Genomic DNA, 57671 nt, shown 5'->3' on the forward strand with positions numbered 1-57671 from the left:
AAGGAAGCCAAGAAGATGATCGAAGACGATCAGGCCGAGGATTCGAGCTCCCTCAATAGGAGCAACGTCCCCCAGAGCGTGAGCGTCGAGCAGGCTAAGAAGGCCGTCGACAAGTCTGATGAGATCACCACCGCCGACGTCGAATACGCGGCTGCGCTCGAAGATCTTCCCGATTCGGGAGTTCCCGAGGACTTCTACAAGACCCCAGCGACACTGCCGGACAAGAACGGCGGCGTGGTCAAGCAGGTGGCTTCGAAGTTCTATCTCGATCCGGTCAAGCTCATTGAGCACAGCGCGAAGTCAGAGACGTTCATGTATCGGACCACCGACGAAGAGGGCACTGCGCGCGCCGCCACCGCCACGCTTCTGACCCCCGAGGGTGCGGACGACAAGGCCAAGGACGCCGTCGTCATCGCCCCGGGCACACAGGGCATTGCCGACAAGTGCGCCCCCAGCCGACAGATGGGCATGGGCACCGAGTACGAGGGCGTCTCCGTCACCTCGGCGCTGGCGGCCAAGCGACCTGTGGTCGTCGTCGACTATGTGGGACTGGGCACCGAGGGTGCGCACAGCTATCTCAATCGAGTCGAAGAGGGCCGCTCCGTGCTCGACGCGGCCAAGGCCGTGCAAGAGGTCGAGGGAAGCTCGATCGACGCCGACACGAAGCTTCAGCTGCGCGGCTATTCGCAGGGAGGGCAGGCCACCGCTGCGGCATTGGAGCTCAAGAAGGACTGGGCCCCCGAACTCAACGTCACGTCCGCCTCGGCGGGTGCCGTGCCCACGGACCTGTACAAGACAGTGTCCGGACTCTCGAGCGTCTATACGGCCTTCGCCCTGTACGGTGTCGATTCGTTTGCACGGCAGGCTGATATCGACATGACCAATTACCTCAACCAGAAGGGCCTCGATGCCGTCGACCGGGCCTCTAACCAGTGCACTGTCGAGGCTCTCGTCTCGAACGCCTTCCTCGATACCGACACCCTGACCAAGGATGGGAGCTCGTTCCAGGAGCTCATCGAAGAGAACTTCCTCGACGTTGCCGACAGGCAGAAGATCGGCCAGGCGGAGGTTCCTGACATTCCGCTGCTGGTCAACCACAGCCGCCTCGATGATGTCGTGCCCTTTGCCCAGGGGGAGGAACTCGCCTCCACCTGGTGCGATGCCGGGCACAAGGTGCTGTTCCGGGACAACCTCGGACCGACGCATATCGGCGGATACATCGCCACCGTCCCCCGAATCGAGATCTTCACGAACCGCACATTCGCCGGGAAAGCTCCGGTCGACAGCTGCTGGAGGCTGTGAAGTGCATTGACCCCGGAGCAGCTCAAGGCCACGAAAGAACTACAGTCATGAGCGACTCACACTGAGGCACCACCTCTGTCGCTGTGGGCGATCCGTGCTGAAAGTTTCGTACTTTCCGGCGCGGGTCGCCCATTTCGTCGTGCCATCGCCCCGTTTGCAGCGCAGGAAGGTCACCCTCGGCACCACCTCGAGCCGACGAGTCCGCACGGCCCATTCCAGGCATACGCGCATTTCACGCATCTATGTTGCGCAGATCACGCACAACTGGCAGAATGACTTCATCGATGGACCTGGCCTCTGCGCGCTCCGCGTCGAGACGTGCAGCACCGCACTACGTCATGTTGCTTGCGCTGCACATTCGCGAAAGCAGTATGCCAGCGATCTCGACACTGAAATCCAGACCGGACATCGCGCAAGGAAGCCGACAATGACGACGAATCACACCACAGACGGAGACTCCGCCTACGGAGCCTCCGCTGACGGCGGCTCAGCCGCAGCCACACCAGATGCCTCCGCAGCCGTCACGCCCAACGTCGACCCGTATCATCTCGATCCGGCAGACGTGCTCGAGCCGCCCACCACATTCGCGGGAAAGCTCAAGTACCTTGGCCCCGGTCTGGTCATCTCGGCAGCGGTCATCGGCTCCGGCGAGCTCATCACCACGACGGCTTTGGGCGCCAAGGCTGGCTTCGTCCTCCTCTGGCTCGTCATCATCTCGACCGCGGTCAAGGTGTGGGTTCAACTCGAGATCGCACAGTGGACCATCCTCTCGGGCAAGCCCGCACTTGAGGGCTATGGGCACGTCGGCCCCCGCCTCATCGGTCGAGCCGGGTGGATCAATCTGCTCTGGATTCTCATGGACTTCGCGAAGGTGCTCCAGCGCGGAGGCATCATCGGCGGCGCCGTCGCCGCCCTGTCGATCATGCTCCCGGTCTTCGGCGAGCCTCTCTCCACACCCTCGCTCGTATTCTGGACGGTCGTCTCCCTCGCCGTCGTCATCTCCCTGCTGGTGACGAACAAGTACAGCATCGTCGAGAAGTTCTCCGTCGCGGCCGTCATCATCTTCACCGTCTCCACGGTCGGGCTCGCACTCTCACTGCCATTCACCGACTTCGCCTACACCTCGGCGGACGTCATCACTGGACTGACCTTCGCGATCCCCGCGGGCACGCTCGGCTTTGCGATCGCAATGTTCGGCATCACCGGAGTCGGGGCCGACGAGATGACCACCTACACCTACTGGTGCCTAGAGAAGGGCTACGCCCGCTACACCGGCCCCAACGACGGCTCCGCGGAGCGTGCGCGTCGTGCGCATGGCTGGATCTCCGTGATGCGCACCGACGTTCTTGTCTCCTGGATCGTCTCGACGGTGTGCACCATGTCCTTCTACGTCATCGGTGCCGCGATCCTCCACCCCCAGAACCTCGTCCCCGAGGGCAATGAGATGATCACGACGCTGTCGTCGATGTACTCCTCGGTGATGGGCGAAGCCGGACATTGGATCTTCCTGATCGGCGCCTTCGCCGTTCTGTTCTCCACCTTCATCGCCTCCTCGGCCAGCGTTCCCCGGCTATGGGCGAACACCGTCTCCATCCTCGGCGCGTTCGACTGGACGAACCTGCGCACCCGCACTCGCATCATCCGCGTCCTCACCGTCGTCTTCCCCATCATCTGGGCAATGAGCTATCTCATCATCCAGTCTCCGGTGATCATGGTGCAGATCGGCGGCGTCGCCAGCGGCGTCTTCCTCGTCGCGGTCGTCATCGCCGTCTGGTACCTTCGCACTCGTGAAGTCCCCGCCGAGTTCAAGTCCAACAATTTCTTCACCGTGATGCTCGTCTTCGCCTCATTGGCCATCGGGCTGCTGGGGATCTATTCAATATTCGAGACCTTCGGAATCGAGATCGGAGCCTGATGCGCCTGAGAGTCCTCACCCCTTCATTCGGAAAATTCTCGGTCGCGCCCCGCGACCGCGCCGATTCCCTGGGCCTCGAGCTTGAGCACCGGACGGAGAATCACCCCAAGTCCGGTCGAGATCTCATCACGGCACTGGCCGGCGCCGAGGCGGTTCTCGTGGGTCTCGACCGGATGGACGCCGAGGTCTTCGCCGGCTGCCCCGATCTCAAGGTGATCGCCAAACACGGGGCCGGGGTCGACAACATCGACCTCGAGGCAGCGGCGGCGGCAGGGGTGACGGTCGTGAATACCCCAGGCGCCAATGCCGATGCCGTCGCCGATCTGACCATGGGATTCCTGCTCATGGGCGCCCGACGCATACGTGAGGCCGAAGAGTCTCTGCGCAGCGGTCAGTGGGATGTCTTCTTCGGCACCGAGCTCAGCGGCAAGCAGCTGGGAATTCTCGGCATCGGCCGCATCGGTCGCGCCGTCGCCAAGCGGGCGACCGGCTTCGGCCTGCAGATCGCAGCCTACGATCCCTTTGTTCCCGACGAAGCCATCGCCGCGGCAGAGGCACAACCTCAGAGCCTCGCCGAGGTGGTGGCAGGCTCAGATTTCCTCACCCTCCACCTGCCCGGTGGAGAAGAGCCGCTGCTGTCGGCTCAGCACATCGAATCGATGCCGCGAGGTGCTGGGCTGATCAATGCTGCCCGCGGCGGATTGATCGATGAGGCGGCACTGGTCTCGGCACTGCACGACGGTCGACTCTCCTTCGCGGCACTCGACGCATTCACCACCGAGCCTCCTCCAGTGGACGATCCGCTGCTGCAGGCACCGAATCTCATCGCCACCCCACATATCGGCGCCTACTCGGATATCGCCAACGCCAATATGGGCACCTGGGCCGTCGAAGACGTCGTCCGCGTGCTGCATGGCGAGGAGCCGCACTTCCCGGTGCTCTGACTGCCGGACATGACGGAGGGGCTGCACCGATTCGGTGCAGCCCCTGGCGTCATCCCCGCTTCTCAGGCCAATCCGCGCCCCAGATCAGCGGTGACGGTCTCTGAGATCTGCTTCTTCGCCGCATCGGAAAGCGCGTTGAATGGAGCCCGCGCCGGGCCCAGGCCAAATTCGCGGACGTTGGCTGCGTGCTTGACCACGGTGTTGGGGTTGCCAAGCGCCAGGCAGTTGCGAATCGGACGAATGCTGTCCTGCGCGGCGCGCGCACCCGCCGAATTCCCGGAGACGAAGAGGTCGTAGATCGACGCCATGGTCTTCGGATAGACGTTCGCAATACCGCTGATGCCACCGGAACCGCCTGCGAGGAGTGTCCACAGAATGAGTGAGTCATTGCCGGAGATGACGTCGAAGCTGTCGCGGTCTGTGCGCTCCAGGTACTGCAGGATCGTGTCGAAATTTCCGCTCGAGTCTTTCACCCCGGTGATGTTGTCCACCTCGGCGAGCATTTCGAGAGTTGCGGGCGCCACGGCATTGCCGGTTCGCGCGGGAATGTTGTAGACGATGACCGGGACATCGACCGACTCCGCCACAGCTTGGAAATGATTGGTGATCTCCGCTTGTGACGCCGCAGCGAAGTACGGGGTGATGATGGAGAGCGCATCGGCTCCAGCAGCCGCGGCATCCTGAGCGATGGTGATGGTCTCTCGAGTCGTCGCGGCACCTGCGCCGATGACGACTGGAACCTGACCGGCCACCTCATCGACGACCAGCCTGGTCGCTTCGGCGCGCTCCGCCGCGGACTGAGCGTAGAACTCTCCGTTTGTGCCCAGGGCGAAGATGCCGTGGATACCGGCATCGAGCTGACGGCGCACATGGGCGCGCAGAGCCGATTCGACGAGCTTTTCGTCGTCATCGAACGGAGTGGCTACTGCGGCGAGAACGCCTGTGATCGAGGACATGGATCTTCCCTTCTTAAGGATGTGAGTGGAGTTCAGCGGTTGTATTTGGGCTGCGATCCGCGGACCGAGACTGTTGCCTCGTCGATCGCAGTGAGAACGTCTTCAGGCAAGGGCCCCTTGGCCGCTGCGGCGATGTTCGCTTCCAGCTGCGAGACACGGCTGGCACCCAACAGAAGGGAGTCGATTCCCTTGCCGCCTGCCACCCACCTCAGAGCCAGCTCTGGTTGAGGGATGCCGGCTTCATCGGCGACGGCAGCGAAGGCTTCGACCATCGTCAGCACCGAATCGGAGAGATACCGCTGTGAGTACATCTGCGCGAGGACAGATCCGGTGAAGCGGTCCGGGGTGCCGTCGCTGGACGGACGCCGGGCCAGAAGCCCACCGGCGAGCGGGTTGTAGGCCATCGTCGCGATGCCGTGCGCAGCACCGCATTCGAGCCATTCGTCTTCGATCTGGCGGGCGAGCACACTGTAGACATTCTGTGCGATCGCGGGCCGTGGGGCACCGGCGACACCTGCAGCAGCGATGACGTCCACGGCCTGCCATGCGGCGAAGTTCGAGATGCCCATGGCTTTGATCTTGCCCTCAGAATGCAGCTGCGCCACGGCTCCCATAGTTTCCCCGAGACTTGCAGCCCGGTCCGGCTGGTGCAGATAGAAGAGGTCGATGGAGTCGACGTCGAGGCGCCGCAAGGAGCCCTCGACACTGGCCCTCAGACCTGCCGCCGACAGCGGCGAATTGTCTCCTGCGTCGGCGTGGGGCATGCCCGCCTTGGTTGCCAGCACAATTGAGTCTCGATGCTTCTTCACAAGTGGTGAGATGAGGCCTTCGGTGGCCGATTTCGCGTAACCGTTGGCGGTGTCGATTCCGGTGATGCCCGCGGCCAGGGCCGCTTCGATCACTTCGTGCGCGGTCACCTCCGGGACGGTGTCTCCGAAGGTCATGGTGCCTAGAACCAGCGGTGACAATCGGACGGAGACACCGTCCAAGGAGAGGCTCTTGTCTGCTGTCATACGGTGCTCCTCGTCGAGTGAATGGTGCGATCCATGTCAATGAATCATCTCACTTCTGCGTGCAACGTGCAAAGATTTGCGCATTTCGCGCAATCGTGGCAATCTGGAACTCCAGCCAGATCGGACGCAAAGGAGTGCCATGCCTGCAAGCGACCCCGGCATGCTCATCCTTGCCGACGACCTCAGTGGAGCAGCGGAAGCAGCAGCAACCCTCGGGACTCCTGTCCGCATCCTCCTCACCGACCTGAGTGGACGGCCGACCTCATCCGAGAGCGCGAATGCGGCGCCGCAGGATGTCGCGCTCGACCTCGACTGCCGCTATCTCACACCGGTCGAAGCAGCCTCACGCACACGCTCTGCACTCGAGACACTGCGAACCGAGAATCAGACCACCATCATCAAAGTCGATTCTCTGCTGCGTGGAAACGTCAGAGCACATCTGTCTGCGGCTCTGGAGAGCACGAACGGACCGGTGATCTTCGCTCCGGCACTCCCCCAGCACAACCGCACCGTCATCGGCGGCGTCCCCTACATCGACGGTATACGGCTTGCCGATACACGCGCCTGGAACATCGAAGACCATTCGGGCCCGGACAGTCTCAATGACCTCTGCCCCGAAGCACCGATGCCCCTCGAACTCGACCAACTTCGCACGAGCAGCCCGCACGAACTGGCAGCACGATTCCGGTCAAAGCGCCTCATCACCGCCGACGCCGAAACCATGGACGACATCGGGCAGGTCATCGCCCTCGCCGCATCCACCGGTGCCACCGTCGTCGGATCAGCGGCACTGGCTCGCGCCATCGCCGACAGTCGAGCCCTCAAACGCTCTGCGCCGCCCGTCGAACCGCCCGCAGCCCTGAGCGCTCCGGTCCTCTTCATTCTCGGCACGGCAGCAGATCGCATCGACGATCAGTTGGCCCACCTGCAGGCACACGCCCAAGTCGGCGTCCTCGACATCCCTGCCACCGAAGTCTCGGCCTGGAACGACAACCCCGAGAACCTGCACGTCACCGCCGCTGAGATCCGGAATCGACTGACCGGCGGCAACCTCGTCATCCGGCTCACGGACACCGGAGACGCGGTCGATCCTCGCCCGCTTCCAGGCCTCTTGGCCGAACTCGTCGCACGCTCGCTCACAGACATCGGTCCTGTCCACCTGGTCGCCACAGGAGGCGAGACGGCGCGAGCAGTGCTCGACCGCCTCGGTGTCGGGGAAGTCGTCACGATGCGCGAGATCCACCCGGGCGCGGTCCTATCTCTGGCGGGGACCACCTCGGCGAGGCCCGGTGAACATAGTGAGCTCGGTCGTGTGGTCACGCGACCCGGCGGCCAGGGAGACGACGATTCCCTCACTCGCATCCACGAAGCGCTGACCCACGGGACAGCGCCCACCCCGATCACCGCGAACACCGTCGCAAACCACGAAGGAGAACGAATGACATCGCGTCCCACAGTCGCAGTGACCATGGGCGACGGAGCCGGAGTCGGTCCAGAGATCTGCGTCGCCGCCTGCCTCGACCCCACAGTGCTCGAGGTTGCTCGGCCCGTCGTCATCGGCGATGCGGCTCGGCTCGAACAGGCCGCCGAGATCCTCGGCGTCAGTGCGTCGATCCGCGTCATCGACTCCCCGGCTGCGGCCGAGGACTCCCCAGGCGTCATCGACGTCATCGACCTCGGCCTGCTGCCTTCCGATCTGGAGTGGGGGCAGCTGTCCGACACTGCCGGCGACGCCGCATTCCGCTACATCGAGCGGGCCTCGCAGCTGGCCATGTCCGGCGAGGTCCAGGCGATCTGCACGGCGCCGCTGAACAAGGAAGCGCTGCACTCCGCCGGCCACCAGTACCCCGGGCACACCGAGATGCTGGCCGCTCTGACCGGAACCGAGGAAGTCTCGATGATGCTCTCCTCACCCAAGCTGCGAGTCATCCACGTAACGACCCACATCGGGCTCATCGATGCCGTGGCCACAATCGAGCCCGGCCTGGTTGAGCGCACGGTCCGTCGCGGGAACGACGCACTCATCAGAGCAGGAATCGAGCGGCCCCATATCGGTGTCTGCGCGATCAATCCGCATGCCGGAGAGAACGGGCTCTTCGGCTACGGGGAAGAGGCGGAGAAGATCACTCCCGCCATCACCGCACTGCAGGGTGACGGAATCGACGCTGTCGGCCCCCTCTCTGCCGACACCGCCTTCTTCCTCGCAGGACGCGGCGACTACGACCTCATCGTCGCGATGTACCACGACCAGGGACACGGGCCGATCAAGGTGCTCGGCATCGACGCCGGGGTCAACATCACTGTCGGACTTCCCGTGATCCGCACCTCCGTCGACCACGGAACGGCGTTCGACATCGCCGGCACCGGCAAGGTCGACACTGAAAGCATGAGTGAAGCCATGCGCCAGGCCGCAACGCTGGCGACCGTCTGAACCAGTCCAACACCACGATTCCAGCGCCCTCGTGCTCGCTGAGGCAACCCCAGACCACCGGCCAGGGATTCAGCCAGCCGTGCTCAACCGCGATACAGTGGCCGCACGGCTAAGAGCCGCCCATCGGCGGGCGGCGGGTTTCGACCACCGACAGCAGACATCGGAGAGTGATGAACGCAGGCGATAGACGCGAGGAGATCATCCAGCGAGTTCGGGCGCAGGGTGAGATGAGCGTCGAGACGCTCTCGGAGATGCTCGGTGTCACTGCCTCAACGATCCGGCGTGACCTCGCGCGACTCACCGACTCAGGGGACCTCGCACGCACCTACGGCGGTGTCATCGCCGTCCCCGCGGAGGCAGAGAGCACACTGGATGAACGCTCCCACGAGGCTCCTGAAATCAAACGGGCGCTCGGTGTGTGGTGCGCGCAGCAGGTACCGGCAGGGTCACATGTTCTCCTCGACGCGGGCAGCACGACTGCGCAGATCGCACGTGCGCTGCGCGAGACGACTCCGCTTTCGGTCGTGTCCACAGGGCTCACCTCTCTGCAGCAGATGACGGGCACGGAAGGGGTCGAATTCACCCTCCTCGGCGGCCGGTATCGTTCGATCAGCCAGGGCTTCATCGGCCCGATCACCGAAGTCGGGCTGGAAAAGTTCACCTTCGACTTCGCCTTTCTCGGTGCGGATGCCGTCACCGCCGAAGACGGCGTATGCGAGGCCACAGCAGAGCAGGTTCGACTCAAAGAGCTCATGAGCCGACGAGCCACCCACGTCTTCGTAGTCGCCCATTCGGCCAAGCTGGGCCAACGCCCCTTCCATGCCTGGGCAGACCTGGGCAATGGGTGGACGCTCGTGACCGATGACGCAGCTGAAGCTGAACAGGTCAAGGCATTCGAATCCCGTGGCATCCGCGTGGTCACCGTCGACGACATGGGCAAGGCTCACACCTAGAAGGACTCGTTCTCTGACACCCCCGACGGAGTCAGCCCCAGAGTTTGCAGTCGGTATGGACCTGGTCCTCGACACCTGAGATCCAGTCCTCGGCGAAGACGACGTGCCTGATTGCTCGACGTGAACTGTACGCGTAGACGACGTGGATGAGCCCATCGGAGTCGACGATTCCGTGCGGGTACTCCTGCCGGCGATTGCTGCGCAGATTGCCGGAGCCTGTGAATCCATCGCCGGGTTCGATGACCCGGCGAACCGGCCAGGTGCGGCCTTCGTCCTTGGAGACGGCGATGACGATCCTCATCCGTTCGTAGGGCCACACCACCTCGACGGGCTCGCGAGTGACCTGGTGCTCGTTTGAGACCAGAGCCAACATTCCGGAAGGCAGCAGGAATGCGCTGAGACCGGCATTGTTATTCGGCACATCGGTTGCCTCTGGCTCGGTCCAGGTCTCACCCCCGTCTTCGGATCTGCTGATGTAGACCCAGTCCGCGAAGCGGGAGCGGAACAGACACACCAGGCGCCCCGGCTCAAGCTCGACGACATTGGGATGGACTCTCCCTCCGGCGTCCGGAAATTCGACCTGCCGCCAGGCGCCGCCCTCGTCCTCGGAGATCTGAAGCACCGGCTGGTCCGAACCGTTCTTCGAATCGTCGTCGAAGCACAGCCATTGGGGATGAACCCATCTGCCGTCGCTGAGGATCTGGATCGGCTGGCGGCAGAATGTGCCTTCATGGTCGAACAGCGTCTGCGGCTGCGACCAGTTCTTGCCACCATCAGCAGAACGAATCACCTTCACTACCGAGGTGTGCTGCAAGTTGAAGGTCTCCGGCACACCTGACTGCCGCGACAGTTGAGAGGTGTAGACAAGCCAGATCTGACCGTCAGAGGCCTCGAACAGACCGGGATTCTGGTCCGATCGGATCTCGTCGTGTGTGACAGCCGCAGAGGCAGACCACGTGGCAGTGTTTGAGTCGAATCGGGAAACGAGCACGTCGATGTCCTTGTTGCCCTCATCGCTGCCACCGAACCAGGCCGCGAGCAGAATTCCATCACGCAGTGCCAGAACCGACGGAGCATGGTTGGAACGGCGATCAGTCGGGATGACTGCCGCGGCATTGCCCGAATCGTCGAAGTATCGGAGCCTGCCGTCGGCTGGCGGCTCGGATACGTGTTCAAGCCCCTCGTTCGCGAGCAGATTCATGCGTGACTCCTTTGCTGTGTGGTCCGGTCAGTGTCGCATCCGGTGCGGATCATCCGAAGGCGGTTTCGAACATCGAAGGAATCTGCATCGCAATCTGAAATCCGATGATGATCGCAATGACACCGAGAAGTGCCAGCAGCGCGGTCTGCCACTTCGGGTTCACCGCGTAACTGTGCATGTGCTTCTTCCTCGATGTCAGGAGGAGGATGCAGACGACGATGATCGGCAGGCTGAGCACAGTCGAGATCGCGGTGCCGACGATATTGAGAGAGATCAGGTCTGGCGCACCTGGAATCGTCGAGACCAAGGGGACGATGATGAACACGATCGCCTGAATCCAACGGAACGCAGGGTTCTCCTCATCTCGGCCGAGGAACTTCCGCATCGAGGGCACGGAATGGTTGATGCCGTTGATCGCGAGCTGCGCGAACCCGCGTGACTGAGGAGGGAAGCTCGTCATCGCGGCGAAGAAGATGCACATCCACAGCAGGAAGGGACCCGCCGGCCCTACCGCGACGGAGAGCATGTGTGAGAGATCGAACTCGTCAGCGATTGAGAACCCTGGATGTGCGGCGCTGAACTCGGCGGCAACGATCCAGAACAGAAGGTTGATGATGAGCAGTGGTGCCATTCCGGCGATGAGGTCGAACTGCTGAAGGCGACGATATTTCGGTCCGATCCAGCCCTTGTCCCGCATGAAGCCGGAATACAGCAGGTTCGGCATGTTGCCGGCAATCGTGCCGATGGTTGCCGAGGCGATGACGATGGGGGCGAAGGCGGAGGTGTTCTGCTCTTCGGGGATCTCGAATGCGAGTCCCTGCACGAAGCCCCCGATGTCGAAGCTGCCGATCTTGACCAGCGCGTAGACGAAGGCGACGATCATGGCGACCGATGCGAAGCGCGCGAAGTACTCGAGGACGACGAACTGTTTACGCAGCATCACCAGCGACAGGGTCAGAGCGACGATGATGATCGCGCAGTAGAAGCGGCCCCAGCCACCGCCCCATTGTCCGCCTGTGAGTTCATGCAGTCCGGTGGACGCCGCGAGAACGAAGGTGGCCTGGGTGATGAAACCGGCAACGATGACGACAGCGGCCATGATCCCCGGAAGCACGGGGGCCAGCCGTGCGAATCCGTCGAGGATCTGCGTGTCTCCGTGCCTATTCATCAGTGTGTACTTGGCGATGGAGGAGATGATGAAGGTGCGAGCGATCAAGGACAGCACCAGAGTCCACAACAGCGCATATCCGTACGATGCACCTGAGACCGAGGAACTGACGAGGTCGCCTGTGCCGAGGAAGGACATTGCCAGCACGAGGCCTGGCCCCACCGATGTGACGAGCCCGAGGCCGCGTGGCAGAGGAAGCTGATTCGGCTTCGGTGAGCCGGAACTGCCGTTCATGCTATGGACGTCCGTGGCCATGGCGTGCACTCCAGTGTGTAGACGATTGTATGGCTGCTGACCGCGGTCTCAGGGTCGCTGACACAGCGTAGTGATGCAGCAAACAATCTGCGCGGTCTACGTAGAGAGTAGACCATGCCTGCGTGTTTCGCGCAACAATTGGTCCAGATACCGGACGTTTGGCTCATTTTGCGCACAGTGGTGGAAGACTGTTGGATTGATCAGAGCTCGAGGTTGATTCCGCAGGTAAGTTCGCGGCGTTCGCCCCGTCTCGACGACGCAATGCGAAGGAGCAGAGTCCCGATGGAGTTGATCCACTACCTCATCATCGGAGCGGTGGTGCTGGGGTCTTCCTGCGTGCAGGGTTCCGTCGGGTTCGGGCTGGGAATGATCACGGCCCCGGTGCTCGTACTGCTCGAACCGAACCTGCTTCCTGCCGCGCTGCTTCTGCTCGCCACTCTCACGTCGTTCACCGCCTTCATCCGCGAACGTGCCGACGTCGACTGGAAGCTCGTCGGCTGGGGCGCGCTTGGCCGATTGCCGGGAATCGTCATCGGCACGACTGCAGTGGTGCTGCTGCCGGATCAAGGACTGTCTCTGCTCCTCGCAGTCACGGTCCTCGCCGGAGTCGGTTTCAGCCTGGTGGGCTGGTCGCCGGCTGCCAGCAATCGCAATATGTTCTTCGCCAGCAGCGTCTCCGGCGTCTTCGGCACGTCGACAAGCATCGGCGGCCCACCCATCGCCTTGGTCCTGCGCTCTCTGGATCCTTCATCGATGCGGTCCACTATGAGCGCCTACTTCACCATCGGCAGCATCCTGTCCCTGACCGGTCTGACGATCGGAGGCGAGGTCCGAAGTGAGCACCTGATCGCGGCGGCCACTCTGCTGCCATTCATGCTTGCCGGATTGTGGCTGTCGAACCTGGTGATCCGACGAGCGAACAAGACAGTTCTCTATCGTGTGGCTGTCGGCGCATCGATCCTCGGCGCGATCCTGGTCATCGGCGAGGTTGCGGCTTCCCTGCTCACACCTTGAGGTATGACAGAAACATCGACACCAATATCACCCAAGGCGACACTTATTGCCTTCTTTTCCATCATAGTGATTAAATGACTTAATCACTTTTCTCAGCTCAACGAGGAGCCGCCATGGTCATTTTCCACGCAATCATCGCAATTCTCGCGATCGTCCTGCTCATCATCCTGCTGAAAGTCGATCCAGTGATCTCGCTGGTCATCGGTGCCATGTACTACGGCATCGCGGCCGGGCTCGGCTTGGAAAAGACTCTGACGACAATTGTCGAAGGGTTCGGCTCGATCATGGCCGAGGTGGGTCTGCTCATCGGATTCGGGGTGCTTGTCGGGGCGTTGCTCTTCAATATGGGGGCATTGCAAAGATTCGTCGAACTGCTGCTCCGACTCCTAGGACCGCGGAAGCTGCCCTACGCACTGGCAGCAGCACTTACTGCGGTCTTTCCTTCGATCTACGTCGACGTTCAACTTGTGCTCGCATCGCCATTGGCTCGGAATGCTGCACCTGCGCTCGGACGTCGCGGCTTGGGCATCATGGCAGGCTCGGTCACTGCCGGCATCCTCGTCGGATACGTATTCGTGGTCCCCGGCCTCGGCACGATTTCGATCGCAGGTCTCCTGAACATTCCTCTTGCGCAGATGCTCGGCATCGGACTCGCCGTCGGTGTGGCTACGGTCCTACTGACAGTGTTCGCCTATTCTTTCCTCGTCAATCGCGGGTTCTGGAATCCCGACACCGATGAGACCGGAATCGTGCCTGACGCAGAACAGGATGATTCGTCCGAAGCTGGTGGAACCACCACCGTTCGAACTCGTCAGCCGCACTTGGCTTTGGCGCTCAGCCCGGTCTACGTACCGCTCATCCTCATTGCCACCGGAGCAATCCTGAGCGCCTTCAACGCCGCTAACTCCGTGACCGATTTCCTCGGCGATCCGGTCTTCGCCCTGTTCTTGGGGCTCGTCATCGCCTATGTGCTCTCCCAGATCTTCAATGGTCGGGAGAAGACGAATTCGTCTATGGAGGAAGGCTTCAGCACCACGGGCCAGATTCTGCTTATCACTGGTGTCGGCGGGTCTCTTGGCGAAGTCATCAGCGCCACGAACCTGGCAGACGTTCTCGGCGGCCTCTTCACCGCGAATTCGGCCGCTCCCGTCATCGTCAGCGTCCTCATCGCGTGGCTCATCGCAGCTGTTCTGCACCTGGCGATCGGTTCCATCTCTGTCGCGGCGATCGCAGCTGCCGGCATCATCGGACCCATCCTCGGTCAGCTCGATGTCTCACCGATCATCGTCGGCCTCGCCATCGGCTCGGGTGCTTTGTTCGCGCTGCAGGTCAACAGCAACTTCTTCTGGATGTTCCAGACAATGATGCAGGTGACGACTAAGGGCGCGCTGAAGGCGCTGACCTTTGTCACAGCCCTCGCCTCTGTCATTTCGCTTATCATCGTCTGCCTACTGACACCGTTCTTCTGACACCGACGAGCCCTGCGACGAATTCGCACAGCTTCTCGTCGGTGTGCGGTGCCGCCTGTTCACTGAGCAGGCGGCACCGCACTTTTCGTGGGGCACTGCCTTGCCAGACCGTGTCGGTCAGACACTCCTCAGACCTTGAGGTATGACAGAAACATCGACACCAATGTCGCAACAACGACCGAGTTGAAGCCGAAGGCGACGATGACGTTCGTGCGGACCAGTCTCCATCCTGCGCGAGTCACAGCTCGGCCCGGCAGAGCTGCCGTCATCGTCGAGGACAGCACCGCGAACGTGAGGTAGTCGCTGAAGACTCTCTCCTCCGGCATGTCGAATTCGAGTTGTCTGGCACCGGGGTTTCCACCGCCGCCGAGGTCGAGTCGCATGAATTCGAGAGCGAACGAATACACCATGACCGACCACGAGGCGACGACATTTGCCAGGCCGAGGGTGACTGCGAGGCCGACGTTGGTTTCGGAACCCATGGTGACGAGGTAAACGTTGAGGATGATCGCGATATACGCAGCGATGGCAGCCCACGACACGGCTCCTCCCGTGCCGAGATATCGTGCCCAGAATGTTCGCCTTCGCGCGAGCGCCCATCGGGAGTGGACCATGAGCTCGGTCTCGCTCAATTCGTTCAGCCCCGCGTGGGTCCACAGCAGGTAGACGAGGGCGAACACCGGCCAGGCGACGAGGAAGAGCGCGATGAGCTTCGCGAAGAGCTCACCCAGCTGCGAGGCTTCGGGCCCGAGTGGGCTGAAGTCGAATCCCAAGACCAGGACAAGTCCGACGATGAGTGCCGGCACCATGGCCACGTTCGCGCGCGTGTCATCGGAGATCGTGACGACTTGGCTGTGCGTGGGCCTCATGGCAGGACGGTTCCGCTTCGGTTGTGGCTGATGAGCTCGATTTCAGCTTAGCCCAAGGAGTGGGCCGAGCATCTGGCTTCCTTGCTCACCCCGTCTTCGGCTCAGAGCCCGGAGACGAACGCGAGGAGCTTCTCATCGCTGCGCGGTGGGCCGACGATCTGCACCGACTCGGGCTTCGCCTGCTTGGCCGCCTCAGTTGGCTTGGCCCCAGCTGCCATACAGCTGTGACTCTCCCCCACGACCGCCCCGATCGGCAACGTCACTGCCGGCCACCCGAGAACGTTGAATGGCAGCGAGTAGCGCATGAATGTCGCGGCCGAGTCTGATCCGAGTTCATCCCACGCGAGCACGTCACCGCCCATGGCTGGTGTGATGATGAAGTCAACATCGTCGAAGAACGATTCGGCGGTGGCACGCAGCTCCTCGAGCGCGACGACGTTGGACTGGTATTCAGCCTCGGTGATGTTCTGCCCCGACAGGATCTTCGCCCAGACCCCCGGCTGGTACTTCTCTCCCTGGTCATCTAAGAACTGTTTGTGCAGAACATAGGCTTCATAGCGGCGCACGATGTCGTAGTAGTCGATCCCTCGCTCGATGAGCTCCGTCAAGTGATCAGTATTCTCTGAGGTGATGGAGGCGATCGCTGAATCACCGAGGTGCCGTTCGACCCACGTCTGTACGTCTGCGGATGACTCGTCTGTGGGGTTGAGCAGGCTCAGATCGACGGTCGGCGCCTTCGCCGGTGAGGAACCTGTTGGGATTGAGCCAGACCCGTTCCCGGATATCACTGCGAATGCGGCGGTGAGCAGCGGCAGATCGCGCGCGAACAGGCCCACAGTGTCGAAGGACGGCGACAGAGGGAATACTCCCTCGACAGGAACCATGCCGAAAGTCGGCTTGAACCCGATGACTCCCTGGCAAGCGGCCGGAACTCTCACGGAACCCGCAGTATCCGTTCCCAGTGCAAGCGGCACCACCCCGGCAGCGACAAGGGCTGCCGAACCCGAGCTCGACCCGCCAGTGCACAGCGTGGGGTCGATCGGGTTGATGACTCGCCCGAAGGCGCTCTCATCACCGAGGATGCCGTAGGAGTACTCCTGGCAGTTCGTCTTCACCACCGGCAGCGCGCCTGCCTTTTCGAGGAGGCTCACGACGGGGGCGCTCGTGCTGGGGTCAGGTCCGCTGCTGACGTTCGACCCCATGGTCGTGGGGATGCCCGCCACATCGATGACATCTTTGATGGCGACGGGAACACCTTCGAGAAGACGTTTCGGCTCACCGACTGCGGCGCGCTGCACGGACTTCCGCTCAAGGGTACCTGCGCGACCCCTCATCACCGAGGTGACCGCATTGAGTTCTCGGCCGATTCCTTCACCTGCAGCCAGTGTCTGTTCGAGGCTCTGCATCGAACCCTGCTCCCCTCGTGTTGCGTTGGTTTCGTCCACGATGCTCATCGTGCCAGAAGGCGAAGCTCCGTCTCGGACGACATGCCACCACTCACCCCGGAGCGAGTCCCGTCCACGGCACCAACTGCTCGACCGCGGCCGCGACATCGAACGCGGCGCGGTCGTCGAAGGGATGGGCGATGACCTGCAGGCCTGTTGGGATCCCGCAGTCAGCCATGCCGCTGGGCACGTTGACGATCGGCACCCGGTTGCAGATGTTGAACGGCATCGTCATGTGCGCCTGCCAATAATGCTCGAGCCGCACTCCCTCACCGTCAACACCCCCAGCACCGACGCCGGTGCCGTGGACGGTTCCGGAGGTCTCACGCCCGACGCCCGACGAGTCGACCGTGATCCCGTCCAAGTAGCTCGAATCGGCCTCGAGACCTGCCACCGCCGAGGTGGGAGCCAGGAGGACATCGAATCCCTCCATTGCGGTCGCGAGTTCCGCTTGAATCTGTGCCTCCGCGGCCAGCCCCTCGTAGAAGGCATGACGGCTGGCGACCGCCTCGGCGTCGGCCATGAACTGCAGCGTGTAATCGGCGAGAGTATCCTCATGCCCGCGGGTCGAGGTCCGCATCGCGGGCGCGAGGAGATGGCCGAAGTGAGTGAACGCGGTTTCGAAGATCCGCTCTGCCGTCCACGGCAACTCGATCTCCTCGACGATTGCACCCGCAGCTTCCAGCGCCGAGGCGACTGCACGGGTATTGGCAATGATGTCCTGGCCGACGGGGAAGTCGCCCAAGCGCAGGCACAGTGCGATCCGTCTCCCCTTCAATCCGTCGACCACCTCGGCGGAAGAGGCGTCGAAGCCGTCGAGGAATCCAGACGATTCGATCGTTGCATGATCGCTGGGATCGACACCGACCATCACACGGGCCAGCAGGGCGGTGTCGGCGACGGTGCGCGCCATCGGCCCGTCCCCGCGGTACCAGTCCCCGGCCAACGGCTGCAGGCCGGGGATCCGACCGTAGGGTGCCTTGAACCCGACGGTGCCGGTGAAGGCGGCGGGCAGCCTCGTCGATCCGGCGATGTCCGATGCCGTCGCCAGGGGACCGAAGCCCGCTGCCAGGGCGGCACCGGAACCGCCCGATGACCCTCCGGGTGAGAGTTCGGTGTTCCACGGATTGCGGGTCACGCCCCACATCGGCGAATGGGTGATCGTCGCACAGCTGAGTTCCGGAGACGTCGCCCTGGCATGCACGAATCCCCCGGCCACACGGATGCGGCGGATGATCGCGGCCTCGGCGTCGGCCACCGTGTCTCGTTGGTGCATGAGGCCCTGGGTCAGTGTGCGGCTGGTGAGCGCGTGCTTCTCCTTGGCGATCACAGGCAAGCCGAGCAGGGGCTGGGAAGCGGTCGCCTCGGTGAGGTCATCGGGTGTCGCCGATGCGTAGAATGCCTCCGCCTCATGCGCCGAGGTGACCGCCTCCTCCACGACCTCCGTGACCGCATTGATGCGATCGTCGCCGGTGGTGATGCGTCCGATCTGCGCACTGAGGTACTTGACCGGAGAGAGTTCCTTCGACCGGAACTTCGCGAGCGCTTCGGTTGCCGACAGCGCCCACGTTTCGCTGCCGCTCATGCCCGGGCCTCGACGACGGACTGACCGATCCACACATCGCCCTCGCGTTCCTCACTGAGTTCCCCGTTGACCAACTCCATGGCGACCGACGTCAGTACCCCGAGACCACGGATCATGTCCTCGTCGGTGGTGAACTCGCGTTCGCAGTGGGAGACGCCATCGACGCTGGGCACGAACATCATCACGGCGGGTACCCGGTGGTTCATGGCCACAGAATCATGGCCGGCCATGGTCTCGAGGCGCCGGATCGACAGCCCCTCATTGGCCACGGCCTTCTCGGCCAGTTCAACGCCGGTCTCCGGGAAGTAGAGCTTGCCGCGGACATCGAAATCCTCAACCTTGATGGTGATGTCGTGCTCCAAGGCGATGTTCGCGATCTGCTGGTGCAGGGAGTCCCGGGCAGCTTTGACGATGTCCGGGTCGGAGGAACGGAGATCGGCGACCATATGCACGCGGCGGGGTACGACGATGGGTGAGTTGGGTTCGACGACATGCTGGCCGACCGAGGACACGAGCGCCTCGTCGGCGAACTCGTTGACCACGTCGGCGACAGCGAGGACGATCTTGGAACCTGCGACGAGAGCATCGTGGCGATCGGCCATGGCGGTGGCGCCGGTATGGGACTGTTCGCCGAGGACGTCGATGTCGAGCTTCTGCGTATACCAGCTGGATTCGACGACCCCGATGTCTGTGGCCTCGCGCTCGAGGATGCGTCCCTGTTCGATGTGGATCTCTGCGTAGGAGATCGCCTCGGGTGGGGTATCGGTGCCGTCATAGCCGATGGCGGCGAGCGCCTCGGCGACGGAAGTGCCCTGGAGATCTTCCACGGCGAGCATCTCGTCGAGGTCGAAGAGCCCGGCGTAGACCGAACTGCCCATGATGGACGGGGCGAAGCGTCCGCCCTCCTCGTTGAACCAATTGACGACAGCGATGTTGAACCGCGGCTTCTGCCCGGACTCGGCGACGTTCTCCTTGACTCGCAGAGCTGCGAAAAGGGCCGCGATGACTCCGTAGGCACCGTCGAAGCGACCGCCGAGGGGCTGGGAGTCCAGGTGTGAGCCGATGAGGACGTAGGGGGCTTCGGGGACGAGTTCGAGGCAGGCGAACATGTTGCCGATCGCATCCACACGAACGTCGAAGCCGTTTCCTTCGGCCCAGCCGCGCATCCAGTCACGGCTCTGTTTGTCCTCGAGTGTCAGTGCCTGCCGGTCGACTCCGTCGTTGTCGGTGGCCCCGAATGTGGCGACGTGGTGGAAGTCGATGAGGAAGGTGGAATCGCTGGAGGCGACCGCGGTCGAGGCGACGGTGCTCGACGAGGCCGGGGAAGGGGTGGTCATGGTGCGTCTCTTTCTGTTGCTGGGCTGCTGTTGAAGTGAAGGTCGGTGAGAGCCGGCCCAACGAGGTGGCCTGTCGATCAGCCCAACCGGCCCCGGGTCTCGGGGAGGCGGGTGATGAAGATGAGGACGAGGACGATCACGGCGCAGATGGCCATGTAGTACCCGGGTGCGGTGTTGACTCCGGTGATGTCGACGAGCCAGGTGCCGACGAACGGGGCGGTTCCGCCGAGGATGGCGTAGGAGACGTTGTAGCTGATCGCCGCCGAGGTGAACCGGGTCTTCGTGGAGAAGCGTTCGCAGAAGAAGGTGTAGCAGCCTCCGCCGTAGCAGCACAGGGAGATGACGAAGATCGTCTGCCCGAGGAATGCCAGGCCCATGTTTCCGCTCGTCACCAACCCGAATGCGGGGATAGAGGTGACGGCCAAGAGGATGGAGCCCGCGATGAGCATCGGCTTGCGCCCGACCCGATCTCCTATGGCTCCGGCGATGGGCAGGAAGATCGTGTAGCTGGCCATCGCGATCGCGTTCGTCAGCAGCGACTGCTCGCGGGTGAGATCGCCGGTGGTCTGGATGTAGGTGACGAAGTAGGCCGAGAGCATGTAGAAGCCCAGAGCGGTGAGCCCGAGGACGAAGAAGACCTGGAGCATTCCCACCGAGTTCTCGCGGAAGGAATCACGGATCGGGCTGAATTCCTTCGGGCGTTCGGCCGCGGTCTTCTTGAACAGTTCTGACTCGTCGGTCCGCGAGCGGATCCAGAGACCGACAGCTGAGAGCGGCAGAGCCAGGAGGAAGGGGATCCGCCAGCCCCAGGAGTCGAAGGAGGCATCGCTCATCACCGTCGAGAGCAGCAGGATGAGGCCACCGGCGAAGACCGAGGGCAGTGCGGTGGCGGCCAAGGTGATGTTGATCCACAGGCCGCGCTTGCCCACCGGTGCGTGTTCGTAGACGAAGGAGGGTCCGCCGACCGATTCGCCGCCGGCGGAGAAGCCCTGGCCCAGGCGGGCGAGGATGAGAAGGATGGGGGCGAACCAGCCGATCTGGTCGAAGCCGGGCAGTACGCCGATGAGGGCGGTGCAGATCCCGACGAGGAAGATCGTGATGGTCAAGGTCTTGCGCCTGCCGACCTTGTCACCGAGGGCACCGAAGAACAGCCCACCGAGGGGACGCATGACGAAGGCGACGCCGAATGTGGCGAAGATGACGAGCAGCCCAGTGACCTTGTCGCCGTCGGGGAAGAAGTACTCGGAGAGGATGACGGCCGAGAGCCCGTAGAGCGTGAAGTCGTAGAACTCGACGAACTGGCCGATGCTGCCGCCGACGAGCACCTTCTTCTGCATGCTCGTGGTCTTGCCGGTGTGTTTCGGTTGTGTCTCCGGCGTCGCAGGTGTCGCGGACATAGAAGCTCCCTTGCCTAGTCCTCAGGTGTGGGAACCATTGTTGCCCGAACCAACCCATCAGTCCAACAGATAATGTTTAACCCAGGCATCGATTCAATCTATGAGCTTGAGGCTGCGGGCCCCAGGATCTCGCGGGTGAGTTCGCTGAAGGCTCGGGCACGTCTGCTCAGACGCACCTCCTTGGGCCACACGATGGCCAGGTCGATACTCGGGAACTCATCGAGCAGAGGCACATCGACCGTCATCGACCCGATATAGGTTCCCGAGGACACGCTCTGGCTCAGCAGCGAGTAGCCGTGGCCCATCGCGACGAATGACCGCACGGTTTCGTAGCCGGCGAAGCTGTGGCGCACATTCGGCACGATGCCGGCGATGCGGAAGAGTTCGTCGTAGTACTGCCGGGAGAAGGGCATATCGAGCTGAATGTAATCCTCCTCGGCGAGTTCGCGCAGATGGATCGGGCCCGGTCCATCCGTTCCCCCGCCGAGGCGATGGTCGAGTGAGACGAGAGCGTGGGGGTGGACGACGTCGATGAGGTACGAATCGAAACGGTCGGTCAGACCCAGCGTGTATGTCAGCGCGATGTCGCACAGTCCGGCGATGACTGCCGTCTGCAGTTCGTGGAGGTCGGCTTCGAAATAGTTGATGCGCACGCCCGGGTAGCGCTTCTCGAATTCGGCGTGGATGAGCGGCAGGCGAGTCGGTGCGATCGGGGTGAAGACGCCGACGCTGAGGCTGCCGGTGAGGGATGCGGCGAGGCCGTGTGCGGTCTCCCCCAGTGCGTCGGAGGATTCGAGGAACGGATTGACCTCGAAGAGGAAGCGTCGGCCAGCGGGTGAGAGCACCACCGAGCGGTTCTTCTGACGGACGAACAGGTCGATGCCCAGGGTTCGCTCGAGCTGAGCCATCGCTGTCGAGATCGCCGACTGGGTGACGTTGAGATGTTTGGCTGCCTCTGTCATGTTCTCCCTGCGGGCAACCTCTTGGAAGTACCGGAGTTGAACGAGAGTGAAGTCGAGGGCCATGGTTCACATCTTCCCATGGGCAAGCTGTGGGGGCCGCTCAGCCGTGGAGGCCGCTCAGCTGTCGGTCTGCCCCTCAACTGTCGGTCTGAGGGGGTTGGAAATAGACTGAGCCCGTGCTTGCCTTTTCAGCGGTCGATGACCTGCCCACGCTGCCCCATGATGTTCTGGCCTCCATTCCGAGCCCGAGTGTCTCCAGCTTCTCGCTGGGCCCTCTGACGATCCACTTCTATGCGCTGTGCATCCTCGCCGGAATCATCATCGCCATCGTGCTGACCAATCATCGTCTGACCAAGCGCGGAGTCGAGGAATGGCAGGTCCTCGACATTGCAACTCTGGCCGTCCCGATGGCCATCATCGGGGCCAGGATCTATCACGTCATCACGCACTACACGGACTACTTCGGCCCTGGTCGCAATCCGTGGAACCCCTTTGAGCCGGGCTCCGTATGGGCGATCTGGGAGGGCGGGATCGCGATCTTCGGATCGCTGATCGGCGGCACGCTGGGCGCGCTGATCATGTGCCGCCGACTCAACATCAAACTGACGGCACTCCTCGACGCCATCGCTCCGGGACTGATCCTCGCCCAGGCCTGCGGGCGCTTCGGCAACTGGTTCAACCAGGAGCTCTTCGGTCAGCCGACGACTCTGCCCTGGGGCCTGGAGATCGACCCGAACAATCCGGCCTTCCCACCCGGGCTGCCCGTCGACACCCTCTTCCATCCCACGTTCCTCTACGAAGTCATCTGGAACAGCCTCGGCGCCCTGGTTCTGCTGTGGCTGGGACGCCATCTGTTCTTCCAGTGGGGACGTCTCTTCGGCATGTACCTCGTCTGGTACGGCGCCGGCCGCGTCGTGTGGGAATCCATCCGCCTCGATCCCAGCTTCGTCGTTCTCGGCCTGCGCACCAATGTGTGGGCGGCAATCGGTGCGGTTGCCCTGGGTCTCCTCATCATCGTCGTTCAGAGGCTGCGCCACCCCGAACCCGAAGAGTCACCATTCATCAAGGGCCGGAAACCCGAGGCCGAAACCGCCGACTGAGCTGCACCGCTGATGGACTCAGCTCGCGTTGCCCAACCCGACACCACGCTTGAAGGTACCAGCCAGTAACATAAATGTTATGCACTTCACGCGAATGCTCTTTCACCTGCTCAGATCCCGCCGCCGTCCCGCGCAGGACATTTGGGATGGCTACTCCCTCCCTCTGCGGGTCCTGCCGACCGAGATCGACATCTTCATGCACGTCAACAACGGCATGTACTTCTCGATCATGGATCTGGGTCGGATTGACCTGATGGTCCGCAGCGGAGTCTGGAACGCCCTCCGCGACAAGGGGTGGAGCGGCGTCGTCAGCGCCGAGACTATCAGCTTCCGCAAGTCGCTCAAGCTCGGCCAGCGCTACAGTGTGGAAACCAAGATCATCGGGATCGATGAACGTGCCGTGTACTTTGAGCACCGCATCGTGGTCGACGGTGAGATCTATGCCCGCGCCTTCGTTGCCACTCGGCTGCTCTCCGAGAACGGCACGGTCTCCAAGGACGAAGCCATCGAGGTCTTCGGGCCGCCACCGGAGGGTCTGGAACTGCCCGAATGGATCCACGACTGGCGACTGCACAATTCACTGCCCAGTTCCAGGCGGCCTGCCTCACATAGTTGGGCCTAGCCGCTAGTTGGGCCTAGCCGCACGACCTACTCGTGCACGGCAGACACTGCAGAGCCAGCGGCAGACTTCACCCCTGTGTGATCCAGTCGCGCAGCTTACCGAGACCCTCGTTGATCTCGTCGACTCCGATGCCGGAGTAGGCCAGACGGATGTAATGTCGGTCCTCCCCGCCCTGTCTCCTGCCGAAGTGCTCGCGGGTGCAGAACGAGACTCCAGTGTTATGGAGCGCCTCGGTGGAGAAATCCGCGAGGGTGGCAATCCCTTTAGCTTCCATCGCTTCGGTGACATCAGGGAAGACATAGAACGTCGACCCGGGAGTGGCCACGCTCATTCCCGGGATCGAGTTGATGATCGAGCATGTGGCATCACGGCGTTTGCGCAGCACCTCGAGCATCCGCCCGACGGAGTCCTGTGGCCCCTGGAGCGCGGCGATGCCCGCCCACTGGACGTATTGGGTGGTGCAGGATTCGTCGTTGGTGTTCATCGTGGAAATCGCTCCAGCGACCTCCGGTGGTGCGACGGCACAGCCTAGCCGGGATCCCGTCATCGCGAACTTCTTGCTGAATGTGTAGAGGATGACGGTGCGCTCGCGCATACCGTCGAGTGCGGCGATGGACGTCGAACGGCCCTTGTAGCGCATCTCGAAATAGGCTTCGTCGGACAGAACCCAGAGGTCGAATTCCTGCGCGATCGCGGCGATCGCCTCACGTTCGGCATCGGTGGACTCGGCCGAGATCGGGTTCTGCAGATCGTTGTAGATGATGGCCACTGTCTTGTCATCGATGGAGGCCCGCAGATGGTCGAGGTCGATGGCGAACCCGTCTTCAGTGGGCACATACCTGTAGGGAAGCGCGGTCCCACCGAGGTACTCGATCTGGGATTCATAGATCGGGAACCCCGGGTTGGGGTAGAGCACGCCTTCGCCCGGATCCATGACCGCCTGGAGGAACTTCGTGATCACCGGCTTGCCACCGGTGGTGACGATCACCTCGGCGGGGTCAATGCTCATGCCTCGCCGGGATCCGATGTCTGCTGCCAGTGCAGCACGCAGCTCCGGAATTCCGGGGCCTGGGCAGTACCCGGTCTTGCCATCTTTGATGGCCTGGTCCATGGCCTCAACGATGTGGCCTGCCATGGGGAAGTTGAGGTCGCCGAGGTGGAAGGGATAGACCTGGTTGCCCTGAGCCTTCCAATCGGCGGCGGCCTGGGCGACCCGGAACGCGGTCTCGGTGCCCAGGTTGTCCAGGCGTTGAGCAGTCTTCATTGTCGGCTCCTTTGTGCAGGCGGGATGACAGTGGTGTCGGACGGCGTACTCGCACCGCCCGAGAACCGTCGCTTCCCTCACGATAGATCACCGCAACCTCGAATGTCAGCGGTGACCGGGCGGTCAATTCGCGGCCATCGCGCTGCGCCCGGCCAACAGGCACCATAAGCCGATGACCAAGAACACTGGGGCGCCGAGCATACCGCACCAGAAACTCGGAGCCGCGAGGCCTCGCGGCAGAAAGAACGCCACGATCGCGATCAGTGTGATGAGCGCACCGGAAAGGTGGAGAACAGGTTGGGCGAAGACGAAGGCCAGTGCGAAGAAATGGATTCCGACGATCGCGAGAATCAGCGGGGCGACCCATTCGGAATGGCCAGAATGAATTGCGAGGAAGCCCAGCACCCCGCCGGCGATGACCTCCACCCAGACGACGACGATGTAGACAGTGAACGCAGTGGTACCGGTGCTGATCGCGCTCGGTTCGCCCCAATTGCGGATCGCTATGAGAATGCTGGGCACTGCCAGCACCAGTCCTGCTGCCCCGAGCCCACCGAGGATGAATCGATACGAAAAGTGGCTGGGCGGCTCTTCCTGAGCCCACCCGGACCACACGAAAGCTGCAATAGAGAACACCGCGCTGATCATCACGAGGTCGCGCGGAAAGGACTGGTCGATCATCGTTGACCCTTTCGCAGTAATCGGCCGTGCCTCGAGTCTATCCACAGTCGGTACACAACCGCAGGATGCCTAGACTGGCGGCCATGGACCTCACGATTTTCACATTGGCTCAGCGCCCGGACCTCAAGGACGAGCTCCTCGACCTGGAGAATACGTGGCCGGAATTCATCCGGAACGATCCGCTCGGCGACCTCTACTATCAGCGGGACGCTCTCGCCCAGTTCGCCGATCACCTGCTCATCGCCCACACCTCCGCGGACGGGATCGTGGGCAAGGCACATGCGATTCCCTTGCGGTTCCAGGGCGAGCGCCTGCCCGAAGACGGATGGGACTGGGCGATACGACGCGGCATCCAGGCACAGGTCCTGGGTGAGGTGCCGAACATGTTGGCCGCCCTCGAGATCTTCGTGCGTTCTGACAAGCAAGGGCTGGGGTTGTCCGGAAAGATCCTCACCGCGCTGCGAGAGCATGCGAAGGATCAGGGATTCGCCGAGGTGGTCGTTCCGTTCCGCCCCAATGGCAAGCACGACATCCACGAGCCGATGACTTCCTACGCTGATCGCACAAGGGAGGACGGCCTGCCTGTCGACCCCTGGCTGCGCACCCATATACGCGCAGGTGGAATGATCGACAGCGTGGCGCATCGCTCGATGGTCATCGCCGGAACACTTGCCGAATGGCGCACCTGGACCGGTCTGCCGATGGATGTTTCGGGGCCGATCGAGGTTCCGCAGGCGCTGACGCCCGTGCTCTGCAACGTCGAGCACGGCACTGCCGTCTACATCGAGCCGAATGTGTGGGTGCGGCACCGAACTCGGGTGTGAGATCCTTCTGGCCTGCTTCAGCGCCGCAGGCACGACAGACGCAGAGCCGCCATCGAAGAAGATGTGGTGGCGACTCTGCGTCGAATTGTGCGCTCAGCAAGACAGTGCCGATGTGAACCGCGGAACCTGACAACGGACCTGTCTCATTGGAGCTGCACGGAATCAGAGCGCCATAGTCACAGACTTCACCTGTGTATAGAGCTCAATGCTCTCAGGCCCGAGCTCACGTCCCCAACCCGACTGGTGGAACCCGCCGAACGGAAGTGCACTATCGAGTGCATGGTAGGTATTGACCCACACCGAGCCGGCATTCAACCTGCTTGCGACTCGATGTGCCCGGCTGAGGTCTGTGGTCCACAGTCCCGCCGCCAGTCCGTATTCGCTCTTGTTGGCAGCCTTGATCACTTCGCTCTCGTCGGAGAAAGGAATTGAGACAGCAACCGGCCCGAAGATCTCTTCTCGCACGATCGACATGTCTTCGGTCGTGTCCGTGAAGACAGTCGGTTCCACGAAGTAGCCTGAATCGCCGTGGCGATTGCCGCCCACCAACGCGTGCGCTCCCTCTTCCTTACCCGCATTGAGGTAGCCGACAACCCTGTTCAGCTGTTCTTCCGACACCAGCGGAGTGATCGCAGATTCGGGATCGTTGCCCGGGCCTACCTTCAAGGTCCGCACCTGCTCGGCCAGGGCTTGGTTGAACTCGTCATAGATCTTTTCGTGCACATAGACTCGGGTACCGGCTTCACACGCCTGGCCCGAGTTCAGCGTGAAGCCTTGTAGGACCCCACCCACAGCGCTGGGGATGTCCGCGTCTTCGAAGACAATGTTCGGAGATTTGCCTCCGAGCTCGAGCGACACCTTCTTAAGATTGCCTGAAGCTGCGTTGACGATCTTCTTTCCGACCTCGGTCGAGCCGGTGAATGCCACTTTGTCTACATCCTCGTGACCCGACAGTGCAGCTCCTGCGTCCCCGTACCCGGTGACGATGTTGACGACTCCAGCAGGGACACCGGCCTCAACCATGATCTGGCCGAGGAGCAAAGCTGTCAGCGGTGTCTGCTCTGCCGGCTTGAGGACGAGAGTGTTACCAGTGGCGAGCGCGGGAGCGATCTTCCACGCGGCCATGAGCAACGGGAAGTTCCACGGAATGATCTGACCGCAGACCCCAACAGGCTCACGCCGAGTATAGGAATGAAATTCGACTTCGGTCGGAGCCAACAGCATGGAGGGGTTGTTCGTTGCTCCTTGGATCTTCGACGGCCACCCTGCATAGTAGCGGAAGCAGTCTGCGGCGGCGCGCACGTCGAAGGCATGGGCGATGCCGATCGGTTTGCCGTTGTCCAGGGATTCCAATTCCGCGAAATCTTCTACTCGTTCCACGATCGCTTGGGAGATCCGCCACAGCAGATCTTCGCGCAGATTGGGCCGCAGCCGAGCCCAAGAGGTTTCCTCGAAGGCGGTGCGGGCCGCTTTGACCGCACGGTCGATGTCTTCCGGTCCTCCTCGCGGAACCTCAGCGAGGACGTCCCCGGTGGCGGGATCATAGGTGGTGAAGGTTTGCCCGGAAACGGAGTCACACCATTCGCCGTTGATCAACATCTTCTGAGGCTGCTTGAGGAACTTGCTGATCTGGGGTGACTGGACCGTCGTTCGGGTCTCAATTGTTGGACTCATGATGACTTCTCTCCGACCGGCCCTGCTGGCCAGTCTGTGTTCGTGTAACGTCCGAAAAACACTCTCGATTCGCCTCAGAATGAGGTGATGATGGAGCGGATGACTTCGCCCTTCTTCAGCATCTCGTAGCCTTCATTGATCTCGCTCAGAGAGATCTCGCGGGTGACCAGGCCATCGAGTTCGAATCGACCTTGGACGTACATGTCCGCGTACAGCGCTATATCTCGTTTGACGTTGGTCGAGCCCATCAGCACGGCCTGCAGGCTCCTCTGCGCGAACAGATCAGCCAGAGATGAGTCGAACGAGGTGGTGGCACCGGGAGGGGCGATTCCGATGAGGTAGGCAGTTCCACCCGGACGAGTCATCTCCTGCACCTGTCGCTGAGTGGCACTGATTCCGATGACTTCGAAGGCATGGTCGACGCCCCCAGTCAGCTCTTGGATGGCAGCCACTGCATCCGTCTCAGCCGAATTGATGACATCGGTGGCGCCGAACTTCTTCGCCGCTTCAAGTTTGCTGTCGACGATATCGACTGCGATGACGTTTTTGGCACCGCAGAGCCTGGCACCGCTGATGGCGTTGAGGCCGATTCCGCCGGTCCCGACCACCGCTACTGTGTCGCCGGGTCGGATGTGAGCGGTATTGATCGCAGCACCGGCACCCGTGACCACCGAGCATCCGAGAAGTGCGGCCTGGGGGAATGGAATCTCGTTATTGACAACGGCCAGCTGATTCTCATGCACAAGCACCTGTTCGGCAAAGCCGCCGACGTTGACCGACTGAGCGATCGCAGACCCATCGGCGAAGGAGATCCGGGGACTCTCATCTTCCCCACGAGAGACGGCGGCAGGGTTCAGACACAAGGTGCTGTGGCCAGCCAGGCACTCGGCACAGGCACCGCAGAATGGGATCAGGCAGGCGACGACGTGGTCACCGACTTTCATGCTCGTCACCCCGGATGCGACAGATCTGACCACTCCGGAGATCTCGTGACCGCCGACAGCTGGCAGTGGCATTCCGTAGTCGTGGTCGATGAGGTGGAGGTCAGAGTGGCACAGCCCTGAGGCTTTGACGTCGACGAGCACTTCGCGCCCTCGGGGGTCGTCGATCTGTACATCGTGGGTAGTGAATTTGCCGCCCACCTCGGTGGCCAATGATGCTTTCATCGGAATTTCCCTTCTCGGTTTCTGATGTGGACCATCGACCACTGCGAGCTGCAACGGTGCGATGGCTCTTGTCCAGGCTAGGGTCGAACCGATATGAACAAGCGTCCACATATGAAACACTCTGCATACGTCCGCCTGCTCAGCTGCGCCAGTCCATTTCGGACCTATCATCGGACTGCTTGTGCCGGACACTCTTGTGAGATAGGTTTCAAAAGCACGACGAGATGAAGAAGTCTTACGCCCTTGGAGGTCACGTGCCGCAAGTTACATCGCGCAGAAGCGAAGTGGACTTTGCATGGAAGCGCTCGCAGCTGTGTGGTGTCACCCACGACTCTCTTCCGGAGAACCTCACAGACACGACGAACCTCTTCCCTGCGAAAACCGCGCTGCTTCGCGCCGCAGGCGCCACCTTGAGCGCTGTCGGCGATGAGCTCGCCGGGTTGGATCTGTCTCTGCTGGTGGCAGATCGTTCGGGCCTTCTCGTGCAGACGGTCGGCGGAGCACAGTCCCGGATCGGGGCGCAGGTCGAACAACGCGGGCTGATTGCCGGCGCAGACCTCAGCGAAGAGAAGCTCGGCTTCAACGGCATCGGAACCGCACTGGAGACAGGTCGCGGAATCACCGTCGACGGCGACGAACACTTCGTCGAAGCATTTCGCGATTTCTCCTGCTTCGGCATCCCCATCATCCACCCCGGCAGCAAGAGGCTCGAAGGCGCGCTCAATGTCACCGCTCCGACCGAATCGACTACTTCTCTGCTCGAGGGTTTCGGCCGAACGATGGTGCATCAGATCGAGCAGCAGCTCCTGCAGAACACGTATCACGACGAGTACTCTCTGATGTCCGAATTCCTCCAGGCTTCCCGAGGCACAGATCAGGCGGTCTGTGCCATCGGCGATGAGACCGTGATGAGCAATCAGAAGGCCGAGGGGCTTCTCGAACACATCGACTATGGCGTGCTCCGGAGCACGATTGCCGAGGCACGCCTCGCACGCTCGTCCCAGGCTTCCATCGCAGTCGCCTCCGACCGCCTCGTCGCAGTGGATATCCGTTACATTCGATCCGGCGGAGAAATTCTCACGCTGCACCCTCTGTGGCAGAAGAAGGCGACGATTCCTCGCGGTCGCCCACGCGCGAATATGGCCGGAGACGTGTGGGGAGGCCGTTTGAAAGCGGTGCAGGGGCGTTCGGGCTCAGTCGCGGTAGTCGGAGAGCCGGGCACCGGCAGAACCAGCGCGGCCCGCGAGGCATCCCGCCCTCTCGAGCCCACCCTCATCGATTGCGTTGACTTACAGACTGCTGGCGCTCAGGTGTGGTCCAAACGTCTGCAGAAGGCAGTGGGCGCCACCACCGGAGCACTCATCATCGACAATATCGATCTTCTGCCGACGGCACAGCTCAGTTTTCTCCGCCAGCTGGTCAGCGACGATGCTTCCAGTGCCCGAATCGTCATCACCGCGGATTCTCACGCTCAAGAGGCAGACGAGCGTCTTCGCTCGGTTCTGTCAATGGCAGATCAATACGTGGAGCTCCCCCCGTTGAGAGAACGAGTAGCCGAGTTTCCGATCCTCATCGAGGCGATGGCGCAGAAGATTGCCAGCAAGAAACGCTTCACATTCTCTGCAACCGCATCACAGGGACTGGCCCGAGCACATTGGCCCGGCAATTTAGTGCAGCTCCGAAAAGTCCTCATGCAGGTGTTGGCCGAGCGAGCCAGCGGGCAGATCACCCTATCCGACCTGCCCGAAATCTATCGACGCGATCAGAATCAGCCTCTCTTCGGATTGGATCGGGCCGAACGCGCGGCGATCGTCGAAGCCATGGCAGCTGCGGAAGGCAACAAGAACCAGGCCGCCCGAGCGCTGGGAATGAGCCGAACGACTCTTTACCGGCGTCTGCGGAGCTTGAAGATCGAGTACTAGTACCGACAAGCCCGCGGCACGGTGTTCTGGGCTTCGGCTCAGCCCTCGCTCGGAGCGATGAACAACTTCCGCAGCGGTGCCTCGTCGACACACCAGCGGGTCTTCATCCCGTCCTCAAGCCGGACCAGCGACCCCGGTCCCAATTCAACCGGAGCCAATGCGGGTTCGTCGAACTCGATCCGGCCGGTGCCGCTGATGACGAGGAAGACTTCCTCACCTTCGACGTCGCGCATCGCCCCGGCGCCCATCTCCCACAGCCCGTATTCGGCTCCGGCAATCGTGCCCAGCTCTGCGAACGCGGTAGTTGCGTCCGGGGCCGTATTTCTTCCCGTCGCCGAGGCAGTCGCATCCACCCGCTGCCAGTCCTCGATGGGCCCGTGGTCGAGAGAATAGTCGTGGGTGCTGATCGGCTCCATTGCGCTCATGGAATCAGTGTATCCAGCAGCCGGATCGATCGCGCTCCGTGATTTATGAAACCATCCCAGGGCCGCACGGATTCCATATGGCAATACGCCGCCCCGCAACCATTTACTTAGCTCCAGCGGTGGGATAGAACTGATTCCATGTCCTACCTCAACGGCGAGGCCTCCCATTGGCTGACCCAGTCACCACCCGAGACCACCTCTCCCTCCCCACTTCCCACCGCAAAACAGGACCTCGCCATCGTCGGCGGCGGCATGACCGGACTGTGGTCGGCCTACTATGCGAGGCAGGCCCACCCCGACTGGCAGATCACCATCGTCGAGGCCAAGCACATCGGCTACGGCGCGTCGGGCCGCAACGGCGGCTGGCTCTCGACATTGCTGCCGGGCAACAGAGCCAAATACGCCGAGGCGGTCGACCGTGCCCGCACTGCTGATCCCACCGGCCCGGTCGGCTCGGCAGGACTGAGCGGAGTGGAGTCCGTGAGGTCCTTCCAGTCCGCGCTCTTCGACTCGATCGACGAGGTGCTCGAGGTCCTGGAACGGGAGAACATCGACGCACATCAGGTCCGCGGCGGTCACATCGACATCGCCCAAACCGAGGCCGGAATGTCCAGGCTGCGCGAACTCTTCGACGGCGACGAACAGTACGGGTACGGGCCCGAGGACATGCAGTTCCTCGATGCCGAGGCGACCAAGGCACACATCAACGTCGACAACGCTCGCGGCAGTGTCTTCTTCCCGGGCACCGCGCGCATCGACCCGGCCCTGCTCACACGTGGACTGGCCGACGTCCTCCGGAAGCAGGGTGTCACGATCTGCGAAGACACCTCGGCGGGTCATATCGGCAAGGGCGTCGTCGCCACCGATCGGGGGCCTGTCACCAGTGACACGATCTTCGTCTGCATCGAGGGCTACTCGGACACCGTCACTGGCGACCTGCCCGGGCTGGAAGGACGTCAGGTCATTCCCGTGTTCTCGTCGATGATCGCAACCAACCCGCTGCCGCCTGAAGCGTGGGAGAAGATCGGCTGGGACGGGCGGGAATGCCTGGGCGACACAGCGCACACCTTCATCTACGCTCAGCGTACTGACGATGATCGGATCGCTCTGGGCGGTCGCGGTGCACCCTACGAGTTCGGATCCGGCCTGCCGGGTGACGGCCAAGTCCCCGCCGAGGTGGTCGATGCGTTGAGTGCGCGCCTGTCCTCGCTCTTCCCCGACCTTGAGTTCGAGGTCGCCCATGCGTGGCGCGGCGCCCTGGGCGTGACTCGGGACTGGTGCGCCGGCATCTTCTTCGATACCGACCAACGCATCGGAGTCGCCCGCGGCTATGCCGGTCATGGGGTGACGGCCACGCATCTGGCGGCGAAGACCCTGCTCGACCGGGCCTCGGGAGCCGCCACGCCGCTGACCGCACTGCCCTGGAACGATCATTTCTCCGGTCAGTGGGAGCCCGAGCCCATCCGCTGGCTGGGCATCCGCTCGATGTACAAGATCTTCAACATCGCCGACGAATGGGAACGCATCACCGGGGCGAAGAAGACGAGCCTCCTCGCCCAGTTCGGTTCCCGCCTGGCAGGATTGCACGAGTAGCGAAAGAAGGACTCCATGACCCGCACGTACCGCCGCATCTCACCGGTGGCAGAGAACTACCCGGCCTCGAGCATTCGGAAGATGTTCAACCTCGCCCTCGACTTCCCCGATGCGGTGAAACTGACCGTCGGCGAGCCGGACTTCAACACCCCGGAGCACATCAAAGCCGCCGGTATCAGAGCCATCGAGAACAACAACACCCGCTATGTCGCCAATGCCGGCATCCCCGAACTGCGCAGCGCGATCGCCCGCAAATACTCCGGCCGCTGGGATCGGGGCATCGGACCGGAGAACGTCATGGTCTCCTTCGGTGCCATGGAAGCGTTGACCTTCGCCCTCGACGTCACCGTCTCCCCGGGCGAAGAGGTCATCATCCCCGATCCCAGCTTTCCGAACTACATGGGTCAGGTCCACCGCCTCGGCGGGACGGCTGTGTCGGTTCCCGTGCGGGAGGTCAACGACTTCAAGCTCCGCGCCGAGGATGTCCAGGCCGCCATCACCGACAGAACCGCGGCCGTGATCATCAACAGCCCGTCGAACCCGCTGGGCTCGGTCATGGACCGGGCCGAGCTCGAGCGGATCGCTGAGCTCGCCGACAACCATGGCTTCACCGTCATCTCCGACGAGGTCTATGACCAGATGGTCTTCGACGATGCCGTGTTCACATCCATCGCCGAGGTGCGCCCAGACTTCGACCGGTACCTCGCCATCGGCAGCTTCTCGAAGACCTATGCGATGACCGGGTGGCGCTGCGGCTTCGTCATCGGAGGTGAGGACCTCATCGCTCCGATGTCCCTGCTCCAGGAAGGACTGACCTCGAGCCTGCCCGGATTCGTTCAGGAGGCTGCGGTCGCCGCGATCGAGGGACCGCAGACGGACGTCGGCATGATGGTGGCCTCCTATGCCGAACGGCGTCAGATCCTGATCGATCGCATCAACGTCATCGACGGGCTGCGCGTCATCCGCCCCGAGGCGACGTTCTATGCCTTCGTCAACGTCAAGGAGTGGGGACTGAGCTCCTGGGAACTCGCGATAGCGCTGCTGGAGAACCACAACCTCGCCACGATCCCCGGCTCTGCCTTCGGGCCCGCCGGAGAAGGCTACCTGCGCCTGACATTCGCCGTCTCACCCGAGACGATCAACGACGCATGCGACCGGCTGGAGGCATTCGCCGCGTCGCGGTGATCTCCTCGGCCCCAGCTACCCGAACCTGCACGACACCGCCGCCTGCACGACGCTTTTGCAGGTTCAGGTGGCCGGAGCAGGTACGCTCTGAAGCTGCTTCTACGACTCGTGCACAATCTTGCTGTCCATCTCAGGTGACTTCCTCCGAGCGGCAGTCGGCTTGGTCACCAGACTGACCACGACAAGGACGACGATCGCTGCAGGCAGCGCGGGAATGACGGAATTGATGTCCTCGGATCTGCCACTGACCTCCCAGAGAACCGTCACGACGCCACCTGCGACCATTGACGACAATGCGCCAGCTGCCGTGACTCGCTTCCAGAACAGGGCGGCCAGAACCGTCGGGGTGATCGCGGCGCCATACATCGTATAGGCGTACATCTGAAGAGCGAGCACAGATTCGAAGAACTGAACCATGATGAAGCCCAAGATCGCGATCGCAAGAACAGAAGCCCTGCCGACCAGGACCCCCTTCTTGGAGTTTCCTCGTTCCTTGTCTTTGATGAATACGAGATCGTAGACGACGTTGCCGGAACAAGTCAGGAGGTAGGACGACCCGGTGGTGATGATGAGCGCAAGTGCGGCCACGAGGAGTACGGCACCGATGCCCGCGGGCGTGAACTCGCCTTCTGCGAGTGCGAGGACCGCCATGTCCGGATTGATCTCGGGTATGAGAATGGATGAGCCTGAGGCAAGCAGAATGATCGGCGCGACGATCAGCGCAGCTCCGATGAAGAACAGGATCGTCGCGTTGCGGGCGACTTTGGGAGAGCGGGCGGATGCGAGGCGTTGGTGCATGTTCTGATCTCCGAGGATGAGGAGGAACAGTGGCAGAAAGTAGCCCAGGATCTGCCAGGGTGTGAGTACACCAGTGAAGGACTTGAACGCAGGGTCCAGCCGTTCGACGTAACTGCCGAAACCGCCGAGATCATTGAGGAACACCCAGACGAGAGCTCCAAGCAGGGAGATCACAATGAGAACGGCCGAGAGGAAGTCGGTCCAGGCTACAGACTTCAGCCCGCCTGACAGCGACAGGAACGTGATGAGCACCGTGGCGACGATCGTCGCTTGCGTTGTGCTCAGCGGCGTAATGAGAGTGAGGATATAACCGGCTCCGGTGAATTGGTACGCGGTGATGCCGATAAACGCCACGAGGACGACAATGGTGCCCGCAACGCGAACCGGTCGGCCGAACTTGGATTCGAACAGTTCCGGGACGGTGCGGAACCCGTTTCTCCGGACTTTGGGAGCGATGAAGTACAGGACGATGATCCCGCAGAAGGTGCCGCCGAAGAACAGAATCCCCGCCAGCGGACCATTGCTGAAGATGAAGTTCGCTCCGCCGATGATCGAACCGGAGCCGACGAAGGTCGCCAGCAGGGTCCCGGCGAGAACCCAGGTGGGCAAGGATTTGCCCGCCAGGACGAAGTCCTCGCCGTCCTTCATGGCAGAAGCACGACCGAACCACGCAGCGATGGCGATCATGATCGCCACGTAGGCAATGAGGACGATGACGAATGTGAGGTTCATAGGGTTCCCTTGTGTCGTGGAGCACAGATGCGCTGACCACGATTCTCAACGATGAGCACAGGTGAATGCAACATATTTTGCAAACGTCTCATTCTTCGGCGATCGCCGAGGTGGCTCCCCAGAGGTCGTCGATGCGTCCGAGCATGCTTTGGGTCCGCTCCTCGTCATGTCGGGCAAGGCACCCCAGCAGATACTGGACGGCGCTGGTTGCACACACGAGCGATGAGATCAGCTCGGAGGACTCGGCGGGCACGAGGACATATTCGTCGGCAATGTCGGTCAACGCAGTCCGTCGATCGGCAATGACGAGGACCTTGGCCCCCTGCTCACGCGCGACCTCGGCCAGCTGCACCACGGCACGGGAGGACTTCCACAGCGTGATTGCGAGGAAGCAGTCATGCGAGGTGAGGAGATTGACCTCGTTCACCATCGACGTCACTGAGCCCGAATGCAGACGCACTCGGTAGCCGAGCATCTGGGCCACATGCGACAGCTGCATTCCGGGGGCAGCGTAGGAGCCCGTCGCGAACACACCCGTGGACTCGGAGGCGATGATGTGCTCGCTCATTCTGTTCAAAGTGCTCTCATCGAGACCATCGCGCATGCGTTCGAGCAGTTCGATGTCCTTGTCGATCGTTGTCGCCAACAGCCCTTGACTTCGATTGTGCAGATACAGACTGCGTGGGCTCAGCGACGCCAGATAGCGGGTGCGGATTTCGGCGGAGAAGGCCGGCCAACCGGAGTATCCGAGAGACTGAGCGGCCCGAACGACAGTGGCGACATTCACCTCTGCTATGTCAGCAAGAGCTTGGGCAGAGCAGTATGCAGCCTCTTCCGGGTCCGTCTTGATCACACCCAGTATCGTCTTCGTCGCACGCGTCAGCCGTGCAGCCGATCGAAGAGTGTCGACCCACTCGGAGAAGCTGCTCACAGTTCGGACCTCCATTGCAAAAAATGTTGCATTTCATCTACTCTGGGCCCATCATCCTAATCGGATCCAATGAAGGAGACACGGAATGCATCTCGGTCAGGGCATCAGCACGATCATCAACGCACGGGTCCTCGACGTGGATACGGCAACAATATCCGAGCCGACGACAGTGACCATCAATGGCGAGCAGATCATCGAGGTCGGCGGAAGCGGCCCTCCTTCGGGGTCCGACTGCTTCGATGCCGAAGGCAGAATCGTCTCCCCCGGGCTGATCGACGCTCACGTCCATGTCTTGGCTGCCACCGCGAACCTCGGCAACCTGGGCGATCAATCTCCTTACTACCTCGGCGCCCAGGCCGCACGCCTGATGGGAGACATGCTCGGTCGCGGTTTCACCACCGTGCGTGATGCCGGAGGCGCAGACTTCGGTATTGCGGCGGCAGCGCGCGAGAATCTCTTCCCTGCGCCGCGGCTGTTCTTCGGCGGCAAGGCGCTGTCGCAGACCGGAGGGCACGCAGATATGCGCGGGCCCGGGACTCATGTCATGGACAAGCACCTGTGCTGTCCGAATATCGGCATTGTCTGCGATGGAGCTGACGCGGTGCGAAAGGCCGCCCGGGAGAATCTGCGCACGGGTGCGGATCACGTCAAAATTATGCTCTCAGGCGGAGTGGCCTCCCCCACTGACCGCGTCGATTCGACCCAGTTCTCAGACGATGAGATCCGAGCAGCAGTTGAGGAAGCAGAAGCGGCGAATCGGTATGTACTCGGACACGCCTACACTGCGAAGTCGGTCAATCGCGGTCTTGAACTCGGCGTTCGCTCCATCGAACACGGCAACCTCATCGATCGCCGGAGCGTCGAACTCCTTCTCGAGAAGAATGCTTTCCTCGTCCCCACCCTCGTGACATACGAGCGTTTGAAGCAGGATGGCGCTGAATTCGGCCTGCCGGAAGCTAGCCAGAATAAGATCGACGACGTCCTCTACGCTGGCCTGGATGCGCTGAAGCTGGCAGCTGAGCACAATGTGAAGATCGCCTACGGCTCTGATCTGCTGGGCGGAATGCACCCACACCAGGGCCAGGAATTTTCCATTCGCGCCAAAGTTCAGACCTCCCACCAGGTCCTGCGCTCGGCCACGACCACAGCCGCCGAACTGCTCAGACAGGAAGGCAACCTCGGCGTGGTAGCGGCAGGGGCTTCCGCCGACCTGCTGGTCCTCGACGCCAATCCGCTGGACGACGTTTCAGTACTGGGCGACGCAGACAGCTCAATTCACTCCGTCATCAAGGGAGGACGCCTTCTCGAGTGAGGTTCTGTCCGCTGTGCGGTTCCCAGTGGACCGCACGGCAGCGTGCCGCTCGTTGACGTAGAGACTGGCTCCAGGAACCGCGCGTACACACGAAATTCCTGCGAAGTCTATATCGACGTCGCACGCCGCCCGTGCCAGTACCGGTGGACCAACCGCTGTCGCGATGCCGCTGATTCCGGACCTCAGGGGCAATCACCCAGCGAGCGAGATCTCGGAGTTTTCCGATAAAGGTTCAGAGCCCGCGCACCACACTTCTTCTGACGCAAACTGGCAGACATCACATGGGTTCGCTTCGACGCGCGCTTTTTTCAGGAGGTGCGCTTTGGAAAACGTCACGTTTTCACGCACAGTCATATGGGAATACGAGGCCTGCAACACTATGATCGAACGCCTCTGAACGCCTATCCCGGCAGCAGCTCCCGCAGATCCTCGCCCGCCGCGATCCTCGCCAACAGCGCCGACTCGCCACGATCGGAGGCCAACGCCGCCTGAAGGATTTCGTCCCCTGGCCCTGCCGGCGGAAGAACCAGCACACCCTGACGATCGCCGAGCACCAGATCACCTGGGCTGACCATGACGCCGTCGATCTCGACCACACAATCGAGGGCGTCATCGCCGAGGCGACCGGTGCGTTTCGTCGTCCGTGCGATCAGCCCCGTGGCGAAGACCGGCAACCGGTCCTGCACGTCGTGCAGTGCACACACGTCGGTGACGGGACCATCGACGACGATTCCTGCGGCACCCTGCGCGATCGCTGCAGCCGCAGTGACCGCCCCGACCGGGGCGTGGATACCGCTTGCGACCCGAATGACGAGGACGTCACCTGGGTTCAGTCCGTGCAGTGCCCGATTGACGGCGAGCGCATCGGGTTCGCGCAGGTCAAGAGTTCGAGCCGGACCGACCATCTGCGCTCCCGCGTTGATCGGGACCATGCGCGGCGTGCAGAACCCTTCCTCGAGGAAGTGACCGAGCGTCGGCAACTCGACCTCCCGGAGCGCCTCGATCAATTCAGCTGGGATCGCAGCGCTCATGCAGCCCCGCCCGTGGCTTCGGACATGTCTCCCACAACCGCCACACATTCGACCTCGAGGGAGATGTCCCAGATCGAGACGCACACAGTTGTCCGCGCCGGTTTCGCCTCTCCGAAGAAGTCGGCATAGACATGGTTGAATGGCTCCCGCTGTTCGGGTGAGGTCAGGTACGCGTTGACCTTGACGACCTGCTCGATCCCACTCCCAGCGGTTTCCAGGACCGATCGCAGATTGCTCAGACACGTTCTCACCTGGTCTTCGAAGGCCTCTGGGGTGACACCGTCGGCGGCGAAGGGCACCTGACCTGTGGTGAAGACGAACCCATTGGCGACCACAGCCTGTGAGTACGGACCGATGCTCGGGGCCAGACCTGGCGCGGTCTCGATGCGACGGATCATCGGTTCTCCACCCTCACCTCGGTGACGGCCTCAGCCTTGGCCCCCACCTCGACGGACGTGCCGCTATCGACTCTCGCCTCGGCGGTATCCGCCTGGTCGATGCTCTGCAGACGGTTTTCGGTGAGCAGGAACAGGGCGATGAGGGACAGGACGGCGGAGCCGGCGATGTACCAGGCCATCGAGTCGGACTTGCCGGTGACGTCGAGCAGCCACACGGTGATCGCGGGGGTGATGGCCGAGCCCAGCAGGCCCGAGAGCATGTAGGACACGGACAGCCCGGAGTAGCGGATCTTCGCGCCGAAGAGCTCGGCGAGGAAGGTCGCGATCGGACCGTAGTTCGCGCAGAATGCGATCATCATCAGCCCGTAGGCGAGGAAGACTGCGGCGGCGCTTCCGGTGTTGATGAGCCAGAAGAACGGAAAGGCGAGGATCACTTCGCCGGCGATTCCTGCGGCGATGATCGGGCGCCGTCCGACCTTGTCGGAGAGACGGCCGAAGACCGGGATGAAGATGAGTCCGACGATGCAGGCGACGAGGACGACCCAGAGCATGAAGTTGCTCGACAGCCCCTTCTCCTGGGTGCCGTAGTTGACGCCGGAGGCGACCATGAGCGTGAAGGTCGACCCGGTCGACAGGGTGGCGATGCCGCCGAGGATAACGGGCTTCCAGTAGTGGCGCATGAGGTGAGCAAAAGGCAGTTTGGCCTTCGCTCCCTGTTCGCGGACCTGCTGGAAGCTCGGGGTCTCTTCGATGTTGAGGCGGATGTAGATGCCGACGGCGACTAGCAGGACGGAGGCGATGAACGGAACCCTCCAGCCCCAGGAGACGAGCGCTTCCTCGGACACGAGACCGGTGACGATGAGGAAGGCGAGGTTGGCCAGCAGCGTCCCCACGGGGACTCCCACCTGGACCATCGACCCGTACCAGCCTCGACGCTCCTCGGGTGCGTGTTCGACGGTCATGAGAACCGCTCCGCCCCATTCGCCGCCGAGCGCCAGCCCTTGGATGATGCGCAGGGTGAGCAGGATGAAGGGTGCGGCGATGCCGATCGTGTTGAAGTCGGGCACCAAGCCGATGGCCAGGGTCGCACCACCCATGACGAGGAGGGAGACGAGCAGCATCGACTTACGTCCGAGGCGGTCGCCGAAGTGTCCGAACAGGACCGCTCCCACCGTGCGCGCCAGGTAGGCTGCGGCGAAGGTGAGGAACGCGAGGATCGTACCCAAAGCCGGTGAGAGCTCGGGGAAGAACACCTGGTTGAACACCAGCGCCGAGGCGGTGCCGAAGAGGAACAGGTCGTACCATTCCACGGTGGTGCCGATGACGCTGGCGGTCGCGATCTTGCGCATCTTCGCGCGATCGAGGCGAGCGCTGGCGGCTGTGCCGGTGCCCGAGTTGTCGACGGATCCGTCGTCGGTGCGAGTGGGCGAACTCATGGTGGTGCCTCCCGGAGTACAGATGAACAGAGTTGAAAGTGACTGTCATCACTCTTCCCTGTGCGCACTTCGGCGACAATGAAATTTCACACCGAGGTGGGACTCAGAATTGTGTATTTGCACATTTGCGGTGTTGGGCGGTCCTTGTGCCACCAGCTACCCGAACCTGCACGACCACTCCACCTGCGCCGCGCTTTTGCAGGTTCGGGTAGCCGATGGCGACCAGACCCTCACCCCGCCGAGGCGAGCGCTGCGCTCCAGCTTCCGTAGAACTTCCGCACCGCCGCGGCCGAGGGCACTTCACCCTTATGTTCGGCGGCGTATTCGCCGTAGGCCTTGTAGGTGGCACCGAGATCACGGTCGTCACAGTCAGCGACGAACGTGGCAATTGCCTGATCGTAGGCAGCCTCATCAAAGCGCAGCTGACCCTTTGCGCGGCCGACCGAGCTCGTCGCCAGCCCTGCAGCCTTCAGCGCCTCGTTCCAGGAGCCGAAGCGCTGGACGGCGGTCTGACTCGTCGGCGGCCACACGCTCGCGCCCTTGCTCGAGGCCACGCCAAGGTGGCCGAGGACAGCGGTGCGCTGCCTCTCGTATTTCGCTGCGGTCAGCGGCACCGGGCTGGCAGAGCTGCGCACGCTGGCAATGGATCCGGCCACCTCGGCGAGGGCATCGTCCACGCCTCGCCCGCTCGACGTCTGATTGCGCAGGGCAACTTCCACCTCGGTGAGGATCTCGCTGTCCTCGGGACTCAGCGCAGATGACGTGGCCGAGCGAAGGCCCGCGTCGATCGCGGCGAGGTGAAGCAGCGCCCCGATGAGTGCGGGGGCGGCGGTGTGGGACCTGTCGGCGGCGGAATCATTCATCGACTTCATCTTACGTGGGATGCACCGATTCCACGGTCGATGGCGAAACTCAGCGCGAACAGCAGTCCGCAGACGGTGACGGCCATGAGCAGTGAGGCGAGCGCGGAGTCGACGATGAGGAAGTAACCGCCGCCCAGGAGCACCATCGAGGCACCGGCCGAGACCAATCGTCCGGTCAGCGTGCCGCCGATGTCGCTGCCATCGAGGATGACGTCGATGAGCCGGGAGATGACGAACCAGGCGAGGAAGACGCCGAGGGTGGCCAGCAGCGACTCGGAGAAGGCCAGGCGCATCGGCACTTCGAGTGCCCAGCCAAGCAGCGTGGCAGAGAACGGCATGACGAACGGGAGTCCGGTGGCTACGAGGATCAGGGCCGAATAGGTGAGGGCCTTCCTGTGTCGGTATGCGGTGGTCATGACTCTTCCTTTCTTGTTCAACCGGTGATGAGGCCGAGTGCTCCGATGGCGATGAGCGTGGTCAGGGTCGTCCAAGCGACGATGGCGATCCCTTGCCAAAGCAGGATCCAGGAGGTTTTGACGCCTGCGCTGACCAGGATCGTCGAGGTGATCTGGGTGGGGATGGCCAGGGGGCCGAGCAGGCTCGCACCCGGGACTCCGAAGCGGTTGAGGAAGCGTTTGAACTTGATGCGACCCTTCGATTCGGGCTTCTTTTCGACAGGTGGCTGGTCGAGGAACCTCGCTTCGCCCTCCGCCGTTGTGCTCGAATCGGCAATTGCGCTTTCGTCGGCAATGACTGTTCCGGGCCCTCCGACACCAACGGGAACGCTCTCCGGTGTTCGGCTCCTGCGAGTAACCACGGCCCTGCGTGCCCGGGCACCGAGCAACACGATGACGGTGACGCAGACGAAGTTGCCGATGGCCCCGGCGAGGCCTGCGACGATCGGGTTGAGTCCGGCCCACACGCCGATGACGGCAGAGACCTCCCCTTCGACGAAGGGCACTGCGCCGGCGAGCGCGATGATCAGCGGCTGCAAGAGGTCGGGGACGTGGGAGGCGAGGTCTTGGAAGAAGGTGATGACGGTGTTCATGATGTCCTCTGGAAGTAGTCCGATTGATTACTACCAGTGGAAACTGTGTTCTCAGAACAGGGTCAAGTCCTGAGGTTTGAACTCAGGAAATCCTCAGCCGGATTCCTCGGCTATGCGGGCTTTGATGAAGGCGGCAAAACGCTCACGGTGCTCTTCCGCCACGTCCAAGGTCGGGTACACCTGGAGGAAGGCTCGTTGCATGACGTCGATCTGGGCTTCGTTGTAGAGCTCGGTGATCGATCCGATGATGGCCGATTGCCCCATGGCGACGTCTCCGCGCATCCCGTGGTGCGGGGCGAGCAGCCAGGGGTTGGTCTCTAGATGCTCCTTCATACTTGGCGCAATCGCTTCGGCCAGCCTCGCGCGAGTGGCGTCATCGGCATCCTCGGCGAGGTCGTCGACTTCTCGGTCATAGGGAGTCGTCGCGGTCATGATCGTCTTCATCTCAGCCATCGTCGCCTCATCGTAGAGACGCGAGTAGAGGGACATCAGGCTGCGATCGGGGCTGGACATCGTGGCCGCAATGTCGATGAATTCGGAGGCGGTGTCGATTGGGGCGCCGTGTTGCAGCAGCTTCGCGATCTGTTCACGGGCCTTCTCCAACTCTGCAATGTTCTCCCCGAGTTCGACGTCGAGCCGCTTGAGCGCGAGCTGCTGCGCTTCGTGGTCGTCTTCAACGGAGCTGATGTCGGCCAGGGGGATTCCGAGTTCGCGCAGTCGTCGGATCTGCAGGAGCCTGAGCACATGTGAGGGTCCGTACTGTTTGTACCCGTTGCTCATCCGCTCGGGGTCCGCAAGCAGATCGAGCTTGTGATAGTGCCGAATCGTGTTGACCGTCGTCCCGGTCAGCTCCGCCAACTCACTGGTGCTCCACCCCACTAGCCGTTCCCCTCGCCGCCGCGTCGTCGGTGCCTCATCATTGCCTGACTGTGTCCAGTGTATTGGCCTGTTCCTCGAGTCGGCATGTTTAGACTGAACCATGACTGAGTTCAATATCGGCGATACCGTTCAGGTCACCTCCGGAGCAATGGCACACAGTGTCGGCACCGTCGTCTTCCTCTATGAGAAGACCGGAAAGTACCTCGTGCGGACTGGCGCCGGGGCACAGGACTACTACGGTCCGGACGAGATCGAGCTGTTCAACCCCTGACGCACGCACCGCTCCACGGTCCTCACCGCAGACGGGCCAAGGATTCCTCAGCGCGCGCAATTCGCTTGTCCACGTTCATCTGCCACCAATAGTCGCCCCGTTCTCCGAGTCCGTACTTGGCGATGGAAACTCGATTTCGGGCAGCACTCACATCCTCGTCCGTTCCCGCCTTCTGTGCGGTGCGGACAGCGTTCCGCGCTGTGCCGAGATGGCTTTTCAGTTCTGCAACCATCTCCTCAGGCAGTTCCGGATCGGTTCTGCGCCATTTCCGGCCCTTGATGACCATCCACTTCTGCGCGTCGCTGTACTCACGCTCCCCATCCTGGCCCATGATCAACAGTCTGTTCTTCTCGAACGACTGTGTCCACATCGAGTGCCCACGTGATGTGTCCGTGGTCAATGAGAAGATGGCACGGTGCCTGAGAATCCCACCGCGTCCTCCGACGCCGCCACCGCCGGCTGGCGCGACGCCTTCGCCTCCCTCGCCGAGGCGGCCCCGCAGGAGTACACGCCAGTGGCCCTGGGATTCGAACTCGTCGAGGTGGTGGCCCGGACGTGGTTCGAACCGAAGCATTCTGTGGTTCTGGAGAAGCAAGCAGTCTCCCCCGGCACGGATCCCAGCCTGGCGATCCGCCCCCTGATCCTCAGCGAATCAGGTAACTGGGTGAAGAAATCCCTCACGTGGCGGACCATCGATCGCATGGCCAGGCAATTCAACGTCGATCCCCGTCATCAGGAATGGTTCACTCAGCTCGCGGGCTTGCGCACCCGGGACAAAACCGACTTCACACCCGATGGGGCGCCGTACAACCTCGGCGACTTCCATACTCCGCTGCTGTGGGACATGTTCGCTCAGGCTACCGAGATCGGGATCGAACTCGTCGGCGTCAATCAGGGCATGCACGTGCACATCGGACGCGAGGCGAAGGCCATCATCGACGTCAATCGGGTGAAGAGCCAGCTGCGGGTGCAGCCGCGGGTGACGATTGATGAACGCGAATTCTCCCCGGGCCTGACTAAGCCGATCTGGACGCATGGGTTCTTCGGTGTCGGCCTGGATTCGGGCTTTGCCGTGACACTGGCGCCGGCGTCGAAGCCGACGGCGCAGTCCGCACTGTCCGTCTTCGCCTCACCCGGTCCGATCACGATTCCGGGCAGTGAGTCCGAGGAGTTCTTCGAGGAGTACTATCCATTGCTGCGCACATCTGCCGAGGTTGTCAGCACAGATGAAACCGTGAAATTTCCCCAGTTCAGCGACCCGCGGCTGGTCCTCTTCATGGCGTTCGGAGCGAAAGACATCCTGAGTCTGCAGTGGTACTGGGAGTACTCGGGACCCAGACGGACCCTGCCCGTGGTGCCCCTGACCAAGCTCGGCACCTCCGCCATCCGCAGCACTGCAGCCGGTCGAAGCACTGCAACGACCCCCATGCCGAGTCCCCGCGACAACCGCGATCTCGAACACGAAGCTCGTGTCCTTGCCCAGGTCGAATCGATCCTCGCCGATACCCAACCGCCCGGCCACCCCCGCGACATGGAACTCACGGACGCCGACACTGCGGACTTCGTCGTCAACGTCCTGCCTGGGCTTGAGGAGATCGAGCACGTCAAGGTCATCACGCGCGGGAAGAAGCAGCCCTATCGCGAGCTCGGCGGGGAGCCCAACATCACGATCACCTCGGTCGAATCGGAGAAGAACGACTGGTTCGACCTGGGATTCCAGATCACCATCGATGGCAAACCCATCCCCTTCGTCAAGCTCTACAAGGCCCTGGCTGCGGGGACGAAGAAGATCAAGCTCGTCGACAACACGTTCCTGTCGCTGAACAAGCCCGCCTTCGACAAGCTCAAAGCGCTGCTGGCTGAAGCAGATCTCATCCCCGAGTGGGAGCCGGAGTCCCCGAAGATCACTCGCCTGCACGTGGGGCTGTGGTCGGAGTTCGAAGAACTCGCCGATGAGACGCTTCCGGCCCCGTCTTGGCAGGAGTCCGCACAGGCCCTGCTCGACCTCGACCACCTGCCTGCCACCCAGGTGCCACATCTGGGTGGGGTCACTATGCGTCCCTATCAGGTGCAGGGTTTCCGGTGGTTGGCACTGCTGTACAGGTGCCACCTCGGCGGGATTCTGGCCGACGATATGGGACTGGGCAAGACTCTGCAGACTCTGGCGTTGATCGTTCATGCGCAGGCAGAGCTTCCGTTCCTCGTCGTCGCCCCCACCTCGGTGGTCGACAATTGGGGGAAGGAAGCCGCGAAGTTCACCCCTGACCTCGACGTTCGTGTCGTTTCCGAGTCGACTCAGAAGAGGAAGACCGCCCTCGCCGAGGTGGTCGCCGGTGCCGATGTCATCATCATGTCCTATGCGATGCTGCGCCTGGACGAAGACCCAGTCTCTCGCCTCAGATGGGCTGGGTTCGTCCTCGATGAGGCGCAGTTCGTGAAGAACAGCTCCTCTCAGGTTCATCAGGCGGCGAAGTCGGTCAATGCACCGTTCCGCTTGGCCCTGACGGGCACGCCGATGGAGAATTCTCTGCGCGATGTGTGGTCGCTGTTCGCCATCACAGCACCTGGACTGTTCCCGAGCGCCCACCGTTTCGAGAAGGAGTATGTTCGGCCTATCGAAGTTGGTGAGGACCCCGGTCGGCTGAGGGGCCTGCAGAAGCGGATCAGACCGTTCATGTTGCGCCGGAACAAGGATCTCGTTGCTGCGGATCTGCCGGAGAAGCAGGAGCAGGTCATCAACGTCGAGCTCAATGCCGCTCATCGCAAGCTCTACGATCGGGTGTTGCAGAAGGAGCGGAAGAAGATCCTCGGGTTCATCGACAGCGAGTACGACAAGCAGCGCTTCATCGTCTTCCGTTCACTGACTCTACTGCGCATGCTGGCGCTGGATCCGCGCATCGTCGACGGTGAACACGAAGGCGTTCCGTCGAGCAAGCTTGCGGCCCTGATGGAACGACTCGAGGATGTCGTTGCCGAAGGTCACCGCTCGATCGTGTTCAGCCAGTTCACGTCGTTCCTGACCAAGATCGCCGAAGACCTCGATCACCGAGGCATTCCCTACGTCGTCCTCGACGGCTCCACCAGGAACCGGGGCAGAATCGTCGAAGAGTTCCGGACAGGTGCGGCACCGGTGTTCCTCATCAGCCTCAAGGCTGGCGGGTTCGGCCTCAACCTCACCGAGGCCGACTATGTCTTCCTCATGGACCCGTGGTGGAATCCCGCGACGGAGAATCAGGCGATCGACCGTGCCCATCGGATCGGGCAGACGAAGAACGTCATGGTCTACCGCTACGTTGCCGAGGGCACGATCGAGGAGAAGGTCCTCGCCCTGCAGAAGAAGAAGGCCGAACTCTTCGATTCCCTCATGACCGACGGCGGAGCCTTCGACGGTCGCAGTCCAAACGGGCAGGCCTTCAGCCAGACGGTGACGGCAGAGGACATCCGGGAGCTGTTGGAGGGATAAGGGTTCAGCGCCTGAGCAGCCGTTCGATGATCTCGGGCACGCGCACAGTGACCGCGTCCCAAAACAGGTCATCATTCATCACCGCATAGCCAGCGTGTGCGGCAATATTCCGAATCGCTCGAATCGCAGCAAGTTCATCTCGGCTGAGCACCTGAGCCCACGGTTCAAACTCAGAACGCTCAGTCAGCGATGCCAACCGGATGATCACCATGCTCGCAATGTCATAAGACGCGTCTCCATCGAAGAAGTCGTCTCTCTCACCGGAAGCCACAGATTTCGCCCGATTCAGAATTCGCCTCAGCTCTTCTCGAATGTTTGACTCGTCATGAGATGAGATCCTCGGCACTCGGCGCCGTGGCAGCGGAGAAAACCGCGCGTTCGAGCGCTCCTCATCAGTCACAGTGGAATCGCCTCCCGTTTGACTTCCCAGCCAGCGGGCTGCGGGCCGCTGTCGACGACAGCGTCGACAGGGAACCCCGTGAGCCGCTGAACGTCATCCATGAAGAGTGCAAGATCGAAGAGATCGATACCTTCATCTGGAGTGACGAGAAGATCGATGTCACTGTCGAAACCGTCCTCCCCACGCGCCACCGAGCCAAAGACTCTTACGTTGCGTAGTCCTCGGGAGGCAGCAATATGAAGAATTTCGTCAAAGTACTGAGCCAGAGCAAGCGACGGCCGGTAGTCCGCTGCTTCGAGCACTCGATCGAGCATTTCCTCCGAAACGTTCCGGGACCCAGATTCCATCTGAGCCAAACTTGGTTGGCGCAATCCAGCACGCCGCGCCAACTGTGTCTGCGTAAGTCCTGCATCAAGGCGCGCTTCGCGAATGAGTTCGCCCGGATTCTGCGCTTGAAACCGTCCCATGCACTCAAATATAGCGCGATGCTATCGACGACACCAGGTCACCTACTCGCAAGATCGTCGCACTCGCCTCAGTTTCCACTGCCCTTTGACTTCGACCTCATCGAGCCGAGGGCACGATCGAGGAGAAGGTCCTCGCCCTGCAGAAGAGGAAGGCTGAACTCTTCGACTCCCTCATGACCGACGCTGGGGCCTTCGACGGTCGCAGTCCAAACGGGCAGGCCTTCAGTCAGACGGTGACGGCCGATGACATCCGGGAGCTGCTCGAGGGGCAGGACTGCGATGCCAGCCGTCCAACCAAGATGTGCAATCTACATCAACAACGTCAGACACTCGCTTCAATATTTACTTTAGATACACTAAAGTAAATATTGAAGCGAAGTGTTCACACTTACGGCCCATCCCGAGAGGAGGTCGCCCCATGCCCTACACCGTCGAACTCCGATGGACTCCTCCGAACCCAGCCGGGCTGAGCAAGAAGAACAGAGCCTCAGGTACATACCGCGCATATCTGCCCGATGAGCTTGCCATCACGCTCCCAGAACTCGGCGCCAAAGCACAGTATGCAGCCGAGGAAGCGGCGGTCGTCCTCGCTCGACTCGACGAGCGGATCAGTTCGTCGGGCAGCACCTACCTCAACCATCTGCTTATCCGGTCCGAAAGCATCTCCTCCTCGTGGATCGAGGGCAATCGACTCAGTCCGAAGAAACTGGCTATCGCTGAGCGTCTGAAGTACGGCGATCGTGTGGCCCTAGATGTCATCGCCAACGTACGGGCAACTGAAAACGCCATCGACGAGATCGCCGACCCACTTCGGGCGATCAGCGTCAAGGACATCGAAGACCTCCAGCACTCGATCGAGCCGCGGCTTGCCTTTGGACTGCGAGAAGCCCAGAACTGGGTGGGCGGCCCGGGCAACAGCCCGCTGCGCGCAGAGTTCGTACCTCCACCACCAGCTGAGGTTCCACGGCTCGTCGCGAATTTGGCTGCGTTCATCACGGCCACGGAGGGCAATCCGGTCATCCGCGCCGCAATCGCCCATGCTCAGTTCGAAACGATCCATCCCTTCGCCGACGGGAACGGCCGAACTGGGCGAGCGCTCGTCCACACGGTCCTCAAACGTTCCGATGCACTCCGTACTGTGCTCGTGCCGATCAGCACGGTCTTCGCGGCCAACACGAACGCCTATATCGGTGGCCTGAACGCGTATCGCAAAGACCCAGCCGACCTTGATCAGTGGGTCATCTCCTTCGCCGAGGCGGTCGAAGCGGCCGCCGCAAGCGCTGTCCTCCTGGCCGAAGACATCGAAGCGCTGGATCAGACAGTTCGCCTCGATCTCGCCGAGCACCGCCGCGAAATCGGCAAGTCACCGATCCACCCGAGGGCCGGTTCGGTCATCCTCAAAATCCTCGACTGCTTAGCGCGAGAGCCGGTGATCACCATCGATTCGGCGGCGGTCGAGCACGGAGTCTCTCGCGCTGCTGCCCATAGGGCTCTCGTCGAGCTCGCCGAGGCAGGGATCCTCAGGAAAACCAAGAATCACAAAGGCAAGATCGTCTGCTATTCGGCAGACCAGCACCTGGCCTATGTTGAGTTGACCGAGGCGAGTCACCGGGACCGGAAAGGTTAGCCCCAACCGGGGACGACGAAGATGAGCCAGGTGACGATCGGGGCGATGACGACCATTGAGAAGCCCCAGACCATGAGCTGCTTGAAGACGCGGTCGCGCTGATCCTCCGGGGAGTTCGCGACGACAAGTGCGCCCGAGGTGGAGAACGGACTCGAGTCGACGACCGACGATGAGATCGCCAGGGCGATGATCATTCCGATCTCCCCCACACTGCCGGTGAGCAGGAACGGGACGGCCAAAGGAATGAGTGCGCCGAGGATGCCGGTCGTCGAGGCGAATGCCGAGACCACAGCGCCGATGAAGCAGATGATGAGCGCGGCAAAGAGTGGTGCGCCCATGCCGGCGACCTGAGTGCCCAGCCAGTCGATCGTGCCCAGACGCTGCATGAGTTCGACATAGGTGACGATGCCGCAGATGAGCAGCACTGTCGGCCACGCGATCTTACTCACTGCGCCTTTGCTGACCTTGGGCGAGAAGAGCGAGATGACGACGGCGATGCTGATTGCAGTGAAGCCCACATCCTGGTTGAGCGGTGGGACGACCATGACCGCGAGAACGATGAGTCCGATGAGCGTGATGACCCGGGTACGATCCAGGGTCGTGACCTGCGCGTTGTCGTCGGTGTCCTTGACCATTGTGGTCTGCAGCGATCGGCGAGCAGCCCTGCGATCGGGATCGTGATACGAACTCGGTGCCACCTCACCTCCTGTTGAGGCTCCACCGGGTGCGGCCGCTCCACTGGGTGCGACGCCATCTCCAGGAGTCGCATCGCCTCCCGTGGAATCGACGCCAACAGCCTCGGCGTCCGCAGCATTCTTACCTTCCAGCCCATGGCCGGTGTCGCGCTTGCCCAGCAGCTCCCGTCCCCCGAAGAGGAAGTAGCAGATGAGGCCGAGGAAGAAGTTGAAGACCAGGGACGCGAAGAACAGCAGCATCGGAGAGCCGGGGAGATCGTTGCGTTCGACGACCTGGTTGGTGATGGTGCCGAAGATGCTCAGTGGCGAGAATCCACCGGCGGTCGCGCCGTTGATGACCATGAGGCCCATGAGCAGCGGCCTGATGCCGTACCGTTTGGCAAATCCCATCCCCATGGGCGCGATGATCGCGATCGCTGCGGGAACCACGGAGCCGAAGCCCGAGAGCAGAGCTGTGACGACGAAGAACACCCAAGGAATGAGGGCTATTCGTCCGCCCACGGCCTTGACGAGGACATGGACGAGCCAGTCGACAGTCCCATTGTCCTTCGCCAGGGCGAAGAGATACGTCACCCCCACGAGGATGAGGAAGAGATCCGCAGGGAATCCCGATAAGAGGGTGTCGACATCCTCTCCGAGAACCAAGGTCCCGAAGAGGAAGGTTGCCATGAGGGCGAGTGCACCCATGTGAACTGAGACGAAGGTGGCGATGACGAACAAGGCCACGAGGACGAGGATTGACGCTATTTCCAGAGACACAATTCGCTCCCATGCGATGTGTTGATCAGTCGGAAGCGACTCCTTTGCCGCCCCAACATTCCACAATGTGGAAATCTAGCCGCGCTTTCCTGAAAGTCTGCCCCGGCACGCAATTCGCCGTCAAGACCTTCAGCTGCCTTTTCCATATAGTCAGCTGTCTTTCCCGAAGAATAGGAACTGACGACAACTCACCCTTCATTTCGGAATACAGATAGGGCATTCTGCTATTGCTTTCACTGTGGTAGCGTCAAATGAAATAGATGTACCGCATCGTGGAATCGAGGAGGATTCTTTGACGATGACAAACAGCGGCCGACATTTCCTGCAGATCCCGGGACCCAGCAATGTTCCCGACAGCGTTCTTCACGCGATCTCCATGCCCACCATCGACCATCGTGGTCCTGACTTCAAAGAGCTCTTCTCTCATGTGCTGACCGGGATGGCAGACATCTTCGGAACGGCCAATCAGGTCGTCATCTACCCCGCGACCGGCACCGGCGCATGGGAAGCTGCCCTGGTCAACACCCTCAACTCGGGTGATGAGATCCTCTGCTGCGAGACCGGGCACTTCTCCTCACTGTGGAAGGCCATGGCCGAGAAGTGGGGACTCAAACCCACGATGATCACCGGCGACTGGCGAACGGGCGCGGACCCGGAGAAGATTCGTGAAGCTCTCGAAGCCGACTCCGACCACCGGTTCAAAGCCATCTGCGTCGTCCACAACGAGACCTCGACCGGCGTCACGAGTCGCATCCCTGAGATCCGAAAAGCCATCGACGAAACCGGGCATCCAGCACTGCTGCTGGTCGATACGATCTCCTCGTTGGGATCGGTCGACTACCGCCACGACGAGTGGGGCGTCGACGTGACCGTGTCGGGATCGCAGAAGGGTCTGATGCTGCCACCCGGCCTGTCGTTCAATGCCATCAGCGATAAGGCACTGGCCGCACACCAGCAGTCCACTCTGCCGAAGTCGGTGTGGAATTGGACCGAGATGCTCGAGTCCGGCAAGAACGGGATGACTCCGTATACGCCGAGCACAAACATCCTCTACGGCCTCAAAGAGTCACTGCGAATCCTCAATGAGGAAGGCCTGGACAACGTCTTCGCCCGGCACATCCGCTTCGGCAAGGCGACCCGCGCCGCCGTCGAGGCATGGGGCCTCGAAGTCCTGTGCACCAACGAGAACGAGCACTCCCCCGTGCTCACCGCCGTCGTCATGCCCGAGGGCCACGACGCGGACGAACTGCGCGCCATCATCCTTGAGAAGTTCAATATGTCGCTGGGAGCGGGGCTGTCCAAACTCAAGGGACGGGTCTTCCGCATCGGCCACCTCGGCGATCTCAGCGATCTCACCCTGGCCGGCACCCTGGCCGGTGTTCAGATGGGACTTCAGCTATCCGGCGTCAAGGTCGACCCGGGCGGCCTCGACGCGGCACTCGACATCCTCAAGCACAAATAGGCAGCACCAGGCGGGCCGCCGCAGCAACGGCCCCTCACACACGACAGGTTGGTGACATCGCCATGAGTGAGTTCATCGCAGACCTCACGGCCGGCATCGCAGGCACCGTCGACACCTCAGCGCGCAGACGAGCCGAATACGCCGTCGACGCATCGAACTACCGCGTCGTGCCACAGGTGGTGGCCTTCCCCAAGACCACCACCGATGTCGCGACGATCCTCGACGTGGCCCGATCGCACCAGGTTCCGATCACCTCCCGCGGCGGCGGCACCTCCCAGGCGGGGAACTCAATCGGGCCCGGCCTCGTCATCGATTTCTCCCGACACCTGAATCGCATCCTCGACATCGACCCTGTCCAGAAGATCGCCCGCGTTGAGCCAGGGGTGATCATGAGCGATCTGCAGAAGGCGGGCAAACCCCACGGGCTGACGTTCGGACCCGATCCGTCGACGAAGAACAGGGCAACGATCGCCGGCATGATCGGCAACAACTCATGCGGACCGCACGCGATCTCTGCCGGGCGCACGGTCAATAACACGGTGGAGATGACCGTCATCGACGGCACCGGCCACAATTTCCACGCCGGTGCCGGGCTCGACGCGGTCCCGGGCCTCGCCGAGGTGGCGGCGGCGCATCTGGCCGTCATCCGGACCGAATTCGGCCGTTTCAGTCGGCAGGCCTCCGCCTATGCCCTCCAGCATCTCCTGCCGGAGAACGGCCCCAACCTCGCGAAGTTCCTCGTCGGCAGCGAAGGAACCCTGACGACGATCACCGAGGCGGTCGTCAACCTCGGCGACCTGCCCAACTCCCCAACGGTGCTGGCCCTGGGCTACCCGAACATGTTCGAGGCCGCCGACGCGGTCCCCCGTGTGCTGCCCCACGGTCCGCTCGCCGTCGAGGGCATCGACTCCCGCCTCATGGACATGGTCCGGGCGGCCAAAGGCAAGGATGCGGTCCCCGAACTCCCGGCAGGAAACGGGTGGCTGCTCATCGAGGTCGCCGGCGCCTCGGCGGAAGAAGCCGTCGCCAACGCCCAGCTCATCGCCGACGATTCCGGCACCGATCACTACCGCATCATCCCGGCCGGACCTGAGGCCAGCACGCTGTGGGGAATCCGCGCCGACGCCGGCGGACTCGCCGGACGCACCGAGGCCGGCGACCCCGCCTGGACAGGCTGGGAAGATGCCGCCGTCCCACCCGACGTGCTCGGAGACTATCTGCGCGAGCAGGACGAGCTGATGAACAGCTACGGGGTGGTCGGGCTTCCCTACGGCCACTTCGGCGATGGCTGCGTGCACATGCGCACCGACTTCCCCTTCGACCAACCCGGCGGCACTGACATATTCCGCGACTTCGTCATGGATGCCGGACGCCTCGTCACAAAGTACGGCGGATCGGCCTCCGGTGAACACGGTGACGGTCGTGCCCGTTCGGAACTGCTGAGCCTCCAACACTCGCCCGAGGCGATTACTGCCATGGAGAAGGTCAAGCGCCTCCTCGACCCCGACAACCTCCTCAACCCCGGCATCATCGTCGACCCTCTGCCGATCACCACCGACCTGCGCCGGCCGCAGGCGATCTCGATCGGCACGGCCGGCGGGTTCTCCTTCTCCCACGACAAGGGCAGCTTCACCAACGCCGTGCACCGGTGCGTGGGCGTGGGTAAGTGCCGCGCGGACACCAGCGGCTCCGGCGGGTTCATGTGCCCGTCTTACCTCGCGACGAAGGACGAGAAGGACAGCACCCGCGGCCGTGCCCGCGTACTCCAAGAAGTCACCAACGGCGGCCTATTCGACTCCTGGGACAGCGCCGAGGTGCATGAATCCCTCGATCTGTGCTTGAGCTGCAAGGCCTGTTCCACCGACTGCCCCGCCGGAGTCGACATGGCACAGTACAAGTCCGAGGCCCTCCACCGCACCTACCGGGGCAAAGTCCGCCCGATGTCCCACTATTCGCTGGGCTGGCTGCCCACCTGGGGCCGGTTGCTCACCGCGGTCCCCGGGGTGAGCGCGATCGCGAATGCGGCCCTGTCATTCCGACCTCTGGCGAAACTCGTCCTGGCCGGTGGCGGCATGGACGCCCGGCGGGGAATGGTCCGTTTCAACGAGCAGCGGTTCTCCCGCTGGGCCAGGCGCAAGGTCACACCGGCCGAGGCACGCGACGCTGCGACGCTGTCCCGTGACGCGGCACAGTCCCGTGACGCTCTGGTCGAGGATGAATACGTGAGCAGCGGATCGGCGCGCGGAGGGCGACCGCAGGTGCTGCTGTGGGCAGACTCCTTCTCCGAATATCTCTCCGATGCCGGCGCTCGCGCCACCGTGCGGCTGCTGGAGTCCGCCGGCTTCGAGATCCTCCTCCCGCCATCGCAGGCGTGCTGTGGCCTGACCCTGATCTCCACCGGGCAACTCGACGCCGCGCGAGACAGGCTGAGTACCACCATGGATGTGCTCGCACCGTATGCACGCAAGGGCATCCCCATCGTCGGCATCGAACCGAGCTGCACAGCTGTTCTGCGCAGCGACCTGAAGGATCTGTTCCCCGATGATGTTCGTGCCGGCCTCATTGCCTCCAGGACGTCCACCCTCGCCGAGGTGCTCGTTGACACCGATCTCGACGTGCCCGACCTGAGTGGCCGCACCGTCGTCGTCCAACCGCACTGTCATCAGCACTCGGTCATGGGATTTGCGGCAGACCGGGCGCTGTTGGAGCGCACCGGAGCGAGCGTGCGTGAGTTGGCCGGCTGCTGCGGTCTCGCCGGAAACTTCGGCATGGAGGCCGGTCATTACGAGACCTCGGTCGCCGTGGCCGAGAACGCTCTGCTTCCCGCCCTGCGGGATGCACCGCAAGACTCCATCTTCCTCGCCGACGGCTACTCGTGCCGGACACAGGCGAACGATCTGGCCGACGTGGATGGAGTCACGCTGCCCCAGCTGCTGCTGGGCGCAGTCGACGGTGAGGAACATTCCGCTCGCGCCACGAGACTGCCGGAGCCGGTCGACGCCTGAGACATTGATCGGGAGGTGGCCCTGAATCCCTTCGGTGACCCCGGGCCAAACGGTGACTGCGGAGGACGCTCGGGTTGCTGGAGGCGCGAGCCCGGTGACGATACACGTTAGCGCAATCGTGGCCTGGCAGAAGTGGCACCGCTCCGACCGGAATGCTCCTTGGAGGAGGTTGTCGCGATCGAGGCGAGGACCGGTCAGCGCCTGTTCTGAACGGAGCCAGCCAATGTCAGTTGGCCTCATCCAGATCGGACATGTCGAGGACGAACCGGTAGCGCACGTCGTTCTTTGCGAGGCGATCGAGCGCCGTGTTGATCTCCGACGAGGGCAGCACCTCGACGTCGGGTAAGACTGCATTGTCAGCACAGAACTGCAGCAGCTCCGCGGTCGCGGGTCGGCCCCCGCTGCCGGCGGAAGTAAGCCTCTTCCGCCCGATGAGCAGATCGGTGACCTCCACGGTGATCGCACCCAGGTAACCGAGGACGCTGAGTGTGCCGTCCAAACCGACCAGCCGGAGGTAAGGCGCGACCTCGTGTGGCGCCGAGGCGGTGTCGATGACGAGATCGAAGCTTTCGCGGGCCTCGGCCATCTGCTCGGGGTCGGTGGAGACGATGAATCCATGCGCGCCGAGGCGGTGGGCGTCGTCGGCCTTGTCCGAGGTGCGGCTGATCACGGTCGCGGTGGCGCCAAGCGCGACTGCGAGCTTGACTGCGAGATGGCCGAGGCCTCCGAGCCCGACCACGGCGACGTTCGAGCCGGGTCCGAGCCCTCGCATGGGTTCCCAGACGGTGATGCCCGCGCACATCAGCGGAGCGGCCGCCGCAGGATCGAGCCCCTCGGGCAGCCGGTAGGCGAAGTCCGCACGGACGACGTACTCCCGTGAGAATCCACCCAGAGTCATCGACCCGTCTTCACGATCTGCGCCGCCGTAGGTCAGGGTGGGAAATTCGTGGCAGAAGTTCTCCTGACCAGCACGGCACATTGTGCATTGTCCGCAGGAATCAACGATGTTGCCCACTGCGACGCTTTCTCCCACGTGGAAGACGGTCACGTCCTCCCCGACCGCGCTGACGACGCCCGTGAATTCGTGACCAGGCACCAGGGGCGAACGCCCGTCATGGGTATGCAGTGCCTGCAGGTCGCTGTGGCACACCCCGCAGTAGTCGACTCTCACCGCGATGTCTTCTGGTCGCAGTTCGCGCCGCTCCAGCAACGCTGATCTCAGCCTGTCCGAGCCGATCGCCTTCCAACCAGTGGTCGTTCGCATCACACACTTCCTCAAAACAGACTATTCGGTCTATTCAGAGTAGTACCGATCTCCCCGGTAAACAAACAAACCAGTCTGTTTGATATTGTGGTGGAATGCCTGAACAACCTCAGACCGCCCGTGGAGCCGCGACCTACCAGCGCATCCTTGACGCAGCC

The 57671-nt window shown here is 62.4% G+C and carries 49 protein-coding genes (2 of these 49 cut by a window edge); 20 read left to right on the forward strand and 29 right to left on the reverse strand.

Translation table 11 applies throughout. The annotated features are described in order from the left end of the window. The 3 genes from HU144_RS01815 to HU144_RS01825 form a co-directional block, all read left to right on the forward strand. Positions 1–1302 carry the 3' portion of a lipase family protein gene (locus tag HU144_RS01815; RefSeq protein WP_235349877.1) on the forward strand. 141 nt of this gene lie to the left of the window's left edge, so the window shows 1302 of its 1443 coding nt (coding positions 142–1443); its start codon lies beyond the left edge, outside the window; it ends in the stop codon at positions 1300–1302. 427 nt (positions 1303–1729) lie between these two features. Continuing rightward, a complete protein-coding gene (locus HU144_RS01820; RefSeq protein WP_235349878.1) occupies positions 1730–3217 on the forward strand; it encodes an Nramp family divalent metal transporter in 1488 nt (495 codons plus the stop codon). Continuing rightward, positions 3217–4161 (forward strand): phosphoglycerate dehydrogenase, encoded by a 945-nt coding sequence (locus HU144_RS01825; RefSeq protein WP_235349879.1) that lies wholly within the window; start codon positions 3217–3219, stop codon positions 4159–4161. The genes HU144_RS01820 and HU144_RS01825 overlap by 1 nt, the downstream gene beginning before the upstream one ends. A 62-nt stretch (positions 4162–4223) precedes the next feature. Here HU144_RS01825 and HU144_RS01830 read toward each other — a convergent pair whose 3' ends face one another. Next, on the reverse strand, positions 4224–5117 hold the full coding sequence (locus tag HU144_RS01830) for a dihydrodipicolinate synthase family protein (protein WP_235349880.1): 894 nt from the start codon (positions 5115–5117) through the stop codon (positions 4224–4226). Between the two features lie 32 nt (positions 5118–5149). Further along, complete coding sequence (locus tag HU144_RS01835; protein WP_235349881.1) at positions 5150–6130, reverse strand: aldo/keto reductase; 981 nt, start codon at positions 6128–6130, stop codon at positions 5150–5152. 139 nt (positions 6131–6269) lie between these two features. On the opposite strand from HU144_RS01835, the gene pdxA reads away from it, so the two are divergent. Together pdxA and HU144_RS01845 are read left to right on the forward strand one after the other, a co-directional pair. After that, positions 6270–8561 (forward strand): 4-hydroxythreonine-4-phosphate dehydrogenase PdxA, encoded by a 2292-nt coding sequence (gene pdxA / locus HU144_RS01840; protein WP_235349882.1) that lies wholly within the window; start codon positions 6270–6272, stop codon positions 8559–8561. Between the two features lie 170 nt (positions 8562–8731). Next, on the forward strand, positions 8732–9514 hold the full coding sequence (locus tag HU144_RS01845) for a DeoR/GlpR family DNA-binding transcription regulator (protein WP_235349883.1): 783 nt from the start codon (positions 8732–8734) through the stop codon (positions 9512–9514). A gap of 31 nt (positions 9515–9545) precedes the next feature. On the opposite strand, the gene HU144_RS01850 is transcribed toward HU144_RS01845, so the two are convergent. Together HU144_RS01850 and HU144_RS01855 are read right to left on the reverse strand one after the other, a co-directional pair. Beyond that, the gene (locus HU144_RS01850; RefSeq protein WP_235349884.1) at positions 9546–10715 is read right to left on the reverse strand and encodes a sialidase family protein; all 1170 of its coding nucleotides are present in this window, start codon (positions 10713–10715) and stop codon (positions 9546–9548) included. A gap of 49 nt (positions 10716–10764) precedes the next feature. Beyond that, the gene (locus HU144_RS01855; RefSeq protein ID WP_235349885.1) at positions 10765–12117 is read right to left on the reverse strand and encodes an Nramp family divalent metal transporter; all 1353 of its coding nucleotides are present in this window, start codon (positions 12115–12117) and stop codon (positions 10765–10767) included. A 303-nt stretch (positions 12118–12420) separates the two neighbouring features. On the opposite strand from HU144_RS01855, the gene HU144_RS01860 reads away from it, so the two are divergent. Together HU144_RS01860 and HU144_RS01865 are read left to right on the forward strand one after the other, a co-directional pair. Beyond that, positions 12421–13152, forward strand: coding sequence for a sulfite exporter TauE/SafE family protein (locus HU144_RS01860; RefSeq protein ID WP_235349886.1), 732 nt, complete (start codon positions 12421–12423; stop codon positions 13150–13152). A 113-nt stretch (positions 13153–13265) separates the two neighbouring features. Next, positions 13266–14621: a GntP family permease gene (locus HU144_RS01865; protein WP_235349887.1), complete on the forward strand. Its 1356-nt coding sequence runs from the start codon at positions 13266–13268 to the stop codon at positions 14619–14621. A 128-nt stretch (positions 14622–14749) separates the two neighbouring features. On the opposite strand, the gene HU144_RS01870 is transcribed toward HU144_RS01865, so the two are convergent. From HU144_RS01870 to HU144_RS01895, 6 genes are all read right to left on the reverse strand, one after another. Beyond that, positions 14750–15490 carry a DUF1345 domain-containing protein gene (locus tag HU144_RS01870; protein ID WP_235349888.1) on the reverse strand — a complete coding sequence of 247 codons (741 nt, stop codon included), beginning with the start codon at positions 15488–15490 and terminating at the stop codon, positions 14750–14752. A 101-nt stretch (positions 15491–15591) separates the two neighbouring features. Next, the gene (locus tag HU144_RS01875; RefSeq protein ID WP_235349889.1) at positions 15592–16935 is read right to left on the reverse strand and encodes an amidase; all 1344 of its coding nucleotides are present in this window, start codon (positions 16933–16935) and stop codon (positions 15592–15594) included. 52 nt (positions 16936–16987) lie between these two features. Beyond that, positions 16988–18520, reverse strand: a complete 1533-nt coding sequence (locus HU144_RS01880) for an amidase (RefSeq protein WP_235349890.1) — start codon at positions 18518–18520, stop codon at positions 16988–16990. Beyond that, positions 18517–19857 (reverse strand): M20 family metallo-hydrolase, encoded by a 1341-nt coding sequence (locus HU144_RS01885; protein WP_235349891.1) that lies wholly within the window; start codon positions 19855–19857, stop codon positions 18517–18519. Before HU144_RS01885 ends, HU144_RS01880 begins: the two co-directional genes overlap by 4 nt. Positions 19858–19934: 77 nt before the next feature. Next, complete coding sequence (locus tag HU144_RS01890; RefSeq protein ID WP_235349892.1) at positions 19935–21254, reverse strand: MFS transporter; 1320 nt, start codon at positions 21252–21254, stop codon at positions 19935–19937. A 98-nt stretch (positions 21255–21352) separates the two neighbouring features. Continuing rightward, positions 21353–22279, reverse strand: coding sequence for a LysR family transcriptional regulator (locus tag HU144_RS01895; RefSeq protein WP_235349893.1), 927 nt, complete (start codon positions 22277–22279; stop codon positions 21353–21355). 113 nt (positions 22280–22392) lie between these two features. Here HU144_RS01895 and lgt point away from each other — a divergent pair, with 113 nt between their 5' ends. Then, a complete protein-coding gene (gene lgt, locus HU144_RS01900) occupies positions 22393–23316 on the forward strand; it encodes a prolipoprotein diacylglyceryl transferase (protein WP_235349894.1) in 924 nt (307 codons plus the stop codon). A gap of 79 nt (positions 23317–23395) precedes the next feature. Beyond that, positions 23396–23938, forward strand: coding sequence for an acyl-CoA thioesterase (locus HU144_RS01905; protein WP_235349895.1), 543 nt, complete (start codon positions 23396–23398; stop codon positions 23936–23938). Positions 23939–24005: 67 nt separating this feature from the next. Here HU144_RS01905 and HU144_RS01910 read toward each other — a convergent pair whose 3' ends face one another. Further along, entirely contained in the window at positions 24006–25202 is a 1197-nt protein-coding gene (locus HU144_RS01910) for a pyridoxal phosphate-dependent aminotransferase (RefSeq protein WP_235349896.1), read from the reverse strand. 123 nt (positions 25203–25325) lie between these two features. After that, on the reverse strand, positions 25326–25883 hold the full coding sequence (locus HU144_RS01915; protein ID WP_235349897.1) for a hypothetical protein: 558 nt from the start codon (positions 25881–25883) through the stop codon (positions 25326–25328). An 83-nt stretch (positions 25884–25966) separates the two neighbouring features. On the opposite strand from HU144_RS01915, the gene HU144_RS01920 reads away from it, so the two are divergent. Further along, positions 25967–26707 (forward strand): N-acetyltransferase, encoded by a 741-nt coding sequence (locus HU144_RS01920; protein WP_235349898.1) that lies wholly within the window; start codon positions 25967–25969, stop codon positions 26705–26707. A 162-nt stretch (positions 26708–26869) separates the two neighbouring features. Here HU144_RS01920 and HU144_RS01925 read toward each other — a convergent pair whose 3' ends face one another. Both HU144_RS01925 and HU144_RS01930 read right to left on the reverse strand, forming a co-directional pair. Further along, positions 26870–28381: an aldehyde dehydrogenase family protein gene (locus tag HU144_RS01925; RefSeq protein ID WP_235349899.1), complete on the reverse strand. Its 1512-nt coding sequence runs from the start codon at positions 28379–28381 to the stop codon at positions 26870–26872. Between the two features lie 74 nt (positions 28382–28455). Next, positions 28456–29547: a zinc-binding dehydrogenase gene (locus HU144_RS01930; protein WP_235349900.1), complete on the reverse strand. Its 1092-nt coding sequence runs from the start codon at positions 29545–29547 to the stop codon at positions 28456–28458. A 284-nt stretch (positions 29548–29831) separates the two neighbouring features. Here HU144_RS01930 and HU144_RS19330 point away from each other — a divergent pair, with 284 nt between their 5' ends. Further along, positions 29832–31469, forward strand: coding sequence for a sigma-54-dependent Fis family transcriptional regulator (locus HU144_RS19330; protein ID WP_235349901.1), 1638 nt, complete (start codon positions 29832–29834; stop codon positions 31467–31469). A gap of 38 nt (positions 31470–31507) precedes the next feature. On the opposite strand, the gene HU144_RS01940 is transcribed toward HU144_RS19330, so the two are convergent. Then, positions 31508–31894: a cupin domain-containing protein gene (locus HU144_RS01940; protein ID WP_235349902.1), complete on the reverse strand. Its 387-nt coding sequence runs from the start codon at positions 31892–31894 to the stop codon at positions 31508–31510. A gap of 138 nt (positions 31895–32032) precedes the next feature. Between HU144_RS01940 and HU144_RS01945 the strand changes: the two genes are divergently transcribed. Together HU144_RS01945 and HU144_RS01950 are read left to right on the forward strand one after the other, a co-directional pair. Continuing rightward, positions 32033–33487 carry an NAD(P)/FAD-dependent oxidoreductase gene (locus HU144_RS01945; protein WP_235349903.1) on the forward strand — a complete coding sequence of 485 codons (1455 nt, stop codon included), beginning with the start codon at positions 32033–32035 and terminating at the stop codon, positions 33485–33487. 15 nt (positions 33488–33502) lie between these two features. After that, positions 33503–34672, forward strand: coding sequence for a pyridoxal phosphate-dependent aminotransferase (locus tag HU144_RS01950; RefSeq protein WP_235349904.1), 1170 nt, complete (start codon positions 33503–33505; stop codon positions 34670–34672). A 99-nt stretch (positions 34673–34771) separates the two neighbouring features. Here the strand turns inward: HU144_RS01950 and HU144_RS01955 are convergent, their stop codons facing one another. Both HU144_RS01955 and HU144_RS01960 read right to left on the reverse strand, forming a co-directional pair. After that, positions 34772–36202 carry a sodium:solute symporter family protein gene (locus HU144_RS01955; protein WP_009883501.1) on the reverse strand — a complete coding sequence of 477 codons (1431 nt, stop codon included), beginning with the start codon at positions 36200–36202 and terminating at the stop codon, positions 34772–34774. 88 nt (positions 36203–36290) lie between these two features. Next, positions 36291–37133, reverse strand: coding sequence for a MurR/RpiR family transcriptional regulator (locus tag HU144_RS01960; protein ID WP_168769744.1), 843 nt, complete (start codon positions 37131–37133; stop codon positions 36291–36293). Between the two features lie 85 nt (positions 37134–37218). On the opposite strand from HU144_RS01960, the gene HU144_RS01965 reads away from it, so the two are divergent. Further along, positions 37219–38445, forward strand: coding sequence for a metal-dependent hydrolase family protein (locus HU144_RS01965; RefSeq protein ID WP_069599287.1), 1227 nt, complete (start codon positions 37219–37221; stop codon positions 38443–38445). 401 nt (positions 38446–38846) lie between these two features. Here HU144_RS01965 and HU144_RS01970 read toward each other — a convergent pair whose 3' ends face one another. The 7 genes from HU144_RS01970 to HU144_RS02000 form a co-directional block, all read right to left on the reverse strand. After that, positions 38847–39476 carry an RraA family protein gene (locus HU144_RS01970; protein WP_235349905.1) on the reverse strand — a complete coding sequence of 210 codons (630 nt, stop codon included), beginning with the start codon at positions 39474–39476 and terminating at the stop codon, positions 38847–38849. Further along, positions 39473–39874, reverse strand: a complete 402-nt coding sequence (locus tag HU144_RS01975) for a RidA family protein (RefSeq protein ID WP_235349906.1) — start codon at positions 39872–39874, stop codon at positions 39473–39475. Before HU144_RS01975 ends, HU144_RS01970 begins: the two co-directional genes overlap by 4 nt. Beyond that, entirely contained in the window at positions 39871–41310 is a 1440-nt protein-coding gene (locus tag HU144_RS01980) for an MFS transporter (protein WP_235349907.1), read from the reverse strand. The genes HU144_RS01975 and HU144_RS01980 overlap by 4 nt, the downstream gene beginning before the upstream one ends. A 230-nt stretch (positions 41311–41540) precedes the next feature. Continuing rightward, complete coding sequence (locus HU144_RS01985; RefSeq protein ID WP_235349908.1) at positions 41541–42173, reverse strand: homing endonuclease associated repeat-containing protein; 633 nt, start codon at positions 42171–42173, stop codon at positions 41541–41543. Between the two features lie 5 nt (positions 42174–42178). Continuing rightward, positions 42179–42589 carry a hypothetical protein gene (locus HU144_RS01990; protein ID WP_127362643.1) on the reverse strand — a complete coding sequence of 137 codons (411 nt, stop codon included), beginning with the start codon at positions 42587–42589 and terminating at the stop codon, positions 42179–42181. Between the two features lie 17 nt (positions 42590–42606). Next, entirely contained in the window at positions 42607–43221 is a 615-nt protein-coding gene (locus HU144_RS01995; protein ID WP_235349909.1) for a small multidrug efflux protein, read from the reverse strand. A gap of 93 nt (positions 43222–43314) precedes the next feature. Further along, positions 43315–44079, reverse strand: coding sequence for a MerR family transcriptional regulator (locus tag HU144_RS02000; RefSeq protein WP_204234543.1), 765 nt, complete (start codon positions 44077–44079; stop codon positions 43315–43317). Between the two features lie 121 nt (positions 44080–44200). On the opposite strand from HU144_RS02000, the gene HU144_RS02005 reads away from it, so the two are divergent. After that, positions 44201–44371, forward strand: coding sequence for a hypothetical protein (locus HU144_RS02005; protein WP_235349910.1), 171 nt, complete (start codon positions 44201–44203; stop codon positions 44369–44371). Positions 44372–44393: 22 nt separating this feature from the next. Here the strand turns inward: HU144_RS02005 and HU144_RS02010 are convergent, their stop codons facing one another. Beyond that, on the reverse strand, positions 44394–44702 hold the full coding sequence (locus tag HU144_RS02010; protein WP_235349911.1) for a biopolymer transporter Tol: 309 nt from the start codon (positions 44700–44702) through the stop codon (positions 44394–44396). 84 nt (positions 44703–44786) lie between these two features. Between HU144_RS02010 and HU144_RS02015 the strand changes: the two genes are divergently transcribed. Next, positions 44787–47834 (forward strand): DEAD/DEAH box helicase, encoded by a 3048-nt coding sequence (locus HU144_RS02015; RefSeq protein ID WP_235349912.1) that lies wholly within the window; start codon positions 44787–44789, stop codon positions 47832–47834. A 4-nt stretch (positions 47835–47838) separates the two neighbouring features. Here the strand turns inward: HU144_RS02015 and HU144_RS02020 are convergent, their stop codons facing one another. Next, a complete protein-coding gene (locus HU144_RS02020) occupies positions 47839–48234 on the reverse strand; it encodes an antitoxin (RefSeq protein ID WP_235349913.1) in 396 nt (131 codons plus the stop codon). Further along, entirely contained in the window at positions 48231–48701 is a 471-nt protein-coding gene (locus tag HU144_RS02025) for a helix-turn-helix domain-containing protein (RefSeq protein WP_101573532.1), read from the reverse strand. The genes HU144_RS02020 and HU144_RS02025 overlap by 4 nt, the downstream gene beginning before the upstream one ends. Positions 48702–49119: 418 nt before the next feature. Between HU144_RS02025 and HU144_RS02030 the strand changes: the two genes are divergently transcribed. Then, positions 49120–50328 (forward strand): Fic family protein, encoded by a 1209-nt coding sequence (locus HU144_RS02030; protein WP_235349914.1) that lies wholly within the window; start codon positions 49120–49122, stop codon positions 50326–50328. Here HU144_RS02030 and HU144_RS02035 read toward each other — a convergent pair. Continuing rightward, positions 50325–51782 (reverse strand): SLC13 family permease, encoded by a 1458-nt coding sequence (locus tag HU144_RS02035; protein WP_235349915.1) that lies wholly within the window; start codon positions 51780–51782, stop codon positions 50325–50327. The genes HU144_RS02030 and HU144_RS02035 overlap by 4 nt on opposite strands. A 298-nt stretch (positions 51783–52080) precedes the next feature. Between HU144_RS02035 and HU144_RS02040 the strand changes: the two genes are divergently transcribed. Beyond that, complete coding sequence (locus tag HU144_RS02040) at positions 52081–53244, forward strand: pyridoxal-phosphate-dependent aminotransferase family protein (RefSeq protein ID WP_235352634.1); 1164 nt, start codon at positions 52081–52083, stop codon at positions 53242–53244. 62 nt (positions 53245–53306) lie between these two features. Then, entirely contained in the window at positions 53307–56249 is a 2943-nt protein-coding gene (locus HU144_RS02045; RefSeq protein WP_235349916.1) for an FAD-binding and (Fe-S)-binding domain-containing protein, read from the forward strand. A 226-nt stretch (positions 56250–56475) separates the two neighbouring features. Here HU144_RS02045 and HU144_RS02050 read toward each other — a convergent pair whose 3' ends face one another. Further along, positions 56476–57513: an NAD(P)-dependent alcohol dehydrogenase gene (locus tag HU144_RS02050; protein WP_235349917.1), complete on the reverse strand. Its 1038-nt coding sequence runs from the start codon at positions 57511–57513 to the stop codon at positions 56476–56478. 95 nt (positions 57514–57608) lie between these two features. Here HU144_RS02050 and HU144_RS02055 point away from each other — a divergent pair, with 95 nt between their 5' ends. Beyond that, on the forward strand, positions 57609–57671 hold the beginning of the coding sequence (locus HU144_RS02055) for a TetR/AcrR family transcriptional regulator (RefSeq protein ID WP_235349918.1). Its footprint extends 525 nt past the window's final position; only the first 63 of its 588 coding nucleotides appear in the window; the start codon lies at positions 57609–57611; its stop codon lies beyond the right edge, outside the window.

The sequence above is a fragment of the Brevibacterium sp. UCMA 11752 genome (assembly GCF_021532235.1).
In the GTDB taxonomy this organism is placed as follows: domain Bacteria; phylum Actinomycetota; class Actinomycetes; order Actinomycetales; family Brevibacteriaceae; genus Brevibacterium; species Brevibacterium antiquum.

Excerpts from the sequence above, each read along its gene's own strand:
- HU144_RS02010 (WP_235349911.1), bottom strand. The coding sequence starts at position 44,702 with ATGGGCCAGGATGGGGAGCGTGAGTACAGCGACGCGCAGAAGTGGATG.
- HU144_RS01860 (WP_235349886.1), top strand. The coding sequence starts at position 12,421 with ATGGAGTTGATCCACTACCTCATCATCGGAGCGGTGGTGCTGGGGTCT.
- HU144_RS01830 (WP_235349880.1), bottom strand. The coding sequence starts at position 5,117 with ATGTCCTCGATCACAGGCGTTCTCGCCGCAGTAGCCACTCCGTTCGAT.
- HU144_RS01910 (WP_235349896.1), bottom strand. The coding sequence starts at position 25,202 with ATGAAGACTGCTCAACGCCTGGACAACCTGGGCACCGAGACCGCGTTC.
- HU144_RS01975 (WP_235349906.1), bottom strand. The coding sequence starts at position 39,874 with ATGATCCGTCGCATCGAGACCGCGCCAGGTCTGGCCCCGAGCATCGGT.
- HU144_RS01845 (WP_235349883.1), top strand. The coding sequence starts at position 8,732 with ATGAACGCAGGCGATAGACGCGAGGAGATCATCCAGCGAGTTCGGGCG.
- HU144_RS02030 (WP_235349914.1), top strand. The coding sequence starts at position 49,120 with ATGCCCTACACCGTCGAACTCCGATGGACTCCTCCGAACCCAGCCGGG.
- HU144_RS01980 (WP_235349907.1), bottom strand. The coding sequence starts at position 41,310 with ATGAGTTCGCCCACTCGCACCGACGACGGATCCGTCGACAACTCGGGC.
- HU144_RS01955 (WP_009883501.1), bottom strand. The coding sequence starts at position 36,202 with ATGAACCTCACATTCGTCATCGTCCTCATTGCCTACGTGGCGATCATG.
- HU144_RS01985 (WP_235349908.1), bottom strand. The coding sequence starts at position 42,173 with ATGAATGATTCCGCCGCCGACAGGTCCCACACCGCCGCCCCCGCACTC.
- HU144_RS01895 (WP_235349893.1), bottom strand. The coding sequence starts at position 22,279 with ATGGCCCTCGACTTCACTCTCGTTCAACTCCGGTACTTCCAAGAGGTT.
- HU144_RS01990 (WP_127362643.1), bottom strand. The coding sequence starts at position 42,589 with ATGACCACCGCATACCGACACAGGAAGGCCCTCACCTATTCGGCCCTG.
- HU144_RS01940 (WP_235349902.1), bottom strand. The coding sequence starts at position 31,894 with ATGAGCGCAATGGAGCCGATCAGCACCCACGACTATTCTCTCGACCAC.
- HU144_RS01920 (WP_235349898.1), top strand. The coding sequence starts at position 25,967 with ATGGACCTCACGATTTTCACATTGGCTCAGCGCCCGGACCTCAAGGAC.
- HU144_RS01915 (WP_235349897.1), bottom strand. The coding sequence starts at position 25,883 with ATGATCGACCAGTCCTTTCCGCGCGACCTCGTGATGATCAGCGCGGTG.
- HU144_RS01965 (WP_069599287.1), top strand. The coding sequence starts at position 37,219 with ATGCATCTCGGTCAGGGCATCAGCACGATCATCAACGCACGGGTCCTC.
- HU144_RS02050 (WP_235349917.1), bottom strand. The coding sequence starts at position 57,513 with ATGCGAACGACCACTGGTTGGAAGGCGATCGGCTCGGACAGGCTGAGA.
- HU144_RS01880 (WP_235349890.1), bottom strand. The coding sequence starts at position 18,520 with ATGAGCGGCAGCGAAACGTGGGCGCTGTCGGCAACCGAAGCGCTCGCG.
- HU144_RS02040 (WP_235352634.1), top strand. The coding sequence starts at position 52,081 with ATGACAAACAGCGGCCGACATTTCCTGCAGATCCCGGGACCCAGCAAT.
- HU144_RS01930 (WP_235349900.1), bottom strand. The coding sequence starts at position 29,547 with ATGAAAGCATCATTGGCCACCGAGGTGGGCGGCAAATTCACTACCCAC.
- HU144_RS01825 (WP_235349879.1), top strand. The coding sequence starts at position 3,217 with ATGCGCCTGAGAGTCCTCACCCCTTCATTCGGAAAATTCTCGGTCGCG.
- HU144_RS01950 (WP_235349904.1), top strand. The coding sequence starts at position 33,503 with ATGACCCGCACGTACCGCCGCATCTCACCGGTGGCAGAGAACTACCCG.
- HU144_RS01855 (WP_235349885.1), bottom strand. The coding sequence starts at position 12,117 with ATGAACGGCAGTTCCGGCTCACCGAAGCCGAATCAGCTTCCTCTGCCA.
- HU144_RS02005 (WP_235349910.1), top strand. The coding sequence starts at position 44,201 with ATGACTGAGTTCAATATCGGCGATACCGTTCAGGTCACCTCCGGAGCA.
- HU144_RS01945 (WP_235349903.1), top strand. The coding sequence starts at position 32,033 with ATGTCCTACCTCAACGGCGAGGCCTCCCATTGGCTGACCCAGTCACCA.
- HU144_RS01970 (WP_235349905.1), bottom strand. The coding sequence starts at position 39,476 with ATGAGCGCTGCGATCCCAGCTGAATTGATCGAGGCGCTCCGGGAGGTC.
- HU144_RS01865 (WP_235349887.1), top strand. The coding sequence starts at position 13,266 with ATGGTCATTTTCCACGCAATCATCGCAATTCTCGCGATCGTCCTGCTC.
- HU144_RS01820 (WP_235349878.1), top strand. The coding sequence starts at position 1,730 with ATGACGACGAATCACACCACAGACGGAGACTCCGCCTACGGAGCCTCC.
- HU144_RS01905 (WP_235349895.1), top strand. The coding sequence starts at position 23,396 with ATGCACTTCACGCGAATGCTCTTTCACCTGCTCAGATCCCGCCGCCGT.
- HU144_RS02025 (WP_101573532.1), bottom strand. The coding sequence starts at position 48,701 with ATGGGACGGTTTCAAGCGCAGAATCCGGGCGAACTCATTCGCGAAGCG.
- HU144_RS01835 (WP_235349881.1), bottom strand. The coding sequence starts at position 6,130 with ATGACAGCAGACAAGAGCCTCTCCTTGGACGGTGTCTCCGTCCGATTG.
- HU144_RS01995 (WP_235349909.1), bottom strand. The coding sequence starts at position 43,221 with ATGAACACCGTCATCACCTTCTTCCAAGACCTCGCCTCCCACGTCCCC.
- HU144_RS01850 (WP_235349884.1), bottom strand. The coding sequence starts at position 10,715 with ATGAATCTGCTCGCGAACGAGGGGCTTGAACACGTATCCGAGCCGCCA.
- HU144_RS02045 (WP_235349916.1), top strand. The coding sequence starts at position 53,307 with ATGAGTGAGTTCATCGCAGACCTCACGGCCGGCATCGCAGGCACCGTC.
- HU144_RS01890 (WP_235349892.1), bottom strand. The coding sequence starts at position 21,254 with ATGTCCGCGACACCTGCGACGCCGGAGACACAACCGAAACACACCGGC.
- HU144_RS01870 (WP_235349888.1), bottom strand. The coding sequence starts at position 15,490 with ATGAGGCCCACGCACAGCCAAGTCGTCACGATCTCCGATGACACGCGC.
- pdxA (WP_235349882.1), top strand. The coding sequence starts at position 6,270 with ATGCCTGCAAGCGACCCCGGCATGCTCATCCTTGCCGACGACCTCAGT.
- HU144_RS01885 (WP_235349891.1), bottom strand. The coding sequence starts at position 19,857 with ATGACCACCCCTTCCCCGGCCTCGTCGAGCACCGTCGCCTCGACCGCG.
- HU144_RS01925 (WP_235349899.1), bottom strand. The coding sequence starts at position 28,381 with ATGAGTCCAACAATTGAGACCCGAACGACGGTCCAGTCACCCCAGATC.